Genomic DNA, 54,989 nt, shown 5'->3' on the forward strand with positions numbered 1-54,989 from the left:
GGAGGCGAATTCTACAGCGTTAATCGCTGCTGTCAACACCTCTTTTTCTCCGCTTTCGACCGAGAAGATCGAACCGTCAAAAGAGCCAAACATCACCGCTCTTTCAACTCCTTCCAGGCTTCGATGATCTGAAGCAAGCCGCTGTCGAAAACTGCGTAACTCTTTGAATCTCAAGGAGTTTTCCGTTTCGACTGCGCCGGAAGTGGGGCGAATTATAGACCTCTGGAATCTGCCGTCAACCGTTAATTTCGCTTTTCTTTCAATAACTTGCAGGTTGGTTAAAAAACAGCCAATCAGATGAGAAAACATAGTCCTCTATATAGAAGAAGACTTAAAGCACGCCTTCTTCCTTCAGCACAGCCACCGCACCTGCGCCCAGTCCCAACACTCGCTGCAGAACCTCTAGCGTGTGTTCACCTAATAAAGGAGGCGCATGACGATATTCGACGGGCGTCTCCGATAACCTGATCGGGCTGGCTACCTGAGGCACCATCCCCGCCAATGCATGAGGCAGCTCGATAGCCAGACCGCGCGCCTTCACTTGAGGATCTTCAAACACCTGCGACAGATCATTGATAGGCCCACAAGGCACGCCCGCCTGCTCCAATTGAGCAACCCACTCGGCTGTCGTCTTGAAAACCGTCGCCTGGCGGATCAGTGGAATCAACACCGCGCGGTTCGCCACCCGCAGCTTGTTCGTCGCGAAGCGCGGATCATCCGCCCACTGCGGTTGCCCCGCGACCTCGGCGAACTTGCGGAACTGCCCGTCATTGCCCACGGTGAGGATGAAGTCGCCATCCGCCGTAGGAAAGTCCTGATAAGGCACGATATTCGGATGCGCATTGCCCAAGCGCTTGGGCGCATTGCCCGTGGTCAGGTAATTCATGGCCTGATTCGCCAGACACGCAACCTGCACATCCAGCAACGCCATGTCGATGTGTTGGCCGCCACCGTCGTGATCGCGATGAGCCAACGCCGCGAGAATCGCCACCGTTGAGTAAAGCCCGGTGAGAATATCCGTCAGCGCCACGCCCACTTTCACCGGGCCAGCGCCATCATCTCCTTCAGGTCGACCAGTCAGACTCATCAAGCCGCCGAGGCCTTGGATCATGAAGTCATACCCTGCGCGCTTGGCGTAAGGGCCGGTCTGGCCGAAGCCGGTGATGGAGCAATAGATCAGATTCGGGTTGAGCGCCTTCAGCGACTCATAGTCCAGTCCATAGGCTGCCAGGCCACCTACTTTGAAATTCTCAATCAGAATGTCCGACTTCGCCGCCAGGTCGCGCACCAGCTTCTGCCCTTCAGGCCGGGTGAAGTCGATGGTGACCGATTGCTTGTTGCGGTTGGCCGACAGGTAATACGCGGCTTCCGACGTGTTCTCGCCGTAAGCGTCTTTAAGGAAGGGCGGCCCCCACGCCCGAGTGTCGTCACCATTACCCGGGCGCTCGACTTTGATCACTTCGGCGCCAAGGTCGGCGAGGATCTGCCCAGCCCAAGGCCCGGCCAGCACTCGCGATAAGTCCAGTACCCGCAGATGCGACAGCGCGCCCATGATCCGCTCTCCTATTAATAGAACGCTTGCAGACCGGTTTGCGCACGCCCGAGGATCAGCGCGTGAACGTCATGGGTACCTTCATAGGTATTCACCACTTCCAGGTTGACCAGGTGACGGGCCACACCGAACTCATCGGAGATGCCGTTACCGCCGAGCATGTCGCGCGCCATCCGCGCGATATCCAGCGACTTGCCGCAGGAGTTGCGCTTCATGATCGAAGTGATTTCAACGGCAGCGGTACCTTCGTCCTTCATACGACCCAGACGCAGGCAGCCTTGCAGTGCCAGGGTAATCTCGGTCTGCATATCGGCGAGTTTCTTCTGTACCAGTTGAGTTGCGGCCAGCGGACGACCGAACTGCTGACGATCCAGAGTGTATTGGCGCGCGGTGTGCCAGCAGAATTCGGCCGCGCCCAGCGCCCCCCAGGAAATGCCGTACCGTGCGGAGTTAAGGCAGGTGAACGGACCTTTCAGACCACGGACATCCGGGAAGATGTTTTCTTCCGGCACGAACACGTTGTCCATGACGATCTCACCGGTGATCGAAGCGCGCAGGCCGACCTTGCCGTGAATCGCCGGAGCGCTCAGACCTTTCCAGCCTTTCTCCAGAACGAAGCCACGGATATCGCCGGCATCATCCTTGGCCCAGACCACAAATACGTCAGCAATCGGGCTGTTGGTGATCCACATCTTCGCGCCGGTCAGGCTGTAGCCGCCATCGACCTTACGCGCCCGGCTAATCATCGCGCCCGGATCGGAACCGTGGTTCGGCTCGGTCAGGCCAAAGCAACCGATCCATTCGCCGGAAGCCAGTTTCGGCAGATACTTCTGTTTCTGTGCTTCGGTACCGAATTCGTTGATCGGCACCATGACCAGTGAGGATTGCACGCTCATCATCGAGCGATAGCCAGAGTCGACGCGCTCGACTTCACGCGCGATCAAGCCATAACTGACGTAATTGAGACCGCTGCCACCGTATTGTTCTGGAATGGTCGCACCGAGCAGACCGACTTCGCCCATCTCGCGGAAGATCGCCGGGTCGGTTTTCTCATGACGGAACGCTTCGAGCACACGCGGAGCGAGACTCTGCTGAGCGAACTGTGCGGCGGTGTCGCGGATCATCCGCTCTTCCTCGGTGAGCTGTTGATCCAGCAGCAGGGGATCGATCCAGTTGAAGCTAGCTTTACCGCCCATGAGTGTGCCCTCGCAATCGGGTGAATTAACGTGGCATTGATCCTAGGCGCGGTTCGTCATCGCGGCAAACGAGGATTTCGCATTCTGTTGTGCTAATTTCTCACTCCGAAACGTCTCGAAATGCCATTTATCCGGCGAATTAGTGAGGTTGATGTACATGCGCAGGAAGATCCCCAGCACCGCCGCTCTGATCAGCTTCGAAGCTGCCGCCCGCCATGAGAGCTTTACCCGGGCCGCTGAAGAGCTTTCCCTCACCCAGGGCGCCATTTGCCGACAGATCGCCAGCCTCGAAGAGTTCCTCAGTGTGGAACTGTTCCGGCGCTCGCGGCGCGGAGTGAAGTTGACCGAGGCGGGGCTTTCTTACAGCCGCCGGGTGGCAACTCAGCTCGATGCAGTGGAGCGCGATACCCTCTCGGTGATGGGCCAGCAGGGCACCAACGTCATCGAGCTCGCCGTCGTCCCGACCTTCGGCACGCAATGGCTACTGCCCCGCCTCAAGGACTTCCAGCTCCAGCACCCGGAAGTGACCGTCAACCTGACCAACCGCACCCGGCCGTTCCTGTTTGCCGATACCGAATTCGATGGCGCGATCTACTTCGGCGATGCCGATTGGTCGGGTACCGAATCCCACAGATTGATTGGCGAAAATCCGATGCCGGTGTGCAGCCCCGCCCTACTCGGCGATCGCAAGCAGCTGACAGCGCAAGCCATCGCCGAGCTACCACTGCTGCAGCAGACCACCCGACCTTACGCCTGGCGCCAATGGTTCAACTCGCAGCAGTTGAATATCCCTCGCGACATGACAGGTCCACGCTACGAGCTATTCTCCATGCTTGCCCAAGCAGCCATGCACGACATGGGCGTCGCCCTGATTCCGCCGTTTCTGATTCAGCGTGAACTGGCCGAGAAACGCTTGGTGGTTGCAAACCCTCAAGCGCTGTCCAGCATCAAGGCCTATTACCTGATGATTCCGGAGCGAAAGGTCGAATCGGCATCGCTGAAGGCATTTCGCGACTGGCTGATAAACCAAGCGCAGAGCTACAGCCTAGAAGAATAAAGGCCTCGGGCAATAACTAACCCCGTAGTCAGAAAATCCAAATCCCTACAGATATAACTATTTGTCGCTTTTGCGCAGACTGTATCCGAAAGTCGTACAGACGTCCCACAAGCTGCCAAGCACGTGGCTTTGAGCCTCTAATGGCGACTCATTACTGCCTATTCACGCCACCGATGCGATTTTTTTTAAAATTCAGCCAGAATCCTTGCAGGGCACGGCTTGCAAGGGTTTCAACTGGCCGTCTGCGACATTCGGTCACGGCATGACTTGTAGTTAATTTTCCGTCACCCGTCATAATCCCTTGAAGGGCATAAAGTTCGCCTGCAAAATGCCGCGCCCCGCCCTGATTCGGCGGGATCGTGCTGATCGGCCGCCCCAGCCGCACCATCCGTAGTGCATGGGTTTACTCAATAAGATCACGCAGGAGATTTGACGTGCACATTGGTGTTCCTCTCGAAACCCAGCCCGGTGAAACACGGGTTGCTGCAACCCCGGAAACCATCAAGAAGCTGATCAGCCAAGGCCATAAGGTCACTGTACAAAGCGGTGCCGGCGTCAAAGCCAGTGTCCTGGACAGTGCCTATGAAGCAGCCGGCGCAAGCATTGGCAGCGCCAATGACGCGTTTGGTGCTGAGCTGATACTCAAAGTGGTCGCGCCAAGCGATGCCGAACTGACGCTGATCAAGCGCGGGACGGTGCTCGTGGGCATGCTCAACCCATTCAACAACGAGACCATCGCGAAGATGGCCGAATGCGGCATTACCGCGTTCGCCCTCGAAGCCGCGCCGCGCACCTCGCGGGCGCAGAGTCTTGATGTGTTGTCGTCGCAGGCGAACATCGCCGGCTACAAAGCGGTGCTGCTGGCCGCTCACTATTACCCACGCTTCATGCCGATGCTGATGACCGCTGCGGGCACCGTGAAAGCCGCGCGCGTGCTGATTCTCGGCGCGGGTGTGGCCGGTCTGCAGGCGATTGCCACGGCGAAACGTCTGGGTGCGGTGATCGAAGCGTCCGACGTGCGTCCAGCGGTGAAGGAACAGATCGAATCCCTCGGCGCCAAGTTCGTCGACGTGCCTTACGAGACCGATGAAGAGCGCGAATGCGCTGTTGGTGTCGGCGGTTACGCGCGGCCGATGCCGGCGAGCTGGATGCAGCGTCAGGCCCAGGCTGTGCACGAGCGCGCCAAGCAGGCCGATATCGTCATCACCACCGCGCTGATTCCGGGCCGCAAAGCGCCGACACTGCTGAGCGCCGAGACTGTGGCGCAGATGAAACCGGGCTCAGTGGTCATCGACCTCGCAGCCGCCCAAGGTGGCAACTGCCCGCTGACCATCGCTGATCAGGTCGTTGTGGAAAACGGTGTGACCATCGTCGGCCCGACCAACCTCGCTGGCGAAGTCGCTGCCGATGCTTCGGCGCTGTACGCACGCAACCTGCTGGACTTCCTTAAGCTGGTGTTCACCAAGGAAGGCCAGTTCGACGTCAACCTCGAAGACGACATCGTCGCCGCGTGCCTGATGTGCCGCGACGGCCAAGTCATCCGCAAAAACGCCTAAGCAGGGATTCAGACGATGGAAGAGCTTATCTCCCCCGGTATCTACAACCTGATCATCTTCGTGCTGGCGATTTATGTCGGTTACCACGTGGTCTGGAACGTTACGCCTGCGCTGCACACGCCGTTGATGGCAGTCACCAACGCGATCTCGGCGATCGTGATCGTCGGCGCCATGCTCGCCGCTGCGCTGACCGTCACGCCGCTGGGCAAGACCATGGGCACACTGGCTGTGGCACTGGCGGCGGTCAATGTGTTCGGTGGCTTCCTGGTCACCCGCCGCATGCTTGAGATGTTCAAGAAGAAAGCCCCGAAAGCAAAAGAAGAGGCGCCGAAGTAATGAGCATGAATCTCGTCACGACGCTCTACCTGATCGCGTCGATCTGCTTTATCCAGGCACTCAAAGGCCTGTCGCACCCGACCACTTCGCGGCGCGGCAACCTGTTCGGCATGCTTGGCATGGCGCTGGCTATCATCACCACGGTCGGCCTCATCTATAAGTTGGGCGCTGAACTGGCCACGGCTGGCATCGGTTATGTGATCGTCGGCCTGCTGATCGGCGGCACCGCCGGGTCGATCATGGCCAAGCGCGTTGAAATGACCAAGATGCCGGAACTGGTGGCGTTCATGCACAGCATGATCGGCCTCGCGGCGGTATTCATTGCCATCGCAGCGGTAGTTGAGCCGCAGTCGTTGGGTATCGTTAAACAACTGGGCGATGCGATCCCTGCGGGCAACCGTCTGGAGCTGTTCCTCGGTGCGGCGATCGGTGCGATCACTTTCTCCGGTTCGGTGATTGCCTTTGGCAAGCTCTCGGGCAAATACAAGTTCCGCCTGTTCCAGGGCGCACCGGTACAGTTCGCCGGTCAGCACAAGCTCAATGCGGTTCTGGGTCTGGCTACGCTGGTTCTTGGCCTGACGTTCATGTTCACCGGTAACCTCACTGCGTTCGCGCTGATGCTGGCGCTGGCGTTCGTGATGGGCGTGTTGATCATCATCCCGATCGGCGGCGCCGACATGCCGGTGGTGGTGTCGATGCTCAACAGCTATTCCGGCTGGGCGGCGGCGGGGATCGGTTTCTCGCTGAACAACTCGATGTTGATCATTGCCGGCTCGCTGGTGGGTTCGAGCGGCGCGATTCTCTCGTACATCATGTGCAAGGCGATGAACCGTTCCTTCTTTAATGTGCTGCTCGGCGGTTTCGGCAATACGGCAGACGCAGGTCCTGCCGGTGCGCAGGAAGCCCGTCCGGTGAAATCCGGCTCGGCTGATGACGCAACCTTCCTGCTGACCAACGCCGACACCGTGATCATCGTGCCAGGTTACGGCCTCGCAGTGGCCCGTGCACAACACGCACTGAAGGAATTGACCGAGAAGCTGACCCATCGCGGCGTAACCGTGAAATACGCGATTCACCCGGTTGCCGGTCGCATGCCTGGGCACATGAACGTCCTGCTCGCCGAGGCCGAAGTGCCTTACGACCAGGTGTTCGAGATGGAAGACATCAACTCCGAATTCGGCCAGGCTGATGTGGTGCTGGTGCTCGGTGCGAACGACGTGGTCAACCCGGCCGCGAAGAACGATCCGAAGTCGCCGATTGCCGGCATGCCGATTCTCGAAGCGTTCAAGGCCAAGACCATCATCGTCAACAAGCGCTCGATGGCCAGCGGCTATGCAGGCCTGGACAATGAACTGTTCTATCTGGACAAGACCATGATGGTTTTCGGCGACGCGAAGAAAGTCATCGAAGATATGGTCAAAGCGGTCGAGTAATTCACCGTTGCAATAGCAAACGCCCCGACCTGTCGGGGCGTTTTCGTTTGCGCCACATGGTGGACAATTTGCCGCGTTGTTGCAGATCCGGTAACGGTGTTTTACTTCAAACCCGCGAAATAGAGGCCTCGTTTGCGACCTTGGTAGCGGGACAGGCGCCGGCCAAATTCACTAGACTGCGCATCCTGCTACTCGTTGCCCGAGATAATAATCCATGTACCGTGACCGTATTCGCCTGCCTTCGTTGTTGGACAAAGTGATGAGCGCTGCCGACGCCGCTGCTCTGATTGAGGACGGTATGACCGTCGGCATGAGCGGTTTCACCCGTGCCGGCGAAGCCAAGGCCGTTCCCCACGCATTGGCCGAGCGGGCCAAGGTCACGCCGCTGAAGATCAGCCTGATGACCGGCGCCAGCCTGGGCAACGACCTCGACAAGCAACTCACCGAGGCCGGCGTGCTGTCGCGGCGCATGCCGTTTCAGGTCGACAGCACGTTGCGCAAGGCAATCAACGCCGGCGAAGTGATGTTCATCGACCAGCATCTCTCGGAAACGGTCGAGCAGTTACGCAACCAGCAGTTGAAACTGCCGGACATTGCCGTCATCGAGGCAGTCGCGATCACCGAACAAGGCCACATCGTGCCGACCACGTCGGTGGGCAACTCGGCCAGCTTCGCGATCTTCGCCAAACAAGTGATCGTCGAGATCAACCTGGCACACAACGCCAACCTCGAAGGCCTGCACGACATCTATATCCCCACGTACCGCCCGACGCGCACGCCAATCCCGCTGGTGAAAGTCGACGATCGCATCGGCAGCACGGCAATTCCGATTCCGCCGGAGAAGATCGTTGCGATTGTCATCACCCAACAGTCGGACTCGCCGTCCACGGTGTCGGTACCGGACGCCGACACCAACGCTATCGCCGAACACCTGATCACCTTCTTCAAGCAGGAAGTCGCGGCCGGGCGCATGACCAACAAACTCGGCCCGCTGCAGGCCGGGATTGGCAACATCGCCAACGCAGTGATGTGTGGCTTGATCGACTCGCCGTTCGAAGACCTGACCATGTACTCCGAAGTGCTCCAGGATTCGACTTTCGACCTGATCGATGCCGGCAAGCTGAGCTTTGCCTCGGGCAGCTCGATCACCCTGTCCGAGCGGCGCAACAGCGACGTGTTCGGCAACCTGGAGAAGTACAAGGACAAACTGATTCTGCGGCCGCAGGAGATCTCCAATCACCCGGAAGTGGTGCGGCGTCTGGGCATCATCGGCATCAATACCGCGCTGGAGTTTGATATCTACGGCAACGTCAACTCTACCCATGTCTGCGGCACGCGGATGATGAACGGCATCGGCGGCTCCGGCGACTTCGCGCGCAATGCGCATCTGGCGGTATTCGTGACCAAATCGATCGCCAAGGGTGGCGCCATCTCCAGCGTGGTGCCGATGGTCAGCCACGTCGACCATACCGAGCATGACGTCGACATTCTGGTGACCGAGGTCGGGCTGGCCGATTTACGCGGCCTCGCGCCAAGGGAGCGTGCGCGAGTGATCATCGACAACTGTGTGCACCCGGACTTCCGCCAGGCACTGAATGATTACTTCAGCGCTGCCTGTGCAATCGGCGGGCACACCCCGCATATTCTGCGCGAAGCCCTGAGCTGGCATATGAACCTGGAAGAAACCGGGCGCATGCTGGCGGTGTGATTCGCACAGATAACCACCGAGGCAAACACAGTTTTGCTTCGGTGGATGCCCGCGAGAAGCAGGATCACCAAAAACTGTACTGCTGTACCGGTCGTTTCCTACAGCAAATCCCTAGTCAATTCCCTAATACAAGCAGAAATGCACCAACCGAGTGCAGACAGGTACAGTTTGCCCAATTTCGACCCGTACACCATCCATAAACAGTTAACTGCTCACTCACAATACAAATGAACTGTATCTAGAGAGACTAGGCAAACGAGAGGATCATGGGCACCAGTCAAACCACTACCTGATCCCGCCACAAGCGGAAGGATGTCAACCATGGAACGTACACTCAGTTCCGAACTGTTCTTCGAAGACAAAGCTGTAAACACCCAGGCTTCCCTGCCTCTGCGCGTTATTGCCAACCTGATGTTGTGGCAGCGCCGCATCTCCAGCCGCCATCAACTGGCTCGCCTGGACTCGCGTCTGCTGGCCGACGCCGGTATCAGCGAAGCACAACGCTACGAAGAGCTGAGCAAGCCGTTCTGGCGCTAAGCAGCGTCGCTGGCTCTGGTCGTCAGACCCACCGCCAGCAACCCGAATTGCACAAGCAGAACCCGTCGTGGGAAACCACGACGGGTTTTGTCGTTTTGGGGCGGCAAACGCTCTAAAACGCATAATTGATCGGCGGAAAGTACAATTTCACAAACCATAAAAATGACCAGTACAGTTATTCAGAAACGTTTGAGTATCAGTGGCCACCACTGGGCGAACCGTATCTGGCAGCCTAATATCCATGCAGAACGTGGCGAACGTTGCGCAACAGGCGTCTGACTCCTCAGATACCGAGCCACCTCTCACTACGGTTTATCCAAAGGAGTTACATCATGACCCGTCTTCGTCTGCTCAGTGCCGCCGCCCTGCTGGCCGTGGCTGCCAACGCCAGTGCTACCAGCTTCATCGTCACCACCGACTCGATCGTCGGCGCGCTGAAAGCCTCTTCTGACGCCACTTCCGATGTGACCTCCTCTTTCCGTGACGACAAGATCGTCCTCGCCGCCCGCGACGATGCCGCCAGCTTCGTGGCCAGCGAAGGCGATATCCGTGGGGTGAAACTGGAAAGCGCGCTCGATCACATCCGCCATCAGGCGCCACAACTCAATGCCACCGATGCCCAATTGGCTCAAGCCATTCTGACCCTCTGATCAATCGTGGCATCGCGGGACACGCCAGCCGTGTCCCGATGTTTCAATGCTGGCTCTGGCCCGGGCATTTGCGCTAGCCTTCAGGCTCGTTAACAGTTGTCGAGTCCCATGCGCTTTCTTCCAACTCTGCTCATCTCTTCCACTTTATTCGCTGCCTGCTGGGCGATGTCTGCCAACGCCTTCGACGCTTTCAATGCTTCGACTCAAGGCACGGTTGTCAGCGGTTACGCCACCAGCATGGTGTCTTCTGCGCCGTTCGACCGTAAACTGCTGCTCGCCGCCCATGATGACGCGGCAGCCTTCGTCGCCAGTGACGGTGAATGGCGAGGCGCACGGCTGGAATCCGCGCTGCATTACCTGCGCAAAACCCGGCCGAAACTTCATGCCAGCGACCTTGAACTGGCAGAGGCAATTCTCGTCCAATAGTTATCCTTTTCCTTCCGGAGTCGTTCCATGCGTAGCCCGCTGATTGCTGCCGCCCTTGGCCTGTTTGTGTTGGCCGATGTGGCCCAGGCGCACACCCTGGTAGCCACCAGTAACATCATCGTTCGTGCCTCCCAGCGCACCATCGATTTCACCTCCGATACCACCACGTCGATTCGCGATTCGAAAATCATCCGCGACGCCCACGACGACGCCGCCAGCTTCGTCGCCAGCAACGGTGACATCCGTGGCGCGCATCTCGAAGCCGCCCTCAACACCTTGCGCACTCGCGTGCCGGAAGCGCGCGACGCCAGTGATCAGGTACTCGCCGAAGCCATCCTCGCACTGTGAGGTCCATTGGCGCCTGGCTGCTGGCCGGGGCGTTGTTGCTGCTTGGCAACAGCGCCCACGCCGGCCTGCAATTGCGGCTCAAGACCGAGGGTCTGAGCCCGGCTCAACAACAGGCCAGTCAGGCGCTGATCGATGAAGCCATAGCGAAACTGCCGCCGAGCTTCATCGCGCGGCTGGATCGGCGCATCGACGTCGGCTGGACCGACGACATGCCTGCCAACGCTTATGGACAAGCGACGCTGGTGTCCGAGCTCGATCTGAATCGCAAGCTGCTCGCCGGTCTCACCGATGGCAGCGCGGCAAAAGAGAAAACCAATCGCCCCCACGGCACCGTGCGGCAGGAACTGCTGGCCACGGTGCTGCACGAAATCACGCATATCTACGACCGTGCGCGTTTATGGCCAAGCGCCGAGCGCACGTTGATCCAACGCTGCACCCGACGCTTCAACAGTGCCGGGCTGATCGGTATTCCCGATGAGTGTCGCGGGCAGAACGGTCGCCGCTTCACCATCAGCGATGACCCGCGCCTGCTTGACCTGGCCGGGTGGCAGCAATATGTCGGCCGCCGTGGCGAGCGCGAACAACACAATCGCCAGATCGCGCGCAGTCCGGACCTCTACGAGATCTCCAGTCCCAAGGAATTTGTCGCGGTCAACATGGAGTACTTCCTCCTCGACCCGAGCTACGCCTGCCGCCGCCCGGCGCTGTATCGCTACTACAAGGAACATTTCGGCTGGGCGCCGGCAGCACAGGACGCCTGCAGCAAGAGCTTCGCCTTTCTCAATGCGGGCAATGATTTCGCCAAGCAGCCTCTGGGGCAAGTCGATCCGGAACGGGTCTACGCGGTCGATTACCTGCTGGCCGAGGCCAATCAGAACTGGGTCAGCCGCTGGGGCCACAGCATGCTGCGCCTGGTGATCTGCGCTCCCGGTCGCCCGCGCGGCCCGGATTGCCGCCTCGATCTCGATCAGCACCTGGTGCTGTCCTATCGCGCCTTCGTTGGCGATGTGCAGCTGTCGAGCTGGGACGGACTGGTCGGCAAATACCCGTCGCGGCTGTTCGTGCTGCCGCTGGCGCAAGTGATCGACGAATACACCAAGACCGAGTTGCGCAGCCTCGCTTCGGTGCCGCTGAGCCTGTCTCGCGAGGAAATCGAAGGCGTCGTAGAGCATGCCGCCGAGATGCACTGGAGCTACGACGGCAACTACTTCTTCCTGTCCAACAACTGCGCGGTAGAGGGCTTGAAACTGTTGCGCAGCGGCAGCAATAACAGCCAGCTTGTCGGGCTCGACAGCATCATGCCCAACGGCTTGCTCGAAGTGCTCAAGGGCCGTGGTCTGGCCGACACCAGTGTGCTCGACGATCCGAAAGAAGCGCTGCGTCTGGGTTATCGCTTCGACTCGTTCCGTGATCGTTATCAGGCAATGTTCGATGTGCTGAAGAAGCAACTGCCGATCAAGCAGACCACTGTCGAAGACTGGCTGTCACTCAGCGCCGAACAACGCCGCGAATGGTTCGATCGCGCCGACCTGCGCACCAGTGCGGCGCTGTTGCTGCTCGAGCAGGCCAGTTTCCGCCGGCAGTTGTTGCTGGCGCAGGATGAGGTCAAGCAACGCTACCTCGGCGCCCGCGAGCTGGAGAACGGCGGCATGGACAAGGCCAACGCGACCTTGCAGGAGATTCTCGCCAACAGTGGCTTCCTCAGCCGCCCGGCGGAACTACTCGACTCCAAAGGTTACGGACTGCCGCAGCCAAGCGAGTTTGGCCGACTGGAAGCGGAAAGCAGCCAACGGCAGAAGAAGCTGCTGGCGCTGTCCGGCGATCTCGATACCGAAGTGCGCAAGCTGCTCGAACCCAAGCGAGCGGCTGAAATTGCCGCCAGCGAGGCCAACGTCAAGCAGATTGGCGAGCATTTGCGCAAACTGCACAAGGCTTCGGGCGGACTGCAATTACCCTGAGCACAAAAAAAGGCTTCAGAACGCCTGTTCTGAAGCCTTTTTGTTTTCCCCTGTGGCTTTAGATGCGAGCCTTGCGCACGCCTTGGGACAGCGCCGAACACAAACTCAACACGCCATCGATGGCCTGTTCAGGCGTATCGGCACTGGCGATGTGATCGATCAACGCCGAGCCCACCACCACACCGTCAGCCAGACGCGCGATCGCCGCAGCCTGCTCCGGTGTACGGATACCGAAACCGATGCTGATCGGCAGGTCGGTATGCCGACGCAGACGTGCAACCGCCTCTTCCACATGCTCCAGAGTCGCTGCACCGGCACCGGTGACACCCGCGACGGACACGTAATAGACGAAACCGGAACTGCCGTTGAGCACGCGCGGCAGACGCGCGTCGTCGGTGGTCGGCGTGGTCAGGCGAATGAAATCCAGCCCGGCAGCCTGCGCCGGGTCACACAGCTCTTCGTTGTGCTCTGGTGGCATATCCACCACGATGAGGCCGTCAACGCCAGCCTCTTTGGCTTCGGCGATGAAACGCTCGACGCCGAATTTGTGGATCGGGTTGAAATAACCCATCAACACCAGTGGCGTGTCGCTGTTGCCTTCACGGAACTCGCGAACCATTTGCAGGGTTTTCGCCAGATTCTGTTTGGCGCCCAGGGCGCGAATGTTGGCCAACTGGATCGCCGGGCCATCGGCCATCGGATCGGTGAACGGCATGCCCAGCTCGATCACATCGGCACCTGCGGCCGGCAGGCCTTTGAGGATTGCCAGCGAAGTGTCGTAGTCAGGATCACCGGCAGTGACAAAGGTCACCAGCGCCGCACGATTTTGTTGCTTGAGGTCGGCAAAGCGGGTTTGCAGGCGGCTCATCAGTGTTTCTCCTGCTGCGACTGTTGCATATGGTGCATCACGGTTTGCATGTCCTTGTCACCACGGCCCGAGAGGTTGACCACCATCAGGTGATCCTTTGGCAGCTTCGGTGCGCGCTTGAACACTTCGGCCAGGGCGTGGGCGCTTTCCAGGGCAGGAATGATCCCTTCCAGACGGCAGCATTTGTGGAACGCTTCAAGCGCTTCGTCGTCGGTTACCGAGGTGTACTGGACGCGGCCGATGTCATGCAACCACGCGTGTTCAGGGCCGATGCCCGGATAATCGAGGCCGGCGGAAATCGAGTGGGCGTCGATGATCTGGCCGTCGTCGTCCTGCAGCAGGAAAGTCCGGTTACCGTGCAGCACGCCCGGCACCCCGCCGTTGAGGCTGGCCGCGTGCTTGCCGGTTTCGATGCCGTAACCGGCAGCTTCGACGCCGATGATCTCAACGCTCTTGTCGTCGAGGAACGGGTGGAACAGGCCCATGGCGTTGGAACCGCCACCGATGCACGCCACCAGGCTGTCCGGCAGACGACCTTCCTGAGCTTGCAGTTGATCGCGGGTTTCCTTGCCGATGACGGCCTGGAAGTCGCGAACCATTGCTGGATAAGGGTGCGGGCCGGCCACGGTGCCGATCAGGTAGAAGGTGTTGTCGACGTTGGTCACCCAGTCACGCAGGGCTTCGTTCATCGCGTCTTTGAGGGTGCCGGTGCCGGCCACGACCGGGATGACTTCAGCGCCGAGCAGCTTCATGCGGAAGACGTTGGCCTGCTGACGTTCGATGTCGGTGGTGCCCATGTAGATCACGCAATCGAGACCGAAACGCGCAGCAACGGTGGCCGTGGCCACGCCGTGCATGCCGGCGCCGGTCTCGGCGATGATGCGCTTCTTGCCCATGCGCCGCGCCAGCAGGATCTGGCCGATGCAGTTGTTGATCTTGTGCGCGCCGGTGTGATTCAGCTCTTCACGCTTGAGGTAGATCTTCGCGCCGCCGCAGAATTCGGTCAGGCGTTCGGCGAAATACAGCGGGCTCGGACGTCCGACGTAGTCACGCTGGAAGTAGGCCAATTCTTCTTTGAAGGCCGGATCTTCCTTGGCCGCTTCGTATTCGCGGGCCAGGTCGAGGATCAACGGCATCAGGGTTTCCGCTACATAACGGCCACCGAACGCACCGAACAGGCCGTTGGCGTCAGGGCCGTTACGCAGATCAGAAGTGTGCGAAGTCTGGGTCATGGGGTCGCTCCAGGTGAATTCGGTCAGAAGACAATGACGACCACTCTACCCCTGACTTTCCAGGCTGAAAACCGATAAGATCGCCACAACCTGTCAGGAAAACTCACAGATACCATGAGCCATGACCTTCCCCCGCTGAATGCCTTGCGCGCTTTCGAGGCCACCGCTCGTCTGAACAGCGTCAGTCAGGCTGCCGAACAGCTGCACGTTACCCACGGCGCGGTCAGCCGCCAGCTCAAGGTGCTTGAAGACCATCTCGGTGTGAGCCTGTTCGTCAAGGACGGGCGCGGCTTGAAACTCACAGATGCCGGCGTGCGTCTGCGCGATGCCAGCGCCGAGGCGTTCGATCGGCTGCGCAATGTTTGCGCCGAACTCACGCAAAGCACTGCCGATGCGCCGTTCGTGCTGGGGTGTTCCGGGAGCCTGCTGGCGCGCTGGTTTATTCCGCGCCTGGGGCGGCTGAACGCTGATCTGCCGGATTTGCGTCTGCACCTGTCTGCCGGTGAAGGCGATCTCGATCCCCGCCGCCCGGGGCTGGACGCGCTGTTGCTGTTCGCCGAGCCACCGTGGCCGGCCGATATGCAGGTCTACGAACTGGCGGCGGAACGCATCGGCCCGGTGATGAGCCCGTTGTTCAGCGGTTATCAGAAGCTGCACACCGCTGCGGCCGCAGATCTTTTTGACGAGCCCTTGCTGCACACCACCTCTCGCCCGCAAGCCTGGCCAAGCTGGGCGCAGCAAAACCACCTCGATCCCAAGGCGTTGAAGCTCGGGCAAGGTTTTGAGCATTTGTATTATTTGCTGGAGGCGGCTGTTGCAGGTCTCGGCGTGGCAATCGCGCCGGAGCCGCTGGTAACCGAAGATCTGAAGGCGGGTCGCCTGGTTGCGCCGTGGGGCTTCTGCGAAACCCCGGCGCAACTGGCGTTGTGGCTACCCAAGCGCGCCGCAGACGGACGCGCCCGGCAACTGGCGCAGTGGCTCAAGAACGAGCTGCGCCAGACCGATCACTCGCCGCGCTTGAACAGAAAGTAGGCGGCAAGCAGACCGATTGCACCGACAGCCACGCCGGCTGTGGTCCATGGGTGTTCCTGCGCGTAGTCACGAGTGGCAATGCCGGTCTCGCGGGTTTTCATTTTGACTTCTTCGTACGCGTCGCTGAGCAGATGACGGGAATGTTTCAGCGCACTTTCGGCGTTGCTTTTCAGCGCCTTGAGGGTCTTGCGCGACTCGTCTGAAGCATCGTCTTTCAAGCTTTCCAACGATTTGAGCAGACTCTCGATCTCGGCTTCCATGCTTTGCAACGAGGCTTTACGTAAAGAGGTGTTGGCCATGGTGGCTCTCCTGCATTGGTGATGAGTGGCGTGTGTTGGTTGGGACTTCACCACTTCGAGAAAGTGCAGAAATTCTGAACTTCGGCAGCGCAGAGGCGCCGAAATCAACAGTGCAATTGCCTGCTAGGCTCAATTTCACACGCCCTTCCAACCCAAGGAGAACGCCATGAGTGACCATCACACGTACAAGAAAGTCGAGCTGGTCGGTTCGTCCACCACCAGCATCGAAGACGCCATCAACAACGCGCTGGCCGAGGCCAACAAGACCCTGCGCAATCTGGAATGGTTCGAAGTGACCGAAACCCGTGGCCACATCGAAAACGGCCAGGTGGCGCACTTTCAGGTAACACTTAAAGTCGGCTTCAAGATTGCCGCCAGCTGAGTTTGAGCTAGTCTTCTGAACTTGCGCGCTGGCCGAGTGCCATAGGGAATGGCAAAGCGCTACAAGGTGAGCGCATCGGGTGGATGATCCGATGCCCGCCTCTTTCAATCCGACCAGGGAGTGCGACCGATGAAGAAGTTCATGTTGGCAGTAGGTTTGTTGAGCCTTGCGGGTGGTGCATTTGCAGCCGGCAAGCCATGTGAAGAGCTGAAAAGCGAAATCGCCGCGAAGCTCGACGCCAAAGGCGTTTCCGGTTATTCGCTGGAAGTTGTCGACAAGGGTGCGGCGGCTGATGGCGACGTCGTCGGCAGTTGCGAAGGCGGCAGCAAGGACATCGTCTACAAGCGCGGTTGATTGCGCCTGAAATACAAAAGCCGACGTCGATGCGTCGGCTTTTTTATGGGCGATGATTCCGAGTGTGGGAGATGCGGCACGCTGCGATCTTCGGATATTGATTTCAAATCACAATCCAAAGATCGCAGCCTCGTTGCACTCGACAGCTCCTACACGGTTCGCGTTATCCCTTCATGACTTGGGCCAGCAATTCGTAGGAATGGATGCGATCGGCGTGTTCGTAAAGATCACTGGTGAAAATCAGCTCGTCCGCCTGGGTCTGTTCGATCAACACTTCCAGTTTGGCGCGGATCTTCTGCGGGCCGCCGACCATGGCGAGGCCGAGGAAATCGCCCACCGCTTCACGTTCATGGGGCAGCCACAGACCGTCCATGGTTTTCACCGGCGGACGCTGCACCAGGCTCTGGCCACGCATCAACGCAAGAATGCGCTGGTACACCGACGTCGCCAGGTAATCGGCTTGCTCATCGGTATCCGCTGCCACCAGCGGCACGCCGAGCATCACGTACGGCTTGTCGAGCACCGCCGACGGTTTGAAGTGGTTGCGGTAGATGCGGATCGCCTCGTGCATGAAGCGCGGCGCGAAGTGCGAGGCGAAGGCGTAAGGCAAGCCGCGCTCACCCGCCAATTGCGCACTGAACAGGCTTGAGCCGAGCAGCCAGATCGGCACGTTGGTGCCTGTGCCGGGCATGGCGATCACCCGTTGCTCCGGGGTGCGCGGGCCGAGGTAGCGCATCAGTTCGGCGACGTCTTCGGGAAAATCGTCAGCACTGCCAGAGCGCTCACGACGCAAGGCGCGGGCGGTCATCTGGTCAGAGCCGGGGGCGCGGCCCAGACCCAGGTCGATTCGCCCCGGATAAAGACTCTCGAGGGTGCCGAACTGCTCGGCAATCACCAGCGGCGCATGGTTGGGCAGCATCACCCCGCCGGAACCGACACGGATCGTCGAAGTGCCACCAGCCAGATAGCCGAGCAAGACTGATGTAGCAGAACTGGCGATGCCGTCCATATTGTGATGCTCGGCGACCCAGAAGCGCGTGTAGCCAAACTTCTCGGCATGCTGCGCCAAGTCCAGCGAATTGCGCAGCGATTGCGCCGCGCTGCCGTTTTCGCGCACCGGCACCAGGTCGAGGGTGGAAAATTTAACGTCGGACAGTTTTTTCATGAACCTGCATCTCCGGGTGGGGAGGCAGGTTTTTCTTGCGAACGAAAACCTGCCAAATCCATAAGCGTGTTTTATGGAATGAGGGCATATACCCGAGATTCAATAGCAGCGACGAAATTTCCTACTAAAAAAGTCAACGATTCAGCCAGGCTGAACTTTGTTCCGCCGTCTATCCTCAGAAGCCTTGCTAGTAAAAACCGCGACGGCGCGGCGTTCCGCGCCACATTTGAGGAGGCAGACATGGCTATCGTGAAAAAGGCATCGGCGCATTGGGAAGGCGACCTGAAAACCGGTCTCGGCTCGATCTCCACCGAAACCGGCGTACTGCGCGAAGCGCCGTACGGCTTCAAGGCGCGCTTTGAAGGCGGCAAAGGCACCAACCCGGAAGAACTGATCGGCGCGGCCCACGCCGGGTGCTTCTCCATGGCGTTTTCGATGATTCTCGGCGACGCCGGCCTGAAGGCAGACAGCATCGACACCAACGCTGAAGTCACCCTCGATCAGGTTGACGGCGGCTTCGCGATCACTGCTGTGAAGCTGATTCTCAAGGCGAAGATCCCGGGCGCAACTCAGCAGCAGTTTGAAGAGTTGAGCAACAAGGCCAAGGAGGGGTGCCCGGTTTCCAAGGTCCTGAATGCGAAGATCACCCTCGAGGCTTCGCTGGTCAGCTGATTCGGCGTTTGCCGGGCTGACGCTTTCGCGAGCAGGCTCGCTCCCACAGGGGATTTGTGCACGACGCAGATCCAGTGTGTGAGCGAGCCTGCTCGCGAAGGCGGCCTCGGATTCAACTCAGCAACCGGCAATCAATACAAGGTGTGAGCAAAGTCAGAACCCGCTCTGTAAAAATGTGGTCGAATAATCCACAGCAGCTTCAGCGCACGCCTGTGCGCGCTGCCTCAAGGAGCTTCATCGATGAAACGTATTGGCTTGGCGATCCTTTGCAGTGCACTGGCCACGTCCGCTTTCGCAGCCCCCAAGGACTGCGAAGAGCTCAGAAAGGAAATCGAGATCAAGATTCAGGCGAAGGCAATTCCCTCCTACACCCTGGAAATCATCACGGCAGAAGAGGCGAAGCAGCATGACTCGGCCATGATCGTCGGTTCTTGCGAGAACGGCACCAAACGGATCATCTACCAGAAAAACGACAGCTGAAGCGCTAGATGATGCAGTGGAACTCGCGGTCTTCAGCAACGATCTCGCGCTTGGCATTGTACAAACGCGCGCTCGGTGTGAACGCCAGCGAGCGGCCTTCCAGGAGATAACGCTGGCCGGCCTCGAAGTGGTCATAACGGATCGTCAGATAACACAAACGCTCGACCGGGCCGGTGAGCAGACTGCCACCGCCGCCAAACACTTCGAAGTCGAAACGCACCCGCAGCTCGTGGCTGCCGGGCGTCACCTGGAAGAACCGCCCGTCGTTCAAGCGCTGGTTGTCGAGACGCTCGGCCATCAGCAACTTGCCGCCGGGGCTTGGCGTAGAGAAGTCGACCCAGGCCATGTGCGGATCAACCGGTGGCAATGGCGTCTGGCATCCGGCGACGAGACCGACAACGAGCAACAGCAGCAAGGTGCGCATGATGGATATCCGCAGGTTTGAACAGCCAGCATAGCGCCGATCAACTGCTCTGACAGCCCGCCGGTGTGCCCTGACCGACAACCTTGCGCTGTTCGTCATAAAGCTTGGCCCAAGGCCGGAAGCCGATGCTGCCAGCCTGCAGCTGATAGCGCTGGCCGGCGTTGAAGTCCTTGAATTTCACGCTCAACTGGCAATCGCGCCACAGCGGTTCGGCAGTCGGGCCGATGTTGGTGGCTTCGACCGGAAATTGATAGCGCACCTTCAGCTCATGGCTGCCGGGCTGCACTTCGAAATAACGTTTGTCGACAGCCTGTGTGGCATCGACTTGTACGGCTTGCAGCGCCGTGTCGTGTTGGCGAGCGTCAAGATCGATCCAGGCTTGCGAAGGGTCGGGGTCGGGCATTCCGAATCCGGCACAACCGGCCAGCGTCAGCAGGCCTCCTGTCAGCATCAACATGCGCATAGCGGTGCTCCTTGAGGCGGGATAGTCTTGGGGCAGACTTTCCGGGGAATTTCTTATTTTGATCAGGCCGTCTTCAAGCCTTGGGTTACTTGATCGCGTTTTTCCGATTTTGTTTCCGGGTGTGTTGTTTTTGTTGCTCAACGGTTGCGCCAGCGTCAGCTACTACAGCCAGCTGGCCAGCGGACAATTGCAATTGCTGCGCGCGCGGGAACCGGTGGAGAAAGTCATTGCCGACCCGAACCGCGACGCCAGATTGCGCACGCATTTGGCTCAATCGCAGAAGGCTCGCACGTTCGCCAGCGAGCACCTGCATCTGCCGGACAACCAAAGCTATCGTCTCTACGCCGACATCGGCCGACCGTTCGTGGTGTGGAATGTGTTCGCCACCGCCGAATTTTCTCTCACGCCGCAGAATCACTGCTTCCCGATTGCCGGCTGCGTGGCCTATCGCGGCTACTACAGCCAGAGCGCCGCCCGTGGCGAAGCGGCGATTCAGCGATTGCAGGGCATGGACGTATCGATCGGCGGGGTCGAGGCGTACTCGACGCTTGGCTGGTTCAATGATCCGATCCTCAACTCGATGATGGGCTGGGGCGATGAACGACTGGCCATGCTGATATTTCATGAACTGGCGCACCAGCGCTTTTATGTAAAAGACGACACCGAGTTCAACGAGTCTTTCGCCACCTTCGTCGAGCAGGAAGGGACGCGGCAGTGGCGGGCGTTTCGCGGGCTTCCCGCGGAGTCAGGCGCGAGGCTCAAGCAGCGTGACCAGTTCATCGAACTGGTACTCGCCACGCGTTCACGACTGGAGACGCTGTATGCGCAGCCGCTGTCGGTTGAGCAGATGCGTGAGCGCAAAGCGGCAGAATTCGAGCGCTTGCGCCGGGAGTATCGGGTCATGCGCGACGGTCAGTGGGCCGGAGACAAGCGCTATGACGCCTGGGTCAACGCGCCGCTGAACAATGCGCGGTTGTTGCCGTTCGGGCTGTATGACCAGTGGGTGCCGGCGTTTGCGGCGGTGTTCAGGCAAGTAGATGGGGATTGGCTGAGGTTTTATGCCGAGGTTGAGCGGTTGGGACGGTTGCCGGTTGATGAGCGTAAGGCGAGGCTAAAAGCGCTGGCCCAGTCCTAAGGAACTCGGGGGCATAACGGCCCTTTCGCGAGCAGGCTCGCTCCCACATTGGATCGCGGTGCCTCTGTGGGAGCGAGCCTGCTCGCGAAGGCTATTTCATCAGCGCTGCAAAAACGCCTGATGCAACGCATCCAGCGTCTCGAAGTGATAAGCCGGCGCCTCCGCGTTCAACTCCTCGAAGCTGCCGAACCCATAGCCCACCGCCGCTGCATCGAGACCATTGCTGCGCGCGCCGATCAGGTCATGCTTGCGGTCACCGATCATCAGTGTCTGCGCCGGGTCCAGGCGTTCTTCCTCAAGCAGGTGCGCAATCAGCTCAACCTTGTTGGTCCGCGTGCCATCCAGTTCGCTGCCGTAGATCACTTTGAAGTGGCGGGCGAAGTCGAAGTGGCGGGCGATCTCGCGGGCAAACACCCACGGTTTGGAGGTGGCGATGTACAACTGCCGCCCTTGCCCGCTCAAGGTCTCCAGCAACGGCGTAACCCCGTCGAACACTCGGTTTTCGTAGAGGCCGGTGACCTTGAAGCGCTCGCGATAGAAATTCACCGCTTCCCAGGCCCTGGCCTCGTCGAAGTCGTAAAACTGCATGAACGCTTGCAACAACGGCGGGCCGATGAAGTGTTCCAGTTTGCTCAGGTCCGGTTCGTCGATGCCGAGATTGGCCAAGGCAAACTGGATGGAGCGAGTGATGCCCTCACGCGGATCGGTCAGGGTGCCATCGAGGTCGAACAGTACGGTCTGGTAATGCATGGAAATTCCTGAGCTGGTGTAGGGCAATTCAGAGCTGGTCGTAGCCTTCGGCCAGATGCAGGTCCTTGAGCTTGACGTAGTTCGCCGCGCTGTACGTAAAGAAAGCGTTTTCCTTATCGGTCAGCGGGCGCACTTGCTTGACCGGGCTGCCGACATACAGAAAGCCGCTCTGCAGACGCTTGCCTGGCGGTACCAGACTGCCAGCGCCAATGATCACGTCGTCCTCGACCACGGCGCCATCCATGACAATGCTGCCCATGCCGATCAGCACGCGATTGCCAACGGTGCAGCCGTGCAGCATGACCTTGTGGGCGATGGTCACGTCATCGCCGATCAGCAGTGGAAAACCGTCCGGGTTGAACGGGCCGGCGTGGGTGATGTGCAGCACGCAGCCGTCCTGCACGCTGGTGCGCGCCCCGATGCGGATGCGGTGCATGTCGCCACGGATCACCGTCAGCGGCCAGACCGAGCTGTCTGCGCCAATTTCGACGTCGCCGATCACCACCGCCGAACCGTCGACGAATGCGCCGTTGCTCAAGCGGGGGGTGTGATTCTGATATTTGCGAAGGGACACGATTAGTTCTCTCTCTGTCGCCGATAGCTGCGGTGAGTGTCGATTGTAATTAAGATGGGCGCATGTTTCTTCCAGCCAAGGTGCCAACCGTGAGCGTGAACAACCCTCTTTTGCAGTCCTACGACCTGCCGCCGTTCTCCACGATCCGTGCCGAACACGTCCAGCCCGCCATCGAAACCATCCTCGCGGACAACCGCGCCGCCATCGTCGAAATTCTCGAGACCCAGCGCAAGAACCCGACCTGGGCCGGTCTGGTGCTGGCGATGGACGAACTCAACGATCGTCTCGGTGCGGCATGGAGCCCGGTCAGCCATCTTAACGCCGTGTGCAACAGCGCCGAATTGCGTGAAGCCTACGAGTCGTGCCTGCCAGCGCTGAGCGCCTACTCCACCGAGATGGGCCAGAACCGCGAGCTGTTCCAGGCGTATGAAGCGTTGGCCAACAGTCCGGAAGCTGCCAATTTCGACGTCGCGCAAAAAACCATTCTGGAACATGCCCTGCGCGATTTCCGTCTGTCGGGTATCGATCTGCCGGAAGCCGAGCAGAAACGTTACGCCGAAGTGCAGAGCAAACTGTCCGAGCTGGGCAGCCGTTTCTCCAACCAATTGCTCGACGCTACGCAGGCCTGGACCAAGCACGTCACCGACGAAGCCGCCCTCGCCGGCCTGACCGATTCGGCCAAGGCGCAAATGGCTGCCGCCGCCCAGGCCAAAGGCCTCGACGGCTGGCTGATCACACTGGAATTTCCCAGCTATTACGCGGTGATGACCTACGCGCAAGACCGCGCGCTGCGTGAAGAAGTCTACGCCGCCTACTGCACCCGCGCCTCGGATCAAGGCCCGAATGCCGGTCAGAACGACAACGGCCCGGTGATGGAGGAGATCCTCGATCTACGTCAGGAACTGGCCCGACTGTTGGGCTTCGCCAGTTTTGCCGAGCTGAGCCTGGCGACGAAAATGGCCGAATCCAGCGATCAGGTGCTGAGCTTTCTGCGCGATCTGGCCCAGCGCAGCAAGCCTTTCGCCGCGCAGGATCTGCAACAGCTGCGCGCTTACGCCGCCGAACAGGGCTGCGCCGACCTGCAAAGCTGGGACAGCGGTTTCTACGGTGAAAAACTTCGCGAGCAGCGCTACAGCGTCGCTCAGGAAACCCTGCGTGCCTACTTCCCGATCGATAAAGTCCTGAGCGGTCTGTTCGCCATCGTCCAGCGTTTGTACGGCATCGAGATCGCCGAGCAGAAAGGCTTCGACACCTGGCATCCGGACGTACGCCTGTTCGAGATCAAGGAAAACGGCCAGCACGTCGGCCGCTTCTTCTTCGACCTGTATGCCCGCGCCAACAAGCGTGGCGGCGCGTGGATGGACGGCGCCCGCGACCGTCGTCGCACCGTCGACGGTGTGCTGCAAAGCCCGGTGGCCAATCTGGTGTGCAACTTCACCCCGGCCGACAGCGGCAAACCGGCGCTGCTGACCCACGATGAAGTGACCACACTGTTCCACGAATTCGGCCATGGCCTGCACCACCTGCTGACCCGCGTTGAACACGCAGGCGTATCCGGCATCAATGGCGTGGCCTGGGACGCGGTCGAGCTGCCGAGCCAGTTCATGGAAAACTGGTGCTGGGAGCCGGAAGGCCTGGCGCTGATCTCCGGCCACTACGAGACCGGTGAGCCACTGCCGCAGGACCTGCTGGAAAAAATGCTCGCGGCGAAGAACTTCCAGTCCGGCCTGATGATGGTGCGTCAGCTGGAGTTTTCGCTCTTCGACTTCGAACTGCACGCCACCCACGGCGATGGCCGCAGCGTGGCGCAAGTGCTCGAGGGCGTGCGTGACGAGGTGTCGGTGATGCGTCCTCCGGCTTACAACCGTTTCCCCAACAGCTTTGCGCACATCTTCGCTGGTGGTTACGCGGCGGGTTACTACAGCTACAAGTGGGCCGAAGTGTTGTCCGCCGATGCCTTCTCGAAATTCGAGGAAGACGGTGTGCTCAACGCTGACACCGGTCGGGCGTTCCGCGAAGCGATTCTGGCGCGCGGCGGCTCGCAGGCACCAATGGTGCTGTTCGTCGACTTCCGTGGCCGTGAGCCTTCGATCGATGCGCTGTTGCGCCACAGCGGCCTGAGTGAGGACGCGGCAGCATGAGTGACGGCCCTGTGATCACCAAGAAGCGCTTTATCGCCGGGGCGGTCTGCCCGGCGTGCAGCGAGCCGGACAAACTGATGATGTGGAACGAGGACGGCGTGCCACACCGCGAATGCGTGGCCTGCGGTTACTCCGACACCCTCAACGAGCAGGGCCTGTCGGTGCCCAAAGAGCTTGGCACGCGGGTCAACACCAGCGCGCTGAAGCCTGCCGCCGATAAAAAGGTTCAGGCCGTGCAGTTCTTCCCCAACCCCAAGTTGAAGAAAAAGCCCGACGAGCAGCAGTGACAATTACCGCCGCCTGCCGATGACCGTCGGCAGGCGGCGGTAACTATCTACCACCGCGCCCCTGCGCTTCCTGATTAGGCTGGCCAATCCAGCCCTCTTCATGGAAGACGCCATGCCTGACACCAATCCCCTCCTGCAACACTGGCAGCTGCCGCCCTGGTCGGCAGTACGCGCCGAGCATTTGCTGCCGGCGGTCGAGCACATCGTTGCCGACAACCTGCTGATTATCGACAACGTCATCGCCACTCAGGTCGATCATCCCAATTGGGACGACGTGGTGATTGCCATTGATGAAGCCGACGCGCGCCTGGCGGAAACCATGGCGATCATCGAGTTCCTGACAGTGATCCACTCCGACGACGCCGACTGGTTATTGCAGAGCGCACTGAGCGGCAATACCGCAGAACGCTTCAGCGCAACGAGGAGCAGTCATCGGGCGTTGCTCCAAACCTATCAGCGGCTGGCAAAGAGCTCGATTGCCGCGAGTTTCAATGATTCACGCAAAACCGCGCTGGCGAAGATCCTGCGCAGATTTCGTCTGGCCGGCACTGAGTTGCCGGCAGCGCAGCGAACACAGCTGGCACAGTTGAACGAGGACATCGGCCTGCAGGAAAAACGCTTCCTGGCCAACCTCGCCGCAGCCAACTCCGCCTGGTACAAGCAGATCGACGATCAGACCGTGCTGGAAGGGCTGACACCCGATGTGCAAGCGCATCTGGCTGCCAACGCTAAACAGGCTGGGCTGTCCGGCTGGCGACTTACGCTGAATCAGCACACTTTCGAACAGATCATGACCCGCGCACAAAACCGCGCATTGCGCGAGGAGTACTTCAAGGCTTACTACACCCGTGCCTCGGATCAGGGGCCCACGGCCGGGCGCTTCGACAATGAGCCAGTACTGGCCAGGCTGTTGATCGCTCGCCATGCGAAGGCGAAGTTACTGGGTTTCGACGATTTCGCCCAATTGCGCCTGCACAACCGCATGGCCACGCATACCGATCAGGTCAGCCGTTTCCTGCATCGGCAGATCGCGCTCAATGCCGCGCAACTGGCGCGCGACACCGCAGAGCTGCAAGTCTTCGCTCGCCAGCGGGGCATCGAGCAGCTGCAGGCGTGGGATCAGGACTTCCTAGCGGAACAGTTGCGCCTGCAGCAACTGGACGAGGCGCTGAGTGACCTGCGCCAGTATTTCCCGCTCAATGCCACTCTGCGCAGCCTGTGCCGGTTCGGCGAGCATCTGTTTGGCATCACCATTGTGGAGGACCCGCAGGGCGAACGCTTCGATGACCAGGTTCGACTATTCGAGGTCAGTGAGCATGGACAGCCGATCGGCTTTATCTACATCGACCCATTCCATCGTGAAACCGGCAGCGATTACGCCTGGACCGGTGTGCTGCGCAATCGACGCATCACTGCCGAAGGCCGGCCGGTACTGCCGATAGCCTCGCTGCAAAGTAATTTCACCGCTGCCGCTGCCGGCCATCCTGATCTGCTTTCTCACCAGGATCTGCGCGTACTTCTGCATGAGTTCGGGCATTGTCTGCATCACGTGCTGACGCGCTCGCCCCATTACAACCTGTCAGGCATATCGCAACTGAGCCGCGACGCGGCCGAATTTACCGGTCAACTTTTCGAACACTGGGCGCGGTCAGGGGAATTTTTGCGCTGGCTGGGCACGCATCACGAAACCGGCGAGCGTCTTGGCGAAGAGCAGATCAACCGTGCACTGGTTGCTCTCGGCGCTCAGCGCAGTCGAGACACGGCAATGCTGCTGATGAGCGCGCTGCTGGATTTCGAGCTGCACCGCAGTCAGGGCGACGGGCGCAGCGTTCAGCAGGTATTCGATGAGGTTCAAGGCGTGTTCCCGCACTTGCAGTTGCCAGCAGAATGCCGCTTTGCCAACAGCTGCGACTATCTGGCGACCGGTTACGAAGCTTCGCTGTACGCATACAAGTGGTCAGGCGTGCTGGCGAGCGAAGCATTCAAACGCTTCGAACGAGAAGGCGTATTCAATGAGAAAACCGGCCGCGACCTGCGCGAAACACTGCTTTCGGGTGACAAGAAGTCGCTGCCCGAAGCGCTGCAAGCCTTTCTCGGCCAGCCGATCAACCCTGAGCTCTTCGCCGGGCTGCCAGACTGAGCGGTCAACGCTGGACGTGCGCCGAGTCGAACCAACTCTTCATCGAGCACATGGCGAAGGCACTGGTGCTGCATTCGCCATTGACCAGCGCCTCGTGCAATCGGTCGACGTCGACTTGCATCACATAACGCACGCTGTCGTGAAAATGCTGGCTGTCACCAAAGCCGCCCTCGGTCATTTCCTTGAGCGCCTGCTCCTTGCTCCAGCCCTGCACTACCACGCGGTACATCGCCGCCATCAGTCCGGTGCGGTCAGATCCGTGCTTGCAGTGCATCAGCACCGGGCCATCAGCTTCAGCGGACTGAATCGCGCGCAGGGCCTTGAGCACATCGCTGTCGTCGACGTGATTGGTGCGATACGGCAGTTGCACCTGCTTGATTCCCGGCACAGAGAGCCAGTCGCTATCAGCGTCAGGCAGGAAGTTGATTACGGTGACGACATGCAGATCGTTCAACAGCGGCACCGCGCTGCGGCTGGGCAAGGCGCTGCGATACAGCGTCGGTGACATGCGGAACAGGTTGAACTGCGCCTCGACCGGTTGCGCCCACTCGGCCGGGCGAGATGCCGTGGCGTCGGCCGCCCGGGCGGCAATTCCATGCAACAGGGCAACAAGCGAAAAACATAACGCGGGGAAAAAGCGCACTCGAGACATGCTGGGCTGACCGTTTCGGCAATCTTCATTGAAGGAATTGCAGCTTCGCTTTTGAGCGGTCAACGCGCCGTGAGCCGGTCGTCAAAGAAACGTGAATCGGCGCCTCACCGGGCTTTTTTCCAGGAAAACGGTTTTTCTTGATGCTTAGCCTGCTACCATTTGTCACATGATGTTGCAGAGGTGGCGCCCTTGGCCGGGACAGACACTCGTTATCGCAACGCAAAATTCCTCGAGCTGCTCGCAGAAGCGGCTGACTTCTATGCCTGATGAGGTGCCCCCATGTCTGATCAAGATCGAGACAACCCGCGCCGTGAGTTCTTGCGCAAATCCCTGACCCTGATTCCGGTGGTCACGCTTGCCGGTACCGGCCTGGGCAGCAGCGTGTTGCAAGCCGCCCCTGAAAACGCACCGACGCCTGCCGCAGCAAAACCGGCTGCTGCTGGCGCTGGTGATTATCAGCCGAGCTTTTTTAACGCCGAAGAATGGGCGTTCATCAACGCCGCCGTCGCGCAGTTGATCCCCAACGATGCGCAAGGCCCCGGCGCCCTCGAAGCCGGCGTGCCGGAATACATCGACCGACAGATGAACACCCCGTATGCCGCCGGCGCCCTCTGGTACATGCAAGGCCCGTTCAATGCCGACGCTGCTCCGGAAATGGGCTGGCAGAGCAAATTGGTGCCCAAAGAAATCTACCGCCTCGGCATCGCTGCCACGGATCAGTGGGTAAAAGGTCTGAGCGGTAAAACATTTGCCGAGCAAGACAGCGCTACCCGAGACGATTTGCTCAAGCAACTTGAAGCCGGCAAACCGCAGTTCGATGCGGTGCCAGCGAAGATCTTCTTCAATCTGCTGCTGCAAAACACCAAGGAAGGTTTCTTCTGCGACCCGATCCACGGTGGCAACAAAGGCATGGTCGGCTGGACCATGATCGGTTTCCCCGGCGCCCGCGCCGACTTCATGGATTGGGTGGAACGCAACGAGCAATACCCCTTCCCGGCAGTATCGATTCGCGGCGAGAGGGCGTAAGCATGGCAACGGTAATGAAGAAGGTTGATGCAGTCATCGTCGGTTTCGGCTGGACTGGCGCGATCATGGCCAAGGAGCTCACCGAGGCGGGTCTGAACGTGCTGGCGCTGGAGCGCGGGCCGATGCAGGACACCTACCCCGACGGCAACTATCCGCAGGTGATCGACGAACTCACCTACAGCGTGCGGAAAAAGCTCTTTCAGGACATCTCCAAAGAGACGGTGACCATTCGCCACAGCGTCAACGACATCGCCCTGCCCAACCGCCAGTTGGGCGCGTTCCTGCCGGGCAATGGCGTCGGGGGTGCCGGTCTGCACTGGTCGGGCGTGCACTTTCGCGTCGACCCGATCGAGTTGCGCATGCGCAGCCATTACGAAGAACGCTACGGTAAAAGCTTCATCCCCAAGGACATGACCATCCAGGACTTCGGCGTCAGCTATGAAGAGCTGGAACCGTTTTTCGACTTCGCGGAAAAAGTCTTCGGCACCTCCGGCCAGGCGTGGACGGTGAAAGGCCAATTGGTCGGTCAGGGCAAGGGCGGCAACCCCTATGCGGCGGATCGCTCCAATCCGTTTCCGCTTCAAGCGCAGAAAAACACCGTGTCCGCACAGCTGTTCGGCAAGGCGGCTACAGAAGTCGGTTACAAACCCTACAACCTGCCTTCCGCCAATACTTCCGGGCCGTACACCAATCCCTACGGCGCACAAATGGGGCCATGCAACTTTTGCGGATTCTGCAGCGGCTACGTTTGCTACATGTATTCCAAGGCTTCGCCGAACGTGAACATTCTGCCGGCGCTCAAGCCTCTGCCGAATTTCGAACTGCGGCCCAACTCCCATGTGCTGCGGGTCAACCTCGACAGCAGCAAGTCCAAAGCCACCGGCGTCACCTACGTCGATGGCCAGGGCCGCGAGATCGAGCAGCCGGCGGACCTGGTGATTCTCGGCGCCTTTCAGTTGCACAACGTGCGTCTGATGCTGCTTTCCGGAATCGGCAAACCCTACGACCCGATCAGCGGCGAAGGCGTGGTCGGGCGTAACTTCGCTTACCAGAACATGGCCACCATCAAGGCGTTCTTCGACAAAGACACCCACACCAACAACTTCATCGGCGCTGGCGGCAATGGCGTGGCGGTGGACGACTTCAACGCCGACAACTTCGATCATGGCCCGCACGGCTTCGTCGGCGGCTCGCCGATGTGGGTCAACCAGGCCGGCAGTCGACCGATTGCCGGCACCTCGAACCCGCCGGGCACACCGGCCTGGGGCAGCGCGTGGAAACGCGCGACCGCCGATTACTACACCCACCAGGTGTCAATGGACGCCCACGGCGCGCATCAGTCCTACCGTGGCAACTATCTCGATCTCGATCCGGTGTACCGCGACGCCTACGGTTTGCCGCTGCTGCGCATGACCTTCGACTGGCAGGAAAACGACATCAAGATGAACCGCTTCATGGTCGAGAAGATGGGCAAGATCGCCCAAGCCATGGGCCCGAAAGCCATTGCAGTCATCGGCAAGCAAGTCGGCGACCACTTCAACACCGCCTCGTACCAGACTACCCACCTCAACGGTGGCGCGATCATGGGCACCGATCCGAAGACCAGCGCCCTGAACCGCTATTTGCAGAGCTGGGACGTGCACAACGTATTCGTCCCGGGCGCATCGGCGTTCCCGCAGGGCCTGGGCTACAACCCGACCGGGCTGGTGGCGGCGCTGACCTACTGGTCGGCAAAAGCGATCCGCGAGCAATACCTGAAAAACCCCGGCCCGCTGGTGCAGGCTTAAGGAGCGATGACCATGAAAACTTTCGTTATCGCCACCCTCGCGCTGCTCGGCAGCACGGCAGTTTATGCGGCCGACGTTGATCAGAAGCTGATCAAACAAGGCGAATACCTCGCCCGCGCCGGTGACTGCGTGGCCTGCCACACGGCCAAGGACGGCAAGCCGTTCGCCGGCGGCCTGCCGATGGAAACGCCGATCGGCACGATCTACTCGACCAACATCACCCCGGACAAGACCGGTCTGGGCGATTACAGCTTCGAGGACTTCGATCAGGCGGTGCGCCACGGTGTGGCCAAAAACGGCAGCACCTTGTACCCGGCTATGCCGTATCCGTCTTATGCGCGGGTAAACGAGGCCGACATGCAAGCGCTGTACGCGTATTTCATGCACGGCGTCGAACCGGTGGCGCAGGAGAACAAGGCCAGCGACATCCCGTGGCCGTTGAGCATGCGCTGGCCGCTGATGGGCTGGCGCTGGCTGTTTGCGCCGAAGATCGAGGATTACCAGGCCACGTCGGCCGATCCGGTAATCGATCGCGGGGCATATCTGGTCGAAGGCCTCGGGCACTGCGGCGCCTGTCACACCCCGCGCGCGCTGACCATGCAGGAAAAAGCCCTGAGCGCGGCGGACGGCAGCGAATTCCTTGCTGGCAGTGCGCCGCTCGAAGGCTGGATCGCCAAGAGCCTGCGCGGCGATCACAAGGATGGCCTCGGCAGCTGGAGCGAAGAACAATTGGTGCAGTTTCTCAAGACCGGGCGCAGCGATCGCAGCGCAGTATTCGGCGGTATGAGTGATGTGGTGACTCACAGCATGCAGTACATGAGCGATGCCGACCTCACCGCGATTGCCCGCTATCTCAAATCGCTACCGGCCAATGACCCGGCGGATCAGCCGCATCAGTACGACGAGAAAGTGGCCACAGCGCTGTGGAACGGTGACGACAGCCAACGCGGCGCGTCGGTGTACATCGACAACTGCGCGGCCTGCCACCGCACCGATGGCCATGGCTACACCCGGGTGTTCCCGGCGCTGGCGGGCAATCCGGTGCTGCAAACCGACGATCCGACCTCGCTGATTCATATCGTGCTCAAGGGCGGGACTTTGCCGGCAACGCACACCGCGCCATCGACCTTCACCATGCCCGGTTTCGCCTGGCGCCTGTCGGATCAGGAAGTCGCGGATGTGGTGAGCTTCATTCGTGGCAGCTGGGGCAACAAGGGTGCGCCGGTCAGCGCCAAGGACGTTGCGCATCTGCGCAGCGAAGATATGCAAAGCACTTCTGGCGATGATCTCGGTCAGGTCACTCAACACAACTAAAAAATAAAGCCCCTGCATGTTGTATTCATGCAGGGGCTTTATTTATGAATGTGTAACTATTACGGATTAATGATATCCACATAAGCTTTAGCCAACGCGATCAACTTTGCCTTGTCGTCGCTATCGATATCGCCGTCGCCATCGACATCTTTCTTGTCAGTACGAATGGTGAACGTTTTGCCCTTGTCAGCCGATACCGCCACGACGTAAATCGAATCGACCAGCGTTTCGCTCGACAGCTGTTGCTCTGCGTTCCAGCCCAGCTCCTTGCGCGCCAGTTGCAGCGAAACAATAGTGTTGGAATCGGTGATACTCGGCTGCATCATTTGCAGGAAAACACCGCGTTGATTCAAGTAAGACATTCAATCAAATCCTTTTAATTAGTTGCCCGGAGTCTGTCGCCGGTAGTTCCAGAGCCTATATAGCGGACCTGAGTTCAGCAATTAGGCATCTGTATCCTGACTTGTCGCGGTCTGATAAAAAATGGTTAGTGAAACTCTGTTCGGTATCACTATTCGCAGAGCATCGCTGAACGGTACTGGATCACAGCGCGCGCCCTCGGATACTGTATGCATATACAGAATCGAGGCTCGTCGATGAACATCCCAGTTCCGCCCCGCGGTCGCGGCACCGCAACCAACCCGCACAACCGCTTTGCGCCGAGTCGTTCGGTGGCCGAGGACGATGGCTGGTATCAGGAAGTGCCAGAGACGCAAAACACCGAAGTGATTATCGAGAAGGCCAAATCGATCATCAGCCGCAACACCTCGCCGGATCTGCCCTTCGACCGTTCGGTAAATCCCTATCGCGGCTGCGAACACGGCTGCATCTATTGCTATGCACGGCCCAGCCACGCCTATTGGGACATGTCACCGGGCCTCGATTTCGAAACCCGGCTGATTGCCAAGACCAATGCCGCCCAGGTCCTCGAGGAACAGCTGAGCAAACCCGGCTATCAATGTGCGCCGATCAATCTCGGCTCCAATACCGACCCGTATCAGCCCATCGAGCGCGAATACAAAATCACTCGGCAGACCCTAGAAGTGCTGCTGCGCTATCGCCACCCGGTGACCATCGTCACCAAAGGTTCGCTGATTCTGCGCGATCTCGATTTGCTCACGGAGCTGGCGCAGCAACGGCTGGTGGCGGTGATGATCAGCCTGACCACGCTGGATGATGAACTCAAACGCATCCTCGAACCCCGCGCCGCTGCGCCCAAGGCACGCCTGCGTGCGATCCGGGTGATGCGTGAAGCAGGGATTCCGGTCGGCGTGCTGTGTTCGCCAATGATTCCGATGATCAATGACAGCGAAATCGAAAGTCTGCTCACCGAGGCCCATGCTGCCGGTGCGCAAAGCGCTGCCTACATGATGCTGCGCCTGCCGCTGGAAGTTGCGCCGCTGTTCGAGGAGTGGTTGCAGGCGCACTATCCGCAACGTGCCGCCCATGTGCTGAGCCTGATCCGCCAGAGTCGCGGCGGCGAACTCTACGACAGCCGATTCGGCGCGCGGATGCGCGGTGAAGGGCCGTTTGCCGACCTGCTCGCACAAAGATTTGCCAAGGCCATCAAAAAGCTTGGCCTGAACAAACGCGAGGGCTATAACCTCGACTGCACGGCCTTCTGTCCGCCGGGTCGCCAGATGTCGTTGATTTAGCGACAATTGGCTTTGGGTTGACGGGTTGGAATCCTTCCGCCGAAACACGCCGGTCACGTTTTTTGTGACCTGGAACACACGTTCTAGAGCGTTTGATTCAGTTTCAGTTAAGTTTCGGCGGCTACCTTGTTCATCGAGTGACTGACGGGTCGGGATGACCCGGATGGTTTAAACAGCCACTGGCTTCATACCGGAATACCGGGGAAGACTCCCTGAATCCGCACAAGAGGATGAATCATGAGTGACAAGGATAAACAGTCGTTGGCTGCCTCGGCGCAAAGCCCTGAAGCACAATCCGCCGATGCAGCACTGCGACAGATCGTTGATGGCTTTTTACGCTTTCACCATGACGTTTTTCCGCAGCAGGAAGAACTGTTCAAGAAGCTCGCCACCGCTCAGGCGCCCAAGGCGATGTTCATCACCTGCGCCGACTCGCGCATCGTTCCCGAGCTGATCACCCAGAGCTCACCGGGCGATCTGTTCGTTACCCGTAACGTCGGCAACGTAGTGCCGCCCTACGGTCAGATGAACGGCGGCGTCTCCACCGCGATCGAATACGCGGTACTGGCGCTGGGCGTGCAACACATCATTATTTGCGGCCACTCCGATTGCGGTGCCATGCGCGCGGTACTCAACCCCGACAGCCTGGAAAAAATGCCGACGGTCAAAGCCTGGCTGCGCCACGCTGAAGTCGCGAAAACCATGGTGCACGACAACTGCAACTGCACCGACGAAAAAGACAGCATGCCGATCCTCACCGAGGAAAACGTCATCGCCCAACTGCAGCACTTGCGTACCCATCCTTCGGTAGCCTCGCGCATGGCGAACGGTCATCTGTTCATCCATGGCTGGGTCTACAACATCGAAACCAGCGAAATCAAAGCTTACGACGCGGACCAGGGTCGTTTCCTGCCTCTCGACGGCAGCCATCCGATTCCTGTGGCGACGCCCAAAGCGCGCTTCTAAATCTTCCCAACAATCTGTGTGGTATGACGCCGGCCGCTGATTCAGCGGCCCGGCCTCGCCACGCCTGAAGAAAACTTCGGGAGAATCGCCATGCGTGCGGCTCAATTGAAAGCTGTGTTGCCACGGGAGCTGCTCGCCTCCGTGGTTGTGTTTCTGGTCGCCCTGCCGCTGTGCATGGGCATCGCGATTGCCTCAGGGCTGCCGCCGGCAAAAGGTCTGATCACCGGCATCATCGGCGGTCTGGTGGTCGGTTGGCTGGCGGGTTCGCCGTTGCAGGTCAGCGGTCCAGCGGCGGGTCTGGCGGTGCTGGTTTTCGAGCTGGTGCGCCAGCATGGCATCGAGATGCTCGGGCCGATCCTGCTGCTCGCCGGCTTTCTGCAACTGGTCGCCGGGCGCCTGAAGCTTGGTTGCTGGTTTCGGGTCACGGCGCCTGCGGTGGTCTACGGCATGCTCGCGGGCATTGGCGTGTTGATTGTGCTCTCGCAAATCCATGTGATGCTCGATGCCAAGCCGCAGCCTTCCGGGCTCGACAACCTCACGGCGTTCCCGGCGGCCGTAGCGCAAGCCTTGCCATCGTTCGGCTGGCAGGCGGGTCTGCTCGGCTTGTCGACGATTGCGGTGATGTGGCTGTGGGAAAAATTCCGCCCGCATTCGCTGCGCTTCATTCCAGGCGCATTGCTCGGTGTGGGTCTGGCGACTGTGGCGAGCCTGATGCTGGCGTTGCAGGTCAAACGCGTCGAGGTACCGGCGAATCTGGCGGAGGCGATCGATTGGCTCAAGCCGGCCGACCTGATGAATCTGGCCGACCCGACGCTGCTGATCGCCGCGTTCGCCGTGGCGTTTATCGCCAGTGCCGAAACCCTGCTCTCCGCTGCGGCGGTGGACCGCATGCACAGCGGCGTGCGTTCGGACTTCGACCGTGAGCTGTCGGCGCAAGGTGTCGGCAACATGCTCTGCGGTCTGGTCGGCGCGCTGCCGATGACCGGGGTGATCGTACGCAGTTCGGCCAACGTTCAGGCCGGTGCGACCACACGCTACTCGACGATTTTCCATGGCCTGTGGCTGCTGGCATTCGTGCTGTTGCTGTCGAGCGTGCTGCAAAGTATTCCGGTGGCGAGTCTGGCGGGTGTGCTGGTGTATACCGGCTTCAAACTGGTCGACCTGAAAGCTTTCCGTGGTCTGGGTCGGTACGGGCGGATGCCGATGTTCACCTACGCTGCCACGGCACTGGCGATCATCTTCACTGACCTGCTCACCGGTGTGCTGATCGGCTTCGGTCTGACGATGCTGAAGCTGGCGTTCAAGGCTTCGCGCCTGAAGATCAGCCTGATCGACCTGCCGCAGGACGGCGAGATGGAATTGCGTCTGGTCGGCGCGGCGACGTTCCTCAAAGTACCGGCATTGACCCAGGTGCTGGGCAGCATTCCTCACGGCACAACGGTGCATGTGCCGCTCAACAACCTGAGCTACATCGACCATTCGTGTCTCGAGTTGCTTGAGGAATGGGGCCGGGCGAATGCGGCGAAGGGATCGAAGCTGTTGATCGAATCGCGTGGGTTGAAGCGCAGGCTGGAAGGCCGGGTGCGGACCAATACCGGAATTGGTGCGGCGGGTTAAATCTTCGGGTTGAACTCGACCCCTGTAGGAGCTGCCGCAGGCTGCGATCTTTTGATCTTGATTGTTAAAAAACAAGATCAAAAGATCGCAGCCTGCGGCAGCTCCTACATTGGATTGTGTATGACTCAGGCAGCAGGCTGATCCAGCTCAAGCCCCACACCCAAGCGGCGGCTCATGCACGGCCAGCGTTTCCAAGCGGCGCCGGTATCCGGACTGCTGAGTTTTTCGCGATAGGCTTCGACCGACTCCAGAGCAAAACTCTCGTCGTTGAGCATCTCGTCGATGGCGTGATGCACCGCTTCGTCCAGTTGGTTGGCGAATTCCTCACCGATCAATTGGTGAGCGATCAGGTTGGCGACCGTCATGTCCAAGGGGATCAGTGGCTGGCCGAAATGCTTGATGTACAGGTCGTTGACCTCTTCGACAAAACGGTGCGCCAGATAGGCTTCGTCGAGGAGGCTGTCCAGGCCGACGTGCCCGGCCATGATCGCCGGCGGCTGGAGGAAATACTGCTCGGCGATTTTCAGCACCGGTTTGATCTGTGATTCGATGCCGGCTTCCCTGGCGACTTCATTGGCTGCATCCAGCAGGTCAGGTACTTCATCGATGTAGGCGGCGACGAAACGCGTCAGCACGCCCTGGGCGTCGGCTTCCGGCAACTGGATCGCCGGGTGCAGGTGAGGCAGCTTGCTTTCCAGCTGACGGGTCAGCAGGCCGGTGTCCTTTTCGTGCTGTTGGGCTTTTTGGATCTGCTCGCGCAATGCGGCGGTGTTCATGAAAACTCCAGGAAACAAGGCAATGAAATAGGAAGACATAACTTAGCTGGCTTACGAAAAACGCTAAGACGCATTTGTCATAATTATTTCATCCTTGATGCAGCTGCGTTATATCCATTCGCCACCACTCGTCTGCATCCTTCTCCATTCGGGCACTTGAACGCAAGCTCCGGGTGTTTCAGCTCATTTACGTGGCCGGGTTGCATTTCCCGGGCGCTGTCTATACTCGCCAATGAATGGAGTTAGCTGATGACGCCCGACTGCACCCGCAGCAAGGCCCGGCGATTCAAGTTCGTAGTCTGATGCAGCCGCTCCCTTGCCGCAGGCGATACGCCGGCGGGATAACAAGAACGATAAGGGGAACCCGCAATGATGCGACATCCACATGTCTGGATGGGCCTCCTGTTGTGGTCGATTTTCAGCCCGGCCAACGCGGCATGGACTGTGAATATGGCGCCTGGAGCGACTGAAATCAGTCACGCAGTATTCGACCTGCACATGACCATCTTCTGGATCTGTGTGGTGATCGGGATCATCGTCTTCGGTGCCATGTTCTGGTCGATGATGGTGCACCGCCGCTCCACCGGCCAGGTCGCCGCAAAATTCCACGAAAGCACCGGCGTCGAGATCATGTGGACCATTGTGCCGCTGCTGATCCTGGTGGCCATGGCCGTCCCCGCCACCGCGACGCTGATCAAGATGTACGACACCAGCGAGCCGGACATCGATATCCAGATCACCGGCTATCAGTGGAAGTGGCACTACAAATACCTGGGCCAGGACGTCGAGTTCTTCAGCAACCTGGCCACACCTGCCGAGCAGATCCACAACAAGGAAGCCAAGGGCGAGCACTACCTGCTCGAAGTCGACAAGCCGCTGGTGCTGCCGATCGGCGCCAAGGTGCGCTTTCTGGTGACCTCCGCCGACGTCATTCACTCCTGGTGGGTGCCGGCGTTTGCGGTCAAGCGCGATGCGATTCCCGGGTTCGTCAATGAGGCCTGGACGCGTATCGACAAACCCGGCCTCTATCGCGGCCAGTGCGCCGAATTGTGCGGCAAGGACCACGGTTTCATGCCGATCGTGGTCGAGGTCAAGGAGAAGGCCGACTACGAAACATGGCTCGCCGAGCGCAAGGCCGAGGCCGCGCAGCTCAAAGAACTGACCAGCAAGGAATGGACCCTCGACGAGCTCAAGGAGCGCGGAGACAAGGTTTACCACACCACTTGCGTGGCCTGTCACCAGGCCGAAGGCCAGGGCCTGCCGCCGATGTTCCCGGCGCTCAAGGGCTCGAAAATCGCCACCGGGCCGATCAAGGATCACCTGAGCATTGTCTTCCACGGCAAACCCGGCACCGCCATGGCGGCGTTCGGCAAGCAGCTGTCGGAAGTCGATATCGCAGCGGTCGTGACTTACGAACGTAACGCCTGGGGCAACAACAAGGGCGACATGGTCACGCCAAAAGAAGTGCTGGAGCTGAAACAGGCGGAAAGCAAATGAGCCGGTCAATTGCGTCCTCAGTGAACCGGTCGGGGCAGCGTGCCCCGGCCTGCCCCGTCCACTTTCGTGAAGGAGACCGGCCATGAGCGCTGTCATCGATGACCACGGTCACGCCGACCACGCCCACGGCCCCGCCAAAGGCCTGATGCGCTGGGTGCTGACCACCAACCACAAGGACATCGGCACGCTGTACCTGTGGTTTGCCTTCTGCATGTTCCTGCTCGGCGGCTCGTTCGCCATGGTCATTCGCGCCGAGCTGTTCCAGCCCGGCCTGCAGATCGTGCAGCCGGAATTCTTCAACCAGATGACCACCATGCACGGTCTGGTGATGGTGTTCGGCGCGGTGATGCCGGCGTTCGTCGGCCTCGCCAACTGGATGATTCCGCTGATGGTCGGCGCGCCGGACATGGCGCTGCCACGGATGAACAACTTCAGTTTCTGGCTGTTACCGGCGGCGTTTCTGCTGCTGGTGTCGACGCTGTTCACGCCGGGTGGCGGGCCGAATTTCGGCTGGACCTTTTACGCGCCGCTGTCGACCACCTACGCGCCGGAAAGCGTGACGTTCTTCATCTTCGCCATTCACTTGATGGGGATCAGTTCGATCATGGGCGCGATCAACGTGGTCGCGACCATCCTCAACCTGCGCGCGCCCGGCATGACCCTGATGAAAATGCCGCTGTTTGTCTGGACCTGGCTGATCACCGCGTTTCTGCTGATCGCGGTGATGCCGGTGCTCGCCGGCTGCGTGACGATGATGCTGATGGACATTCACTTCGGCACCAGTTTTTTCAGTGCTGCCGGCGGTGGTGACCCGGTGCTGTTCCAGCATGTGTTCTGGTTCTTCGGCCACCCGGAGGTGTACATCATGATCCTGCCGGCGTTCGGCGCGGTCAGCCAGATCATTCCGACCTTCGCGCGCAAGCCGCTGTTCGGCTACACCTCGATGGTCTACGCCACGGCGAGTATCGCGTTCCTGTCGTTCATCGTCTGGGCGCACCACATGTTCGTGGTCGGCATTCCGCTGGTGGGCGAGTTGTTCTTCATGTACGCGACCATGCTGATCGCCGTGCCGACGGGTGTGAAAGTGTTCAACTGGGCGAGCACCATGTGGCAAGGCTCGATGACCTTCGAGACGCCGATGCTGTTTGCCGTGGCGTTCGTCATCCTGTTCTCCATTGGCGGTTTCTCCGGGCTGATGCTGGCGATCGCCCCGGCGGACTTCCAGTATCAGGACACCTACTTCGTGGTCGCGCACTTCCACTATGTGCTGGTGCCGGGGGCGATCTTCGGCATCTTCGCCTCGGCCTATTACTGGCTGCCGAAATGGACCGGACACATGTACGACGAAACCCTCGGCAAGCTGCATTTCTGGCTGTCGTTCGTCGGCATGAACCTGACCTTCTTCCCGATGCACTTCGTGGGTCTTGCGGGGATGCCACGGCGGATTCCGGACTACAACCTGCAGTTCGCCGACTTCAACATGGTCTCGTCGATCGGTGCGTTCATGTTCGGCGCCACGCAGATCTTCTTCCTGTTCATCGTCATCAAGACCATCCGTGGTGGTGCACCGGCCCCGGCGAAACCGTGGGATGGCGCCGAAGGGCTGGAGTGGAGCGTGCCGTCGCCGGCGCCGTATCACACCTTTACCACGCCGCCGGAAGTGAAATGAACATGGAGTTCTTTGTGAGAGCGCGCTTGCTCGCGAAGAACGCTGACGCGGTGTGTCTGACGCACCGCAGCGTCTGCTTCGCGAGCAGGCTCGCTCCCACAGGGATTCGTGTAGAGGCTGAAAATCATGGCTGACTCGATCTCGCTGAAGAAACTCGTCACTCGCCTGCTGCTGGTGGTGGTGGCGATGTTTGTCTTCGGCTTCGCCCTGGTGCCGATCTATGACGTGATGTGCAAAGCCTTCGGCATCAATGGCAAGACCGGCGGGCAATACGAGGGCGAGCAAGTGGTCGACACCTCGCGCCAGGTGCGCGTGCAGTTCTTGTCGACCAACACCGCCGACATGCCGTGGGACTTTTACCCGAAACACGACGAGATGACCGCCAATCCCGGTGCCGTGAACGAGATGGTATTCATCGCGCGCAACCCCACCGACAAACCGATGAGTGCGCAAGCGGTGCCGAGCATCGCGCCGAGCAACGCGGCGGCGTTTTTCCACAAAACCGAATGCTTTTGTTTTACCCAGCAGGTGCTGCAGCCCGGTGAACAGATCGAAATGCCGGTGCGTTTCATCGTTGACCGCGACATGCCCAAGGAAGTGAAGCACCTGACGCTGTCCTACACGCTGTTCGATATCACCGCCCGACATCCACCGGTGGCCGTTAGTACCGGCGGTTGAGCGTGCCCGATAAGGAGAACAATAAATGGCAACTCATGAGCATTATTACGTCCCGGCCCAGAGCAAATGGCCGATCGTCGCCACGGTCGGGATGTTCGTTACCGTCTACGGCCTCGCTACCTGGTTCAACGATCTCAAGGCAGCACGCCCGGATTCCCACGGCCCATTGATCTTTTTCGTCGGTGGCCTGCTGCTGGCGTACATGCTGTTCGGCTGGTTCGGTGCGGTGATCAAGGAGAGTCGCGCGGGGTTGTACAGCCCGCAGCTGGACCGCTCGTTCCGCTGGGGCATGAGCTGGTTCATCTTTTCCGAAGTGATGTTCTTCGTCGCCTTCTTCGGCGCGCTGTTCTATGTGCGTCATGTATCCGGGCCGGCGCTGGGCGGTGAGGGGCCGAAAGGCATCGCGCACATGCTCTGGCCAAACTTCGAATTTGTCTGGCCGCTGCTGCACACGCCTGATCCGAAACTGTTCCCGCCGCCCAAGGACGTCATCAGCCCTTGGGGCCTGCCGCTGCTCAACACGGTTCTGCTGGTCAGCTCCAGCGTGACCATCACCATCGCCCACCATGCGCTGAAGAAAGGTCATCGCGGCGCGCTGAAACTGTGGCTAGCGATTACCGTACTGCTGGGTGTCGCGTTCCTCGGCTTCCAGGCCGAGGAGTACATCCACGCCTACAAAGAGCTGGGCCTGACCCTCGGTTCGGGCATCTACGGCGCGACATTCTTCATGCTCACCGGATTCCACGGCGCCCACGTAACCATCGGCACGATCATCCTGTTCGTGATGCTGATGCGGATCATGAAGGGCCACTTCGACAACGAGCACCAGTTCGGTTTCGAAGCGGCGAGCTGGTACTGGCACTTCGTCGACGTGGTCTGGATCGGCTTGTTCTTCTTCGTCTATGTGCTTTGACGGCAGCTGCAAGCTTCAAGCGGCAAGCTTCAAGTAAAAGCGGTAAGGCTTCTAACTTGCAGCTTGTAGCTCAACGCTTGCAGCTACCACGGCACGTGGGAAACCAACTGGCCGCTGTAGAAACCCCAGGCCATCAGGCCGACGGTGACTACGGCCAGTGCCACCCGAACACTCAAGGCGATGACCAGGCGATTGGAGCTGCTGTCGTCCTTGACTAGGAAAAACAGGCCACTGAACAGGCTGACGACCGTGGCAATCAGCATCAGGACGATCGCTGCTTTGAACATGGCAAGACTCCGGGGGACAGGCGATGCACTTGAGTATAGCGATCGCGATGACTGACTTTATGGCGCGCCCATGAAGCGCTTTCGTCCGGGCGTGATACCCACTGTTGTGGTGGCGCTGCTGCTGCCGCTGATGGTTGCGCTGGGCTTCTGGCAACTGGGCCGGGGCGCGGAGAAAACCGCGCTGCTGGCCAGTTACGCTGAACGTCGGGTGGCCGAACCGCTGGCCAGCAGCGAACTGCTCGGCAACGCCGACCCGGCTTACCGCCGCGTGCGCCTGCACGGCCAGTTCGATCCGGCCCACACCCTGTTGCTCGACAACCGCCAGCGTGGCGGCAAGGTCGGCGTGGAATTGCTGCAACCGTTTCAGGATCAACGCAGCGGCCTCTGGCTGCTGGTCAATCGCGGCTGGCTGCCATGGCCCGATCGGCGCGTGCCGCCGCAATTCACGACACCGGCCGAGGCGCTGACGCTCGACGCCTGGGTCTATGTCGCCCCCGGCGCAACGTTCCAGTTGCACGCCGATCCGGTCAGCGATGACTGGCCGCAAACCATCACCGCCGTCGAGCCGAGCAAATTGTGGCGAACCCTGGAGCGCGACGGCTTCGCCTACGAATTACGCGCCGAACCCGGCCCGGTCAGCTATCAGACCGATTGGCCGGTAGTCGCGATGGGGCCGGAAAAACACCTCGGCTACGCCGTGCAATGGTTCGCCATGGCCACGGCGTTGCTCGGTCTTTACCTCTATTTGGGCTGGCACAACGCAAAGGAGAAACGCCATGGGAAGCGCCATGAATCCACCCAGCATGTCTGAGGCCAAACCCGTTCCCAGCCGCCGGCGTGGGCGCATTCAGCTGCTGCTGATCGTGCTTGGCGTGGTCGGGCCGATGCTGCTCGCTACCGGCATGTACAAATTGCAGTTCTGGGTACCGGAAGGACGCAGCTATCACGGCGAGCTGATCGGCAACGGCCAGACCCGCGCCGACCTCGGCGTGCAGGCCGATGAGCAGCGTTGGCAGATTCTGGTCACGGCGCCGAAGGACTGCGCAGTCGATTGCCAACAACTGGTTTATTTGGCCCGGCAGATCCAGATCAGCCTCGGCCGCGAAGCCGGCCGCGCCAGCCACGCGCTCGCCGCCGCGCAACCACTGAGCACCGATTACGCCGCCAAGCTCGACCGTGAATATCCGCAGCTGCAGCGCTATCCGCTGGATGCCGGCGTGTTCACCAGGACCACCGGCGACAAAGCCGTGCCGCAGCTGTGGATCGTCGACCCGCACGGCAATCTGGTGCTGCGTTACGAGCCGAATGTGAAGGGCAAGGATCTGCTCAACGACCTGCGGCATCTGCTGAAACTGTCGAACATCGGATGAGGGCATCGTCATGGCCAAACCTGGATTTCGCCTCGCGCTGTTTGCCACCCTGCTGGCACTGATCGTGGTGCTGCTCGGCGCCTATACGCGCCTGACCCACGCCGGCCTCGGCTGCCCCGACTGGCCAGGCTGCTACGGCTTTATCAGCGTGCCGAAAAGCGAGGCGCAACTGGCCCATGCCGAACTGCATTTCCCTGATGCGCCCGTGGAGGCGCACAAAGGCTGGAACGAGATGATCCACCGCTACTTTGCCGGCACTCTGGGTTTGCTGATTTCAGTACTGGCCGGGCGCGCCTGGGTCAACCGGCGCCATCCGGGCCTGCCAGTGAAACTGCCGCTGTTTCTGTTGGCGGTGGTCATCGCTCAGGCGGCGTTCGGCATGTGGACGGTGACGCTCAAGCTCTGGCCGCAAGTGGTCACCGGGCACTTACTCGGCGGCTTTGCCACGCTGAGTCTGCTGTTCCTGCTGACGCTGAGGTTGTCCGGCGTGCTGCCGGCGCTGACTGTTCCGAAGCGCCTGCAATACTGGGCGACGGCGGGCCTGCTGCTGGTGATCGGCCAGATTGCATTGGGCGGCTGGGTCAGTTCCAACTACGCAGCGGTGGCCTGCATCGACTTTCCCACCTGCCACGGCCAATGGCTGCCGCCGGCGGACTTCGCCAATGGCTTTCACCTGACCCAGCACATCGGCCCGAATTATCTCGGCGGACAACTCGATAGCGATGCGCGCACGGCGATTCATCTGACCCACCGCATCGGCGCTTTGCTGGTGACGGTCGTACTGCTCGGTCTGGCCTGGCAGTTGAAAGCGGTAGGCATGACCCGATTGGCCGGATTGCTGCTGATCGCCCTGGCGGCGCAGATCACCCTCGGCATCAGCAACGTGCTGTTTCATCTGCCGCTGCCGGTGGCCGTCGCCCATAACGCTGGCGGTGCGGCGCTGTTGCTGACGCTGGTACTGGTCAATTACCACGCGCGCACCAGCCTGCTGCGGGTGAGCCAACCGGTGCTGGCGCGCTGGCGCTTGAGTGCGCACAAACCTGCCGTCGCGCCCATTGCATTGAAAGGAGAAACGCCATGGCGAGTCTGATCGGCGAACGTGCGGGGCAAGCGCTGTGGCGCGATTATCTGGAGCTGACCAAGCCGAAAGTCGTGGTGCTGATGCTGATCACCTCACTGGTCGGCATGTTCCTCGCCACTCGTGCGGGTGTGCCGTGGACAGTGCTGGTGTTCGGCAATCTGGGCATAGCCTTGTGCGCCGGCGGTGCGGCGGCGGTCAATCATGTGGTCGATCGGCGTATCGATGCGGTGATGGCGCGCACGCACAAAAGGCCACTGGCCGAGGGTCGGGTTTCACCTGCGGGGGCGCTGACGTTTGCGTTGCTGCTGGCGTTGCTCGGCCAGGCGCTGCTGCTGACGTTCACCAATCAGCTGACCGCTTGGCTGACTCTCGCTTCACTGCTCGGTTACGCCGTGGTCTACACCGGCTTCCTCAAACGGGCGACGCCGCAGAACATCGTCATCGGCGGCCTCGCTGGCGCCGCGCCACCGCTGCTCGGCTGGACCGCCGCCACCGGCCATGTCAGCGCCGAACCGCTGTTGCTGGTGCTGATCATCTTCGCCTGGACCCCGCCGCATTTCTGGGCGCTGGCGATTCATCGCAAGGAGGAATACGCCAAGGCCGACATTCCGATGCTGCCGGTGACGCATGGCGAGCACTACACCAAAGTGCACATTCTGCTGTACACCTTCGCACTGCTGGCGGTGAGTCTGCTGCCCTACGTGATTCACATGAGCGGCGTGCTGTATCTGGTCTGTGCGCTGGCGTTGGGCGCAAGGTTTCTGCAATGGGCCGTGGTGCTGTACCGTGGCAGTCGGCCGCACGCGGCGATCAACACCTTCAAGTACTCTATTTATTACTTGTTCCTGTTGTTCATCGCCCTGCTCGTAGACCACTACTTACTGTTGAACCTATGACCCGAACCCAGAAAACCGTCTTCATCCTCGTCGCCTTGATCGCGTTGATCCTCGGGCTTACCGTCAACAAAGTGCTGAACGGCAAAGGCCAGGGCGACCCGACTGCGCTGATCGACGCCGGGATCATCCTGCTGCCGCAGAGCCGCAACCTGCCGGACGTGACCATGACCGATCAGGACGGCAAACCGGTTGCCATCGACGAGTTGAAAGGCAAGTGGAGTCTGTTGTTCTTCGGCTACACCTTCTGCCCGGACATCTGCCCGACCACCCTCGCGCAACTGCGGCAGATCAAGAGTGAATTGCCGAAAGAGGCTGTGGATAAACTGCAGATCGTACTGGTCAGCGTCGACCCCAACCGCGATACGCCCAAGCAGTTGAAGCAGTACCTGGGCTACTTCGATCCACAGTTCATCGGCCTGACGCCAACGTCGATCGAGGAGCTGCAGAAGGTCGCGAACGCGGTGAGCATTCCGTTCATTCCAGCCGATACCAGCAAGCCGAACTACACCGTGGATCACAGCGGCAACCTTGCGGTGATCGGCCCGGACGGCACGCAGCGCGGGTTTATCCGCGCGCCGTTGAACAATGCCAAGCTGGTTGCGCAGTTGCCGGCGATGCTTGAGCGCCAGTAGGAACACCACTGAACCATTGTGTGAGCGGGCTTGCTCGCGAATGCGGTGGGTCAGATAAAGACATGTTGGCTGACACACCGCATTCGCGAGCAAGCCCGCTCCCACACGGACGATATTCCAGGCACAAAAAAGGGGACGCTCATGGCGTCCCCTTTTTTCATTGCAGCAACCGGAATCAGAACGCCGGCAACACCGCGCCTTTGTACTTCTCGGTAATGAACTGCTTCACTTGCGGGCTGTGCAGCGCAGCCGCCAGTTTCTTCATCGCGTCGCTGTCCTTGTTGTCCGCGCGGGACACGAGGATGTTCACGTACGGCGAGTCGTTGCCTTCGATCACCAGCGCATCCTTGGACGGATCGAGTTTGGCTTCCAGCGCGTAGTTGGTGTTGATCAGCGCCAGATCGACCTGGGTCAGCACGCGCGGGATGGTCGCGGCTTCCAGTTCACGGAATTTCAGGTCTTTCGGGTTTTGCTCGATGTCTTTGAGGGTCGACAGAATGTTGGTCGGGTCCTTCAGCGTGATCACTCCGGCCTTGGCCAGCAGCAACAGCGCACGACCGCCGTTGGTGGCGTCGTTCGGGATCACCACGTTGGCGCCGCCGGGCAGGTCTTTCAGATCCTTGAGCTTGCTCGAGTAAGCGCCCAGCGGCTCCAGGTGCACGCCGGTCACGGCAACGAGGCTGGTGCCCTTGGCCTTGTTGAACTCATCGAGATACGGCTGGTGCTGGAAAAAGTTGGCGTCGAGGCGCTTTTCCGCAACCTGAACGTTCGGCTGAATGTAGTCAGTGAAGACCTTGACCTTCAGATCAACACCTTCTTTAGCCAGGGCCGGTTTGACGAACTCGAGGATTTCCGCGTGCGGCACCGGAGTGGCGGCGACGGTCAGGGTTTCGGCGTGAGCCGAAAATGCCGCAACGGCAGCGAAAGCAGCGATCAGTTTTTTCATTCAGCTAACTCCTTTTCCGGGCGCCCGCCAGCGTGTGGCCAGCGCCTCTTTTGATGACCAGAACCGATTATTTGCGCGAGAAATGCACGACCAAGCGGTCGCCCACCATTTGCAGCACTTGCACCAGAATCAACAGCAGCACCACGGTGACGATCATCACGTCAGTCTGGAAACGCTGGTAGCCGAAACGGATCGCCAGGTCGCCCAGACCACCGGCGCCGACCACACCGGCCATCGCCGTGTAGGACACCAGTGTAATCGCTGTCACCGTAATCGCTGCGAAGATGCCCGGACGGGCTTCCGGCAGCAAGGCGTTCATGATGATCTGCCGGGTGGTCGCGCCCATCGACTGGGTCGCTTCGATGATGCCGCGATCGACTTCACGCAGCGCAGTTTCCACCAGACGCGCGAAGAACGGCGTAGCACCCACCACCAACGGCGGGATCGCCCCGGCCACGCCCAGCGAGGTGCCGGTGATCAGCACGGTGAACGGAATCATCACGATCAGCAGAATGATGAACGGCAGCGAACGCAAGATGTTCACCATAACCGACAGGACTGCATAGAGACCCCGGTTCTCCAGCAACTGACGCGGGCTGCAGAGAAACAGCAGCACGCCCAGCGGCAGGCCGAGCAGCACGGTGAACAGCAGCGAACCGCCGAGCATCAGCATGGTGTCGTTGGTGGCGAGGCCGATTTCAAGCCAGTCGATGTTCTGAAAGAACAGTTTGATGGCTTCTATCGCGGCGTCGTATTGCTTGATTGCAGCGTCAAACATTTCCATTAGCGCAACACCTCCATGTGAACGTCAGCGGCGGTGAAGCGGGCAAACGCCGCCTCCATGTCGCCACCGGTGACAGCGAGGGTCAGTTGCCCGTACGGAATGTCTTTGATGCGGTCGATGCGACCGGCGAGGATGCTGTAGTCGACGCCGGTTTCCCGGGCGACGGTGCCGAGCAACGGCGCGTAGGTCGCCTCGCCCTGGAAGGTCAGACGCACGATGCGCCCCGGCACGTGGGCGAAATCGTCACGCTGCTCGCTCTCGTCGATCTGCTCGCTTTCCTGGACGAAACGCTTGGTGGTCGGGTGCTGCGGATGCAGAAACACATCGGCCACCGGACCTTGCTCGACAATTACCCCGGCGTCCATCACCGCGACCTGATCGCAGACGCGACGGATCACATCCATCTCGTGGGTAATCAGGACGATGGTCAGTTTCAGTTCGCGGTTGATTTCCGCCAGCAGTTGCAGGACCGACGCCGTGGTCTGCGGGTCGAGAGCGCTGGTGGCCTCGTCGCACAGCAGAATCTTCGGCTTGGTCGCCAGCGCACGGGCGATGCCGACGCGTTGCTTCTGACCGCCGGACAGTTGCGCGGGGTATTTTTTCGCATGGTCGGACAGACCGACCCGCGCCAGCAACTCGGCCACCCGTTGATTGATTTCGCTGCTCGACAACTCACCGGCCAGGGTCAGCGGCAAGGCCACGTTATCGGCCACGGTCTTGGAGGCGAGCAGGTTGAAGTGCTGGAAGATCATCCCGACCTGCTGGCGGAAACGGCGCAGGCCGTTGGCGTCCAGTGCGGTGACTTCTTCGCCGTCGACGATGATCTTGCCGCCACTGGAATCTTCCAGGCGATTGATCAGACGCAGCAGGGTACTTTTGCCCGCACCGGAATGGCCAATCAGGCCGAACACCTGGCCGTTCTCGATGGCGAGACTGGTCGGGTGCAGCGCGGGAATATCCTTACCGGCAACGCGGTAAGTCTTGTGGACGTTTTGAAACTCGATCACGTAGCGAACCTTGTGGGGCGCGTTGGAAAAGGATCAGCGGTTAGCCGGGCGCGCATTTTAGCCTGTCCGTATAGAGGTTCTTAGCATTTATTTCGCAATTAACCTTCAATTTGGCAATAACAAGATCAAAGGTCATAAAAAAGGAACGCTCCGCGCGCCTCATCAGTCACTAGTTAAGCGACTTGAAAACCCTGGGTGCCGTGCCCGGGAATCACTCAAGGGTCTGCGGAAGGCATCCGGGGCCAAACGAGGAGTTTACGTCTGATGAGCATCAAAAAGCCTGCACCTGATAAAAGCGAGATGGCCGGAACCGATACCCCGGATCGCGCCAACACCAATGCCAAGCTCGACAGCCTGGAAGAATTCCGTTCCGACGCCACCGGTCAGGCGCTACGCACCAACCAGGGCGTAAAGATCGCGGACAATCAGAACACCCTCAAAGCCGGGCCGCGCGGGCCTTCGCTGCTGGAAGACTTCATCATGCGTGAAAAGATCACGCATTTTGACCATGAGCGTATTCCAGAGCGCATCGTCCATGCGCGCGGTACCGGCGCGCACGGTTTCTTTCAGACCTACGAGAACCATGCAGCGCTGACCAAGGCCGGTTTCCTACAGGACCCGGGCAAGAAAACCCCGGTCTTCGTGCGCTTTTCCACGGTGCAGGGGCCACGGGGTTCCGGCGATACCGTGCGTGACGTGCGCGGCTTTGCGGTGAAATTTTTCACCGACGAGGGCAACTTCGACCTGGTCGGCAATAACATGCCGGTGTTCTTTATCCAGGACGCGATCAAATTCCCCGATTTCGTGCACGCGGTGAAACCCGAGCCGCACAACGAAATCCCGACCGGTGGCTCGGCTCACGACACGTTCTGGGACTTCGTCTCGCTGGTGCCGGAATCGGCGCACATGGTGATCTGGGCGATGTCCGACCGGGCCATCCCGAAAAGCCTGCGCAGCATGCAGGGCTTCGGCGTGCACACCTTCCGCCTGATCAACGCCGAGGGCAAATCACGCTTCGTCAAATTCCACTGGCGCCCTACCGCCGGCACCTGCTCGCTGGTGTGGGACGAGGCACAGAAGCTCGCCGGTAAGGACACCGACTACCATCGTCGCGACCTGTGGGAAGCGATCGAAATGGGCGACTACCCGGAGTGGGAACTGGGCGTACAGATCGTCGAAGAAGAGAACGAACACGACTTCGACTTCGACATCCTCGATCCGACCAAGATCATCCCCGAAGAGATCGTCCCGATTACACCGCTGGGCAAGATGACCCTCAACCGTAACCCGGACAACTTCTTCGCGGAAACCGAGCAGGTCGCTTTCTGCCCGGGCCACATCGTACCGGGCATCGATTTCTCCAATGACCCGCTGCTGCAAGGTCGGCTGTTTTCCTACACCGACACGCAGATCAGCCGGCTCGGCGGGCCGAACTTCCATGAGCTGCCGATCAACCGTCCGGTGGCGCCGTTCCACAACGGCCAGCGCGATGCGCAACACCGCACCACTATCGATAAGGGCCGCGCTTCTTACGAGCCGAACTCGATCGACGGCGGCTGGCCGAAAGAAACCCCGCCGGCGGCACAGGACGGTGGTTTCGAGAGCTATCCGGAGCGCATCGACGCGGCGAAGATCCGTCAGCGCAGCGAGTCGTTCAGCGACCACTTCTCCCAGGCCCGCTTGTTCTTCAACAGCATGAGCGAGCATGAGAAAGAGCACATCATCGCTGCCTACAGCTTCGAGCTGGGCAAGGTCGAGCGTGAGTTCATCCGTGCCCGTGAAGTGAACGAGATCCTCGCCAACATCGACCTGACCCTGGCCAAACGCGTAGCGGAAAACCTCGGTTTGCCGGCACCAGCCAAAGGCACGGTCGAAGTGCGCAAGACCTCGCTGGAGCAATCGCCAGCGCTGAGCCAGGCCAACCTGCTGCCGGGCGATATCAAGACGCGCAAAGTGGCGATTCTCGCGGCCAACGGCGTTGATGCTGCGGCCATCGATGCGATGAAGAAAGCGCTGGGGGCCGAAGGTGCTCACGCGAAACTGCTCGGCCCGACCTCGGCGCCAGTGAAGACCGCTGACGGCAAGGCATTGCCGGTGGATGCGTCGATGGAAGGCATGCCGTCGATCGCTTTCGACGCGGTCTTCGTACCGGGTGGCGCGGCGTCGATTACCGCGTTGAGCGGCGACGGCGTGGCGCTGCATTACCTGCTCGAGGCCTACAAGCACCTGAAGGCGATCGCGCTGCACGGCGAGGCCAAGCAGTTGCAGGACTTGTTGAAGCTCGATGCGGATGCGGGCCTGTTGCAGGGCGCGGATGTGGGGGCGTTGACCAAGCCGTTCTTCGCTGCGATCGGCGAGCATCGGGTCTGGGCGCGGGAGCCTAAGGCCAAGGCCATTCCAGCGTAAAAGCAAAAGATCGCAGCCTTCGGCAGCTCCTACAGGATGTACTCAATCCCATGTAGGAGCTGCCGGAGGCTGCGATCTTTTTAGGGTTTACGCGGGCTTAAAACCATCTGCGCCGGCACCGTGCGCAGGATCTGCTTCTCAAGCTGCAAATCAAAATCAGGATCGAGCTTCTTCACCCGCTTGGTCAGCAAGGTCGCCAGCCACGGATAATCCGCGGTACGTGGGGCCTGGATGCTGACAGCGCACTCATAATTCACCACATCGGCGGCGATCGCATCGAGTTGTCGTTGCAGCTTGTGAATATCGCCGATGTTCAACGCAACCGTGGTGCTTTCAGCCGTCGGGTCGATGACCTTGGCTTTCGGCCGGGCTTCAGCAGCCAACAGCGCCGCTTCAGCCTTTTCCAGCTCGGCCTTGCGCGCTTCGGTGATCGCGCCGTTGACGCCGCCGGTCAGCGCGGGCGCCTTGGGCATCAGAGCACGGGCGCGGCTCAGCGCGGTGGCGGCGGCGTTGACATCGCCTTTCTGCAGGACGATCTGGCTGCGGCGCAGATACGCCTCGGCCAGTTGCCGCTGATATTGCTCAAGGGATTGATCGTTTGGGGTGTCGGCCTGTAACGCGGCCAACTGGTCTTCGGCGGTGGCCAGTTCGCTGCTGGCCAGGCTTTGCTCCAGCTGTGCGATGGCCGTAGCCCGCGCATCCGGGACTTCGGCCACCGGCGGCGTGCTTTGGCAGGCGCCCAGCAGCACGGAAAATGCGACAAGGAGCAGATAACGGGAGGCGAACGGCTTCATTCCTGCGACTCTCTAATTGCGCAAAAAGCGGCCAAGTCTACACCCCACGACGGGGCAGAACAAAACTCAACAGAAACAGCGCGGCTGCCGCCACCACGATCGAGGGCCCCGCCGGGGTGTCCTTGAACCACGACAACGCCAGCCCGCCGCACACTGCGAGCATGCCCAACAGGCTCGCGCCCAACGCCATCTGCTCCGGCGAACGGGCGTGACGCTGTGCCGCAGCCGCCGGGATGATCAGCAGTGACGTGATCAGCAATACGCCGACGATTTTCATCGCCACGGCGATCACCACCGCGATCAACAGCATCAGCGCCAGCCGCAGACCGGCCACCGGCAGGCCTTCGACCCGAGCCAGTTCTTCATGCACGGTGACCGCCAGCAGTGGCCGCCACAGCGTCACCAGCAACACCAGCACCGCGGCGGTGCCGCCGAGAATCCACGCCAGGTCGCTCGGACTGATTGCCAGCAAGTCGCCGAACAGATAGGCCATCAGGTCGATCCGCACTTCATGCATGAAGCTTAGTACCACCAGGCCGAGAGAGAGCGTGCTCGGTGCAAGAATTCCCAATAGCGTGTCGGACGCCAGTGGCTGGCGCTGTTGCAGCGTCACCAAAAGCACCGCCAGCAGCAGACAACCGACCGTCACCGCCACCGTCGGGCTGACATCCAGCAAAAAGCCGAGCGCCACGCCGAGCAGCGCGGCGTGGGACAGGGTGTCGCCGAAATAGGCCATGCGCCGCCACACCACAAACGAGCCGAGCGGTCCGGCCACCAACGCCAGGGCCAGACCTGCAAGCAGGGCATACAAGAGAAAATCAGCCATGCTTGCAGCCGTCTCCATGAACATGAGGTTGCCCGCCGAGCGGGCCTTTGACCACCGAACCGTGCAGGTCGTGGGCGTGGTCGTGATGGTGGTGATAGATCGCCAGGCTCGGCGCGTTCTTGCCGAACAGCTCGACGAATGCCGGGTCGCCGCTGACCTGCTCGGGATGCCCGGAGCAGCAGACGTGACGGTTGAGACAGACCACCTGATCGGTGGTGCTCATCACCAGATGCAAATCGTGGGACACCATCAGCACGCCGCAACCGTGGCGGTCGCGCAGACGGGTGATCAGGCTGTACAGCTCGGCCTGCCCGGCCACGTCGACACCCTGCACCGGCTCGTCGAGCACCAGCAACTCTGGCTCACGCAGCAGTGCCCGAGCCAGCAGCACACGCTGCATTTCGCCGCCGGAAACGCTCTGCACCGGGCTGTCGATCACATGTTCGGCACCGACTTCCTTCAACGCGGCCAGCGCACGCGGTCGATCGACGCCGGGCACCAGGCGCAAGAAGCGCAGCACTGACAGCGGCAGCGTCGGATCGACATGCAGTTTCTGCGGCATGTAGCCGACGCGCAGCTTCGGCTTGCGCCAGACGCTGCCGCTGTTCGGCTTCAGCAACCCAAGCACGGCGCGTACCAGCGTGGTCTTGCCGGCGCCGTTGGGGCCGATCAGGGTGACGATCTGCCCCGGCTCGACGCTCAGCTCGATATTGTCCAGCACGGTCTGTCCGGCAAACGTGACGGCGACCTGTTCCAGACGGATCAGCGCGTTGCTCATCAGGCCCCCTGGCAACCGGCGCACAGGCCGACCACTTCGACCGTCTGCGCTTCGACGATGAAACCGACGTCCTTGGCGCTGTTGATGATCGCGTCGCTGATCACTTTTTGTTCAAGTTCGATGGCGGCGTGGCAATCGCGGCAAATCAGAAACTGGCCCTGATGCGCGTGCTCGGGGTGCACGCAGCCGACGAAGGCGTTGAGCGAGGAGATGCGATGCACCAGGCCGTTTTCCAAAAGAAAATCCAGCGCACGGTATACCGTTGGAGGCGCGGCGCGGCGGCCGTCCTGCTCGCTGAGCACCGCAAGGATGTCGTAGGCACCCAGTGGCTTGTGACTCTGCCAGACCAGTTCCAGCACGCGGCGGCGCAGGGCAGTCAGACGCAAACCTTTCTGCGCGCACAAGGTATCGGCCTCGGACAAAGCGCTGTGCACGCAATGGGAGTGGTCGTGGGGACGGCTGGCAATCGGGGTAATAGGCATGAGCGGCGACGAGATTTGCTGGAGACGTTATTATGTTACCCGTTCTCGCTTCCTTGAGTGGTCATCGTGTCCCGACTTTTTTCTGTTTTTGTGGCTTTCGTTGCCAGTTTTCTGCTGATCGGTACGGCTCAGGCCGAAGTCAAAGTGCTCACCAGCATCAAACCGTTGCAGTTGATCGCCGCTGCGGTGCAGGACGGCGTGGCGATTCCCGAGGTGCTGCTGCCGCCGGGTGCCTCGCCGCACAATTACGCCCTGCGCCCATCCGACGTACGGAAGGTGCAGTCGGTCGATCTGCTCTACTGGATCGGCCCGGACATGGAAGGTTTCCTGCCGCGCGTGCTCAGCGGTCGCAGTCAGCCAAGTGTTGCCGTGCAGGATCTGCCGGGGCTGAAGCTGAGGCATTTCGGCGCTGACAATCACTCCCACGCCGAAGAGGCCGACGAGCATGATCACGATCATCGCCCCGGCTCGCTGGATGCACATTTGTGGTTGTCACCGGTCAATGCGCGGGTGATCGCCGACAAAATGGCCGCCGACCTCAGCGCCGCCGACCCGACCAATGCCCAGCGTTATCAGAGCAATGCCAAAGCCTTCGATGAACGTTTGGATGCGCTGGATCAGCGCTTGAAGAGGCGTCTGGCCAATGTCGAAGGCAAGCCGTACTTCGTCTTCCACGAGGCCTTTGATTATTTCGAAGACGCTTACGGCCTCAAGCACGCCGGGGTGTTCGCGGTGGCCGCCGAAGTACAGCCCGGCGCCCAGCATGTCGCGGCGATGCGCAAGCGTTTGCAGGAAGTGGGCAAGACCTGTGTGTTCAGCGAGCCGCCATTGCGTCCGCGTTTGGCCGAAACATTGGTGGCTGGCCTGCCGGTGAAACTGGCTGAGCTGGATGCGTTGGGCGGGTACACCCCGGCGACGGCTCAGGGCTATGAGCAGGTGTTGGAAAAGTTGGGCAATGATTTGGCGGGATGCCTGGAATCGCTGTAACAACACAA

General features: G+C 60.3%; 58 protein-coding genes. 36 read left to right on the forward strand and 22 right to left on the reverse strand.

What is annotated here, in order from left to right; translation table 11 throughout:
- The 3 genes from AC4IHP_RS00005 to AC4IHP_RS00015 form a co-directional block, all read right to left on the reverse strand.
- The coding region (locus tag AC4IHP_RS00005) for a hypothetical protein (protein ID WP_490830576.1) at positions 1 to 309 on the reverse strand (309 nt) is incomplete at its 3' end.
- A 22-nt stretch (positions 310 to 331) separates the two neighbouring features.
- Positions 332 to 1,555, reverse strand: a complete 1,224-nt coding sequence (locus tag AC4IHP_RS00010; protein WP_490830786.1) for a CaiB/BaiF CoA transferase family protein — start codon at positions 1,553 to 1,555, stop codon at positions 332 to 334.
- An 11-nt stretch (positions 1,556 to 1,566) separates the two neighbouring features.
- Positions 1,567 to 2,748: an acyl-CoA dehydrogenase gene (locus AC4IHP_RS00015; RefSeq protein ID WP_024015035.1), complete on the reverse strand. Its 1,182-nt coding sequence runs from the start codon at positions 2,746 to 2,748 to the stop codon at positions 1,567 to 1,569.
- Between the two features lie 157 nt (positions 2,749 to 2,905).
- On the opposite strand from AC4IHP_RS00015, the gene AC4IHP_RS00020 reads away from it, so the two are divergent.
- The 10 genes from AC4IHP_RS00020 (at position 2,906) to AC4IHP_RS00065 (ending at position 12,757) form a co-directional block, all read left to right on the forward strand.
- Positions 2,906 to 3,805 carry a LysR family transcriptional regulator gene (locus tag AC4IHP_RS00020; RefSeq protein ID WP_490830577.1) on the forward strand — a complete coding sequence of 300 codons (900 nt, stop codon included), beginning with the start codon at positions 2,906 to 2,908 and terminating at the stop codon, positions 3,803 to 3,805.
- A 434-nt stretch (positions 3,806 to 4,239) separates the two neighbouring features.
- The gene (locus tag AC4IHP_RS00025; RefSeq protein ID WP_490830578.1) at positions 4,240 to 5,361 is read left to right on the forward strand and encodes a Re/Si-specific NAD(P)(+) transhydrogenase subunit alpha; all 1,122 of its coding nucleotides are present in this window, start codon (positions 4,240 to 4,242) and stop codon (positions 5,359 to 5,361) included.
- A 15-nt stretch (positions 5,362 to 5,376) separates the two neighbouring features.
- The gene (locus AC4IHP_RS00030) at positions 5,377 to 5,697 is read left to right on the forward strand and encodes an NAD(P) transhydrogenase subunit alpha part 2 (protein ID WP_003220416.1); all 321 of its coding nucleotides are present in this window, start codon (positions 5,377 to 5,379) and stop codon (positions 5,695 to 5,697) included.
- Positions 5,697 to 7,130 carry an NAD(P)(+) transhydrogenase (Re/Si-specific) subunit beta gene (locus AC4IHP_RS00035; RefSeq protein ID WP_130899524.1) on the forward strand — a complete coding sequence of 478 codons (1,434 nt, stop codon included), beginning with the start codon at positions 5,697 to 5,699 and terminating at the stop codon, positions 7,128 to 7,130. The genes AC4IHP_RS00030 and AC4IHP_RS00035 overlap by 1 nt, the downstream gene beginning before the upstream one ends.
- Before the next feature lie 214 nt (positions 7,131 to 7,344).
- Entirely contained in the window at positions 7,345 to 8,838 is a 1,494-nt protein-coding gene (scpC, locus tag AC4IHP_RS00040) for a succinyl-CoA:acetate CoA-transferase ScpC (protein ID WP_490830579.1), read from the forward strand.
- 321 nt (positions 8,839 to 9,159) lie between these two features.
- Positions 9,160 to 9,375, forward strand: coding sequence for a DUF1127 domain-containing protein (locus AC4IHP_RS00045; protein ID WP_007911656.1), 216 nt, complete (start codon positions 9,160 to 9,162; stop codon positions 9,373 to 9,375).
- 332 nt (positions 9,376 to 9,707) lie between these two features.
- Positions 9,708 to 10,025 carry a DUF2388 domain-containing protein gene (locus tag AC4IHP_RS00050; protein ID WP_042608980.1) on the forward strand — a complete coding sequence of 106 codons (318 nt, stop codon included), beginning with the start codon at positions 9,708 to 9,710 and terminating at the stop codon, positions 10,023 to 10,025.
- Positions 10,026 to 10,133: 108 nt separating this feature from the next.
- On the forward strand, positions 10,134 to 10,451 hold the full coding sequence (locus AC4IHP_RS00055) for a DUF2388 domain-containing protein (protein WP_490830580.1): 318 nt from the start codon (positions 10,134 to 10,136) through the stop codon (positions 10,449 to 10,451).
- A gap of 27 nt (positions 10,452 to 10,478) precedes the next feature.
- A complete protein-coding gene (locus tag AC4IHP_RS00060) occupies positions 10,479 to 10,799 on the forward strand; it encodes a DUF2388 domain-containing protein (protein ID WP_490830581.1) in 321 nt (106 codons plus the stop codon).
- Positions 10,796 to 12,757, forward strand: a complete 1,962-nt coding sequence (locus tag AC4IHP_RS00065) for a DUF7844 domain-containing protein (protein WP_490830582.1) — start codon at positions 10,796 to 10,798, stop codon at positions 12,755 to 12,757. The genes AC4IHP_RS00060 and AC4IHP_RS00065 overlap by 4 nt, the downstream gene beginning before the upstream one ends.
- A gap of 58 nt (positions 12,758 to 12,815) precedes the next feature.
- On the opposite strand, the gene trpA is transcribed toward AC4IHP_RS00065, so the two are convergent.
- Both trpA and trpB read right to left on the reverse strand, forming a co-directional pair.
- Positions 12,816 to 13,625: a tryptophan synthase subunit alpha gene (gene trpA, locus AC4IHP_RS00070; protein ID WP_460122675.1), complete on the reverse strand. Its 810-nt coding sequence runs from the start codon at positions 13,623 to 13,625 to the stop codon at positions 12,816 to 12,818.
- Positions 13,625 to 14,857: a tryptophan synthase subunit beta gene (gene trpB / locus AC4IHP_RS00075; protein ID WP_039757076.1), complete on the reverse strand. Its 1,233-nt coding sequence runs from the start codon at positions 14,855 to 14,857 to the stop codon at positions 13,625 to 13,627. Before trpB ends, trpA begins: the two co-directional genes overlap by 1 nt.
- Before the next feature lie 114 nt (positions 14,858 to 14,971).
- Between trpB and AC4IHP_RS00080 the strand changes: the two genes are divergently transcribed.
- Positions 14,972 to 15,889: a LysR family transcriptional regulator gene (locus AC4IHP_RS00080; protein WP_490830583.1), complete on the forward strand. Its 918-nt coding sequence runs from the start codon at positions 14,972 to 14,974 to the stop codon at positions 15,887 to 15,889.
- Here AC4IHP_RS00080 and AC4IHP_RS00085 read toward each other — a convergent pair.
- Entirely contained in the window at positions 15,862 to 16,188 is a 327-nt protein-coding gene (locus AC4IHP_RS00085; protein ID WP_490830584.1) for an ElaB/YgaM/YqjD family protein, read from the reverse strand. The genes AC4IHP_RS00080 and AC4IHP_RS00085 overlap by 28 nt on opposite strands.
- 166 nt (positions 16,189 to 16,354) lie before the next feature.
- Here AC4IHP_RS00085 and AC4IHP_RS00090 point away from each other — a divergent pair, with 166 nt between their 5' ends.
- Positions 16,355 to 16,570, forward strand: a complete 216-nt coding sequence (locus AC4IHP_RS00090; protein WP_016772305.1) for a dodecin — start codon at positions 16,355 to 16,357, stop codon at positions 16,568 to 16,570.
- Between the two features lie 129 nt (positions 16,571 to 16,699).
- Complete coding sequence (locus AC4IHP_RS00095) at positions 16,700 to 16,924, forward strand: DUF1161 domain-containing protein (RefSeq protein WP_071173980.1); 225 nt, start codon at positions 16,700 to 16,702, stop codon at positions 16,922 to 16,924.
- 163 nt (positions 16,925 to 17,087) lie between these two features.
- On the opposite strand, the gene AC4IHP_RS00100 is transcribed toward AC4IHP_RS00095, so the two are convergent.
- Positions 17,088 to 18,089, reverse strand: a complete 1,002-nt coding sequence (locus AC4IHP_RS00100) for an LLM class flavin-dependent oxidoreductase (protein ID WP_041476454.1) — start codon at positions 18,087 to 18,089, stop codon at positions 17,088 to 17,090.
- A gap of 240 nt (positions 18,090 to 18,329) precedes the next feature.
- Here AC4IHP_RS00100 and AC4IHP_RS00105 point away from each other — a divergent pair, with 240 nt between their 5' ends.
- Positions 18,330 to 18,761, forward strand: a complete 432-nt coding sequence (locus AC4IHP_RS00105) for an OsmC family protein (protein ID WP_016772308.1) — start codon at positions 18,330 to 18,332, stop codon at positions 18,759 to 18,761.
- A 240-nt stretch (positions 18,762 to 19,001) separates the two neighbouring features.
- On the forward strand, positions 19,002 to 19,241 hold the full coding sequence (locus tag AC4IHP_RS00110; protein ID WP_125917048.1) for a DUF1161 domain-containing protein: 240 nt from the start codon (positions 19,002 to 19,004) through the stop codon (positions 19,239 to 19,241).
- 4 nt (positions 19,242 to 19,245) lie between these two features.
- On the opposite strand, the gene AC4IHP_RS00115 is transcribed toward AC4IHP_RS00110, so the two are convergent.
- Complete coding sequence (locus AC4IHP_RS00115; protein ID WP_125917046.1) at positions 19,246 to 19,665, reverse strand: PA0061/PA0062 family lipoprotein; 420 nt, start codon at positions 19,663 to 19,665, stop codon at positions 19,246 to 19,248.
- Between the two features lie 40 nt (positions 19,666 to 19,705).
- A complete protein-coding gene (locus AC4IHP_RS00120; protein ID WP_016772311.1) occupies positions 19,706 to 20,128 on the reverse strand; it encodes a PA0061/PA0062 family lipoprotein in 423 nt (140 codons plus the stop codon).
- 58 nt (positions 20,129 to 20,186) lie between these two features.
- Between AC4IHP_RS00120 and AC4IHP_RS00125 the strand changes: the two genes are divergently transcribed.
- Positions 20,187 to 21,263, forward strand: a complete 1,077-nt coding sequence (locus AC4IHP_RS00125; protein WP_490830585.1) for an aminopeptidase — start codon at positions 20,187 to 20,189, stop codon at positions 21,261 to 21,263.
- A gap of 99 nt (positions 21,264 to 21,362) precedes the next feature.
- Here the strand turns inward: AC4IHP_RS00125 and AC4IHP_RS00130 are convergent, their stop codons facing one another.
- Both AC4IHP_RS00130 and AC4IHP_RS00135 read right to left on the reverse strand, forming a co-directional pair.
- Positions 21,363 to 22,013 carry an HAD family hydrolase gene (locus tag AC4IHP_RS00130; RefSeq protein ID WP_463537261.1) on the reverse strand — a complete coding sequence of 217 codons (651 nt, stop codon included), beginning with the start codon at positions 22,011 to 22,013 and terminating at the stop codon, positions 21,363 to 21,365.
- Positions 22,014 to 22,041: 28 nt separating this feature from the next.
- Positions 22,042 to 22,587, reverse strand: coding sequence for a gamma carbonic anhydrase family protein (locus AC4IHP_RS00135; protein WP_490830586.1), 546 nt, complete (start codon positions 22,585 to 22,587; stop codon positions 22,042 to 22,044).
- A gap of 62 nt (positions 22,588 to 22,649) precedes the next feature.
- On the opposite strand from AC4IHP_RS00135, the gene prlC reads away from it, so the two are divergent.
- The 3 genes from prlC to AC4IHP_RS00150 all read left to right on the forward strand — a co-directional run bounded on the left by prlC (position 22,650) and on the right by AC4IHP_RS00150 (position 27,155).
- On the forward strand, positions 22,650 to 24,728 hold the full coding sequence (gene prlC, locus AC4IHP_RS00140; RefSeq protein ID WP_490830587.1) for an oligopeptidase A: 2,079 nt from the start codon (positions 22,650 to 22,652) through the stop codon (positions 24,726 to 24,728).
- A complete protein-coding gene (locus AC4IHP_RS00145; protein ID WP_016772316.1) occupies positions 24,725 to 25,015 on the forward strand; it encodes a YheV family putative zinc ribbon protein in 291 nt (96 codons plus the stop codon). The genes prlC and AC4IHP_RS00145 overlap by 4 nt, the downstream gene beginning before the upstream one ends.
- Positions 25,016 to 25,127: 112 nt before the next feature.
- Positions 25,128 to 27,155 (forward strand): M3 family metallopeptidase, encoded by a 2,028-nt coding sequence (locus AC4IHP_RS00150; protein WP_490830588.1) that lies wholly within the window; start codon positions 25,128 to 25,130, stop codon positions 27,153 to 27,155.
- Between the two features lie 4 nt (positions 27,156 to 27,159).
- On the opposite strand, the gene AC4IHP_RS00155 is transcribed toward AC4IHP_RS00150, so the two are convergent.
- Positions 27,160 to 27,807 carry a phosphatase domain-containing protein gene (locus AC4IHP_RS00155; RefSeq protein ID WP_490830589.1) on the reverse strand — a complete coding sequence of 216 codons (648 nt, stop codon included), beginning with the start codon at positions 27,805 to 27,807 and terminating at the stop codon, positions 27,160 to 27,162.
- Positions 27,808 to 28,086: 279 nt separating this feature from the next.
- On the opposite strand from AC4IHP_RS00155, the gene AC4IHP_RS00160 reads away from it, so the two are divergent.
- From AC4IHP_RS00160 to AC4IHP_RS00170, 3 genes are read left to right on the forward strand one after another with little or no spacing between them, the layout of a single operon-like run.
- Positions 28,087 to 28,833: a gluconate 2-dehydrogenase subunit 3 family protein gene (locus AC4IHP_RS00160; protein WP_490830590.1), complete on the forward strand. Its 747-nt coding sequence runs from the start codon at positions 28,087 to 28,089 to the stop codon at positions 28,831 to 28,833.
- Positions 28,834 to 28,835: 2 nt separating this feature from the next.
- Complete coding sequence (locus AC4IHP_RS00165; protein WP_460122651.1) at positions 28,836 to 30,620, forward strand: GMC family oxidoreductase; 1,785 nt, start codon at positions 28,836 to 28,838, stop codon at positions 30,618 to 30,620.
- 12 nt (positions 30,621 to 30,632) lie between these two features.
- Positions 30,633 to 31,934, forward strand: a complete 1,302-nt coding sequence (locus tag AC4IHP_RS00170) for a c-type cytochrome (RefSeq protein ID WP_490830591.1) — start codon at positions 30,633 to 30,635, stop codon at positions 31,932 to 31,934.
- Positions 31,935 to 31,993: 59 nt separating this feature from the next.
- Here AC4IHP_RS00170 and AC4IHP_RS00175 read toward each other — a convergent pair whose 3' ends face one another.
- Positions 31,994 to 32,296, reverse strand: coding sequence for a hypothetical protein (locus AC4IHP_RS00175; protein WP_490830592.1), 303 nt, complete (start codon positions 32,294 to 32,296; stop codon positions 31,994 to 31,996).
- A 234-nt stretch (positions 32,297 to 32,530) separates the two neighbouring features.
- Here AC4IHP_RS00175 and AC4IHP_RS00180 point away from each other — a divergent pair, with 234 nt between their 5' ends.
- The 3 genes from AC4IHP_RS00180 to AC4IHP_RS00190 all read left to right on the forward strand — a co-directional run bounded on the left by AC4IHP_RS00180 (position 32,531) and on the right by AC4IHP_RS00190 (position 36,172).
- The gene (locus AC4IHP_RS00180) at positions 32,531 to 33,589 is read left to right on the forward strand and encodes a PA0069 family radical SAM protein (RefSeq protein ID WP_490830593.1); all 1,059 of its coding nucleotides are present in this window, start codon (positions 32,531 to 32,533) and stop codon (positions 33,587 to 33,589) included.
- Between the two features lie 237 nt (positions 33,590 to 33,826).
- Entirely contained in the window at positions 33,827 to 34,555 is a 729-nt protein-coding gene (locus tag AC4IHP_RS00185; RefSeq protein WP_016772323.1) for a carbonic anhydrase, read from the forward strand.
- Between the two features lie 90 nt (positions 34,556 to 34,645).
- Entirely contained in the window at positions 34,646 to 36,172 is a 1,527-nt protein-coding gene (locus tag AC4IHP_RS00190) for a SulP family inorganic anion transporter (RefSeq protein ID WP_125927300.1), read from the forward strand.
- Between the two features lie 125 nt (positions 36,173 to 36,297).
- Here the strand turns inward: AC4IHP_RS00190 and AC4IHP_RS00195 are convergent, their stop codons facing one another.
- Positions 36,298 to 36,948 (reverse strand): hypothetical protein, encoded by a 651-nt coding sequence (locus tag AC4IHP_RS00195; RefSeq protein WP_042609002.1) that lies wholly within the window; start codon positions 36,946 to 36,948, stop codon positions 36,298 to 36,300.
- 369 nt (positions 36,949 to 37,317) lie between these two features.
- On the opposite strand from AC4IHP_RS00195, the gene coxB reads away from it, so the two are divergent.
- From coxB to AC4IHP_RS00215, 4 genes are all read left to right on the forward strand, one after another.
- A complete protein-coding gene (gene coxB / locus AC4IHP_RS00200) occupies positions 37,318 to 38,445 on the forward strand; it encodes a cytochrome c oxidase subunit II (RefSeq protein WP_490830594.1) in 1,128 nt (375 codons plus the stop codon).
- A gap of 82 nt (positions 38,446 to 38,527) precedes the next feature.
- Complete coding sequence (ctaD, locus tag AC4IHP_RS00205; protein ID WP_016772327.1) at positions 38,528 to 40,114, forward strand: cytochrome c oxidase subunit I; 1,587 nt, start codon at positions 38,528 to 38,530, stop codon at positions 40,112 to 40,114.
- 126 nt (positions 40,115 to 40,240) lie between these two features.
- On the forward strand, positions 40,241 to 40,792 hold the full coding sequence (locus AC4IHP_RS00210; protein ID WP_460122642.1) for a cytochrome c oxidase assembly protein: 552 nt from the start codon (positions 40,241 to 40,243) through the stop codon (positions 40,790 to 40,792).
- 25 nt (positions 40,793 to 40,817) lie between these two features.
- Positions 40,818 to 41,705: a cytochrome c oxidase subunit 3 gene (locus AC4IHP_RS00215; RefSeq protein ID WP_490830595.1), complete on the forward strand. Its 888-nt coding sequence runs from the start codon at positions 40,818 to 40,820 to the stop codon at positions 41,703 to 41,705.
- 83 nt (positions 41,706 to 41,788) lie between these two features.
- Here AC4IHP_RS00215 and AC4IHP_RS00220 read toward each other — a convergent pair whose 3' ends face one another.
- A complete protein-coding gene (locus AC4IHP_RS00220; protein WP_024015001.1) occupies positions 41,789 to 41,992 on the reverse strand; it encodes a twin transmembrane helix small protein in 204 nt (67 codons plus the stop codon).
- 70 nt (positions 41,993 to 42,062) lie between these two features.
- On the opposite strand from AC4IHP_RS00220, the gene AC4IHP_RS00225 reads away from it, so the two are divergent.
- From AC4IHP_RS00225 to AC4IHP_RS00245, 5 genes are read left to right on the forward strand one after another with little or no spacing between them, the layout of a single operon-like run.
- Positions 42,063 to 42,803 carry an SURF1 family protein gene (locus tag AC4IHP_RS00225; RefSeq protein WP_490830596.1) on the forward strand — a complete coding sequence of 247 codons (741 nt, stop codon included), beginning with the start codon at positions 42,063 to 42,065 and terminating at the stop codon, positions 42,801 to 42,803.
- On the forward strand, positions 42,769 to 43,362 hold the full coding sequence (locus tag AC4IHP_RS00230) for a PA_0111/PP_0108 family redox-active disulfide protein (protein WP_490830597.1): 594 nt from the start codon (positions 42,769 to 42,771) through the stop codon (positions 43,360 to 43,362). Before AC4IHP_RS00225 ends, AC4IHP_RS00230 begins: the two co-directional genes overlap by 35 nt.
- 10 nt (positions 43,363 to 43,372) lie before the next feature.
- Positions 43,373 to 44,452 (forward strand): COX15/CtaA family protein, encoded by a 1,080-nt coding sequence (locus AC4IHP_RS00235; protein WP_490830598.1) that lies wholly within the window; start codon positions 43,373 to 43,375, stop codon positions 44,450 to 44,452.
- Complete coding sequence (cyoE, locus tag AC4IHP_RS00240) at positions 44,440 to 45,339, forward strand: heme o synthase (RefSeq protein WP_460122633.1); 900 nt, start codon at positions 44,440 to 44,442, stop codon at positions 45,337 to 45,339. Before AC4IHP_RS00235 ends, cyoE begins: the two co-directional genes overlap by 13 nt.
- Complete coding sequence (locus AC4IHP_RS00245; RefSeq protein WP_490830599.1) at positions 45,336 to 45,971, forward strand: SCO family protein; 636 nt, start codon at positions 45,336 to 45,338, stop codon at positions 45,969 to 45,971. The genes cyoE and AC4IHP_RS00245 overlap by 4 nt, the downstream gene beginning before the upstream one ends.
- Before the next feature lie 175 nt (positions 45,972 to 46,146).
- On the opposite strand, the gene AC4IHP_RS00250 is transcribed toward AC4IHP_RS00245, so the two are convergent.
- The 3 genes from AC4IHP_RS00250 to AC4IHP_RS00260 all read right to left on the reverse strand — a co-directional run bounded on the left by AC4IHP_RS00250 (position 46,147) and on the right by AC4IHP_RS00260 (position 48,708).
- Positions 46,147 to 46,917, reverse strand: coding sequence for a MetQ/NlpA family ABC transporter substrate-binding protein (locus AC4IHP_RS00250; RefSeq protein ID WP_122506343.1), 771 nt, complete (start codon positions 46,915 to 46,917; stop codon positions 46,147 to 46,149).
- Positions 46,918 to 46,984: 67 nt separating this feature from the next.
- Positions 46,985 to 47,695: a methionine ABC transporter permease gene (locus AC4IHP_RS00255; RefSeq protein WP_172834041.1), complete on the reverse strand. Its 711-nt coding sequence runs from the start codon at positions 47,693 to 47,695 to the stop codon at positions 46,985 to 46,987.
- Positions 47,696 to 47,700: 5 nt separating this feature from the next.
- On the reverse strand, positions 47,701 to 48,708 hold the full coding sequence (locus AC4IHP_RS00260; RefSeq protein WP_016772338.1) for a methionine ABC transporter ATP-binding protein: 1,008 nt from the start codon (positions 48,706 to 48,708) through the stop codon (positions 47,701 to 47,703).
- A gap of 264 nt (positions 48,709 to 48,972) precedes the next feature.
- On the opposite strand from AC4IHP_RS00260, the gene katE reads away from it, so the two are divergent.
- Positions 48,973 to 51,114, forward strand: a complete 2,142-nt coding sequence (gene katE / locus AC4IHP_RS00265) for a catalase HPII (RefSeq protein WP_460122628.1) — start codon at positions 48,973 to 48,975, stop codon at positions 51,112 to 51,114.
- Positions 51,115 to 51,194: 80 nt separating this feature from the next.
- On the opposite strand, the gene AC4IHP_RS00270 is transcribed toward katE, so the two are convergent.
- From AC4IHP_RS00270 to AC4IHP_RS00285, 4 genes are read right to left on the reverse strand one after another with little or no spacing between them, the layout of a single operon-like run.
- Positions 51,195 to 51,908: a PA5502 family lipoprotein gene (locus AC4IHP_RS00270; RefSeq protein WP_490830600.1), complete on the reverse strand. Its 714-nt coding sequence runs from the start codon at positions 51,906 to 51,908 to the stop codon at positions 51,195 to 51,197.
- 37 nt (positions 51,909 to 51,945) lie between these two features.
- Entirely contained in the window at positions 51,946 to 52,734 is a 789-nt protein-coding gene (znuB, locus tag AC4IHP_RS00275) for a zinc ABC transporter permease subunit ZnuB (protein ID WP_400502107.1), read from the reverse strand.
- Positions 52,727 to 53,512, reverse strand: a complete 786-nt coding sequence (znuC, locus tag AC4IHP_RS00280; RefSeq protein ID WP_101159662.1) for a zinc ABC transporter ATP-binding protein ZnuC — start codon at positions 53,510 to 53,512, stop codon at positions 52,727 to 52,729. The genes znuB and znuC overlap by 8 nt, the downstream gene beginning before the upstream one ends.
- Positions 53,512 to 53,994, reverse strand: coding sequence for a Fur family transcriptional regulator (locus AC4IHP_RS00285; protein ID WP_434767268.1), 483 nt, complete (start codon positions 53,992 to 53,994; stop codon positions 53,512 to 53,514). The genes znuC and AC4IHP_RS00285 overlap by 1 nt, the downstream gene beginning before the upstream one ends.
- A 66-nt stretch (positions 53,995 to 54,060) precedes the next feature.
- Between AC4IHP_RS00285 and AC4IHP_RS00290 the strand changes: the two genes are divergently transcribed.
- Positions 54,061 to 54,981, forward strand: coding sequence for a zinc ABC transporter substrate-binding protein (locus tag AC4IHP_RS00290; protein WP_490830601.1), 921 nt, complete (start codon positions 54,061 to 54,063; stop codon positions 54,979 to 54,981).
- The last annotated feature ends 8 nt before the right edge of the window (positions 54,982 to 54,989 follow it).

It is taken from the genome of Pseudomonas sp. UF-293 (assembly GCF_058245595.1).

Bases quoted from the DNA above. Each gene is read 5' to 3' on its own strand.
- AC4IHP_RS00050 (WP_042608980.1), top strand. From the start codon at position 9,708: ATGACCCGTCTTCGTCTGCTCAGTGCCGCCGCCCTGCTGGCCGTGGCT.
- AC4IHP_RS00030 (WP_003220416.1), top strand. From the start codon at position 5,377: ATGGAAGAGCTTATCTCCCCCGGTATCTACAACCTGATCATCTTCGTG.
- AC4IHP_RS00160 (WP_490830590.1), top strand. From the start codon at position 28,087: ATGTCTGATCAAGATCGAGACAACCCGCGCCGTGAGTTCTTGCGCAAA.
- AC4IHP_RS00270 (WP_490830600.1), bottom strand. From the start codon at position 51,908: ATGAAGCCGTTCGCCTCCCGTTATCTGCTCCTTGTCGCATTTTCCGTG.
- coxB (WP_490830594.1), top strand. From the start codon at position 37,318: ATGATGCGACATCCACATGTCTGGATGGGCCTCCTGTTGTGGTCGATT.
- znuB (WP_400502107.1), bottom strand. From the start codon at position 52,734: ATGGCTGATTTTCTCTTGTATGCCCTGCTTGCAGGTCTGGCCCTGGCG.
- AC4IHP_RS00190 (WP_125927300.1), top strand. From the start codon at position 34,646: ATGCGTGCGGCTCAATTGAAAGCTGTGTTGCCACGGGAGCTGCTCGCC.
- AC4IHP_RS00090 (WP_016772305.1), top strand. From the start codon at position 16,355: ATGAGTGACCATCACACGTACAAGAAAGTCGAGCTGGTCGGTTCGTCC.
- trpA (WP_460122675.1), bottom strand. From the start codon at position 13,625: ATGAGCCGCCTGCAAACCCGCTTTGCCGACCTCAAGCAACAAAATCGT.
- AC4IHP_RS00185 (WP_016772323.1), top strand. From the start codon at position 33,827: ATGAGTGACAAGGATAAACAGTCGTTGGCTGCCTCGGCGCAAAGCCCT.
- scpC (WP_490830579.1), top strand. From the start codon at position 7,345: ATGTACCGTGACCGTATTCGCCTGCCTTCGTTGTTGGACAAAGTGATG.
- AC4IHP_RS00095 (WP_071173980.1), top strand. From the start codon at position 16,700: ATGAAGAAGTTCATGTTGGCAGTAGGTTTGTTGAGCCTTGCGGGTGGT.
- AC4IHP_RS00225 (WP_490830596.1), top strand. From the start codon at position 42,063: ATGAAGCGCTTTCGTCCGGGCGTGATACCCACTGTTGTGGTGGCGCTG.
- trpB (WP_039757076.1), bottom strand. From the start codon at position 14,857: ATGACCCAGACTTCGCACACTTCTGATCTGCGTAACGGCCCTGACGCC.
- AC4IHP_RS00110 (WP_125917048.1), top strand. From the start codon at position 19,002: ATGAAACGTATTGGCTTGGCGATCCTTTGCAGTGCACTGGCCACGTCC.
- AC4IHP_RS00035 (WP_130899524.1), top strand. From the start codon at position 5,697: ATGAGCATGAATCTCGTCACGACGCTCTACCTGATCGCGTCGATCTGC.
- prlC (WP_490830587.1), top strand. From the start codon at position 22,650: ATGTTTCTTCCAGCCAAGGTGCCAACCGTGAGCGTGAACAACCCTCTT.
- AC4IHP_RS00055 (WP_490830580.1), top strand. From the start codon at position 10,134: ATGCGCTTTCTTCCAACTCTGCTCATCTCTTCCACTTTATTCGCTGCC.
- katE (WP_460122628.1), top strand. From the start codon at position 48,973: ATGAGCATCAAAAAGCCTGCACCTGATAAAAGCGAGATGGCCGGAACC.
- AC4IHP_RS00105 (WP_016772308.1), top strand. From the start codon at position 18,330: ATGGCTATCGTGAAAAAGGCATCGGCGCATTGGGAAGGCGACCTGAAA.
- AC4IHP_RS00100 (WP_041476454.1), bottom strand. From the start codon at position 18,089: ATGAAAAAACTGTCCGACGTTAAATTTTCCACCCTCGACCTGGTGCCG.
- AC4IHP_RS00130 (WP_463537261.1), bottom strand. From the start codon at position 22,013: ATGCATTACCAGACCGTACTGTTCGACCTCGATGGCACCCTGACCGAT.
- AC4IHP_RS00060 (WP_490830581.1), top strand. From the start codon at position 10,479: ATGCGTAGCCCGCTGATTGCTGCCGCCCTTGGCCTGTTTGTGTTGGCC.
- AC4IHP_RS00235 (WP_490830598.1), top strand. From the start codon at position 43,373: ATGGCCAAACCTGGATTTCGCCTCGCGCTGTTTGCCACCCTGCTGGCA.
- AC4IHP_RS00015 (WP_024015035.1), bottom strand. From the start codon at position 2,748: ATGGGCGGTAAAGCTAGCTTCAACTGGATCGATCCCCTGCTGCTGGAT.
- AC4IHP_RS00080 (WP_490830583.1), top strand. From the start codon at position 14,972: ATGAGCCATGACCTTCCCCCGCTGAATGCCTTGCGCGCTTTCGAGGCC.
- AC4IHP_RS00170 (WP_490830591.1), top strand. From the start codon at position 30,633: ATGAAAACTTTCGTTATCGCCACCCTCGCGCTGCTCGGCAGCACGGCA.
- AC4IHP_RS00195 (WP_042609002.1), bottom strand. From the start codon at position 36,948: ATGAACACCGCCGCATTGCGCGAGCAGATCCAAAAAGCCCAACAGCAC.
- AC4IHP_RS00155 (WP_490830589.1), bottom strand. From the start codon at position 27,807: ATGTCTCGAGTGCGCTTTTTCCCCGCGTTATGTTTTTCGCTTGTTGCC.
- AC4IHP_RS00175 (WP_490830592.1), bottom strand. From the start codon at position 32,296: ATGTCTTACTTGAATCAACGCGGTGTTTTCCTGCAAATGATGCAGCCG.
- AC4IHP_RS00180 (WP_490830593.1), top strand. From the start codon at position 32,531: ATGAACATCCCAGTTCCGCCCCGCGGTCGCGGCACCGCAACCAACCCG.
- ctaD (WP_016772327.1), top strand. From the start codon at position 38,528: ATGAGCGCTGTCATCGATGACCACGGTCACGCCGACCACGCCCACGGC.
- AC4IHP_RS00230 (WP_490830597.1), top strand. From the start codon at position 42,769: ATGGGAAGCGCCATGAATCCACCCAGCATGTCTGAGGCCAAACCCGTT.
- AC4IHP_RS00255 (WP_172834041.1), bottom strand. From the start codon at position 47,695: ATGTTTGACGCTGCAATCAAGCAATACGACGCCGCGATAGAAGCCATC.
- znuC (WP_101159662.1), bottom strand. From the start codon at position 53,512: ATGAGCAACGCGCTGATCCGTCTGGAACAGGTCGCCGTCACGTTTGCC.
- AC4IHP_RS00020 (WP_490830577.1), top strand. From the start codon at position 2,906: ATGCGCAGGAAGATCCCCAGCACCGCCGCTCTGATCAGCTTCGAAGCT.
- AC4IHP_RS00220 (WP_024015001.1), bottom strand. From the start codon at position 41,992: ATGTTCAAAGCAGCGATCGTCCTGATGCTGATTGCCACGGTCGTCAGC.
- AC4IHP_RS00120 (WP_016772311.1), bottom strand. From the start codon at position 20,128: ATGCGCATGTTGATGCTGACAGGAGGCCTGCTGACGCTGGCCGGTTGT.
- AC4IHP_RS00210 (WP_460122642.1), top strand. From the start codon at position 40,241: ATGGCTGACTCGATCTCGCTGAAGAAACTCGTCACTCGCCTGCTGCTG.
- AC4IHP_RS00245 (WP_490830599.1), top strand. From the start codon at position 45,336: ATGACCCGAACCCAGAAAACCGTCTTCATCCTCGTCGCCTTGATCGCG.
- AC4IHP_RS00085 (WP_490830584.1), bottom strand. From the start codon at position 16,188: ATGGCCAACACCTCTTTACGTAAAGCCTCGTTGCAAAGCATGGAAGCC.
- AC4IHP_RS00145 (WP_016772316.1), top strand. From the start codon at position 24,725: ATGAGTGACGGCCCTGTGATCACCAAGAAGCGCTTTATCGCCGGGGCG.
- AC4IHP_RS00045 (WP_007911656.1), top strand. From the start codon at position 9,160: ATGGAACGTACACTCAGTTCCGAACTGTTCTTCGAAGACAAAGCTGTA.
- AC4IHP_RS00115 (WP_125917046.1), bottom strand. From the start codon at position 19,665: ATGCGCACCTTGCTGCTGTTGCTCGTTGTCGGTCTCGTCGCCGGATGC.
- AC4IHP_RS00165 (WP_460122651.1), top strand. From the start codon at position 28,836: ATGGCAACGGTAATGAAGAAGGTTGATGCAGTCATCGTCGGTTTCGGC.
- AC4IHP_RS00285 (WP_434767268.1), bottom strand. From the start codon at position 53,994: ATGCCTATTACCCCGATTGCCAGCCGTCCCCACGACCACTCCCATTGC.
- AC4IHP_RS00250 (WP_122506343.1), bottom strand. From the start codon at position 46,917: ATGAAAAAACTGATCGCTGCTTTCGCTGCCGTTGCGGCATTTTCGGCT.
- AC4IHP_RS00215 (WP_490830595.1), top strand. From the start codon at position 40,818: ATGGCAACTCATGAGCATTATTACGTCCCGGCCCAGAGCAAATGGCCG.
- AC4IHP_RS00150 (WP_490830588.1), top strand. From the start codon at position 25,128: ATGCCTGACACCAATCCCCTCCTGCAACACTGGCAGCTGCCGCCCTGG.
- cyoE (WP_460122633.1), top strand. From the start codon at position 44,440: ATGGCGAGTCTGATCGGCGAACGTGCGGGGCAAGCGCTGTGGCGCGAT.